At 31.0% G+C, this 47,897-nt stretch carries 42 protein-coding genes, 9 tRNA genes and 2 pseudogenes; 42 read left to right on the forward strand and 11 right to left on the reverse strand.

Features of this window, described 5'->3' with window-relative positions; all coding sequences use genetic code 11:
* Positions 1-234 precede the first annotated feature (234 nt).
* The 6 genes and pseudogenes from BR82_RS15240 to BR82_RS0105835 form a co-directional block, all read left to right on the forward strand.
* A pseudogene (locus BR82_RS15240) lies at positions 235-564 on the forward strand (AAA family ATPase); the annotation flags it as partial.
* Positions 561-2,141, forward strand: coding sequence for a hypothetical protein (locus BR82_RS0105815; RefSeq protein WP_027089429.1), 1,581 nt, complete (start codon positions 561-563; stop codon positions 2,139-2,141). The pseudogene BR82_RS15240 and the gene BR82_RS0105815, both read left to right, overlap by 4 nt.
* A gap of 19 nt (positions 2,142-2,160) precedes the next feature.
* The gene (locus BR82_RS0105820) at positions 2,161-2,460 is read left to right on the forward strand and encodes a metalloregulator ArsR/SmtB family transcription factor (protein ID WP_051592755.1); all 300 of its coding nucleotides are present in this window, start codon (positions 2,161-2,163) and stop codon (positions 2,458-2,460) included.
* Positions 2,457-2,792 (forward strand): GntR family transcriptional regulator, encoded by a 336-nt coding sequence (locus BR82_RS17435; RefSeq protein ID WP_027089431.1) that lies wholly within the window; start codon positions 2,457-2,459, stop codon positions 2,790-2,792. The genes BR82_RS0105820 and BR82_RS17435 overlap by 4 nt, the downstream gene beginning before the upstream one ends.
* A 10-nt stretch (positions 2,793-2,802) precedes the next feature.
* Positions 2,803-3,027: a hypothetical protein gene (locus tag BR82_RS0105830; protein ID WP_027089432.1), complete on the forward strand. Its 225-nt coding sequence runs from the start codon at positions 2,803-2,805 to the stop codon at positions 3,025-3,027.
* Between the two features lie 22 nt (positions 3,028-3,049).
* Complete coding sequence (locus tag BR82_RS0105835; RefSeq protein ID WP_027089433.1) at positions 3,050-3,238, forward strand: cysteine-rich KTR domain-containing protein; 189 nt, start codon at positions 3,050-3,052, stop codon at positions 3,236-3,238.
* Between the two features lie 104 nt (positions 3,239-3,342).
* Here the strand turns inward: BR82_RS0105835 and BR82_RS0105840 are convergent, their stop codons facing one another.
* A complete protein-coding gene (locus BR82_RS0105840; RefSeq protein WP_027089434.1) occupies positions 3,343-3,702 on the reverse strand; it encodes a helix-turn-helix transcriptional regulator in 360 nt (119 codons plus the stop codon).
* Positions 3,703-4,224: 522 nt separating this feature from the next.
* Between BR82_RS0105840 and BR82_RS0105850 the strand changes: the two genes are divergently transcribed.
* From BR82_RS0105850 to BR82_RS15245, 5 genes are all read left to right on the forward strand, one after another.
* Positions 4,225-4,644: an RNA polymerase sigma factor gene (locus BR82_RS0105850; RefSeq protein ID WP_027089436.1), complete on the forward strand. Its 420-nt coding sequence runs from the start codon at positions 4,225-4,227 to the stop codon at positions 4,642-4,644.
* A 3-nt stretch (positions 4,645-4,647) separates the two neighbouring features.
* Positions 4,648-4,896 (forward strand): helix-turn-helix domain-containing protein, encoded by a 249-nt coding sequence (locus BR82_RS0105855; RefSeq protein ID WP_004613734.1) that lies wholly within the window; start codon positions 4,648-4,650, stop codon positions 4,894-4,896.
* Between the two features lie 421 nt (positions 4,897-5,317).
* Complete coding sequence (locus BR82_RS17800; protein ID WP_002323371.1) at positions 5,318-5,440, forward strand: hypothetical protein; 123 nt, start codon at positions 5,318-5,320, stop codon at positions 5,438-5,440.
* Positions 5,441-5,519: 79 nt separating this feature from the next.
* Positions 5,520-7,148 (forward strand): recombinase family protein, encoded by a 1,629-nt coding sequence (locus tag BR82_RS0105865; protein ID WP_027089437.1) that lies wholly within the window; start codon positions 5,520-5,522, stop codon positions 7,146-7,148.
* Positions 7,149-7,199: 51 nt separating this feature from the next.
* Positions 7,200-7,805, forward strand: coding sequence for an N-acetylmuramoyl-L-alanine amidase family protein (locus tag BR82_RS15245; protein ID WP_240474516.1), 606 nt, complete (start codon positions 7,200-7,202; stop codon positions 7,803-7,805).
* A gap of 128 nt (positions 7,806-7,933) precedes the next feature.
* Here BR82_RS15245 and BR82_RS0105875 read toward each other — a convergent pair whose 3' ends face one another.
* Positions 7,934-8,413: a putative ABC transporter permease gene (locus tag BR82_RS0105875; RefSeq protein ID WP_027089438.1), complete on the reverse strand. Its 480-nt coding sequence runs from the start codon at positions 8,411-8,413 to the stop codon at positions 7,934-7,936.
* A gap of 175 nt (positions 8,414-8,588) precedes the next feature.
* Between BR82_RS0105875 and BR82_RS0105880 the strand changes: the two genes are divergently transcribed.
* The 5 genes from BR82_RS0105880 (at position 8,589) to BR82_RS0105900 (ending at position 11,936) form a co-directional block, all read left to right on the forward strand.
* A tRNA-Ile gene (locus tag BR82_RS0105880) sits at positions 8,589-8,665 on the forward strand.
* A gap of 23 nt (positions 8,666-8,688) precedes the next feature.
* Positions 8,689-8,764: transfer RNA gene (locus BR82_RS0105885), tRNA-Ala, on the forward strand.
* 55 nt (positions 8,765-8,819) lie between these two features.
* A complete protein-coding gene (locus tag BR82_RS0105890; RefSeq protein ID WP_027089439.1) occupies positions 8,820-9,578 on the forward strand; it encodes a putative ABC transporter permease in 759 nt (252 codons plus the stop codon).
* The gene (locus tag BR82_RS0105895) at positions 9,578-10,939 is read left to right on the forward strand and encodes an MATE family efflux transporter (protein WP_027089440.1); all 1,362 of its coding nucleotides are present in this window, start codon (positions 9,578-9,580) and stop codon (positions 10,937-10,939) included. Before BR82_RS0105890 ends, BR82_RS0105895 begins: the two co-directional genes overlap by 1 nt.
* 1 nt (position 10,940) lies before the next feature.
* Positions 10,941-11,936, forward strand: coding sequence for a PTS sugar transporter subunit IIC (locus tag BR82_RS0105900; RefSeq protein ID WP_027089441.1), 996 nt, complete (start codon positions 10,941-10,943; stop codon positions 11,934-11,936).
* A 44-nt stretch (positions 11,937-11,980) separates the two neighbouring features.
* On the opposite strand, the gene BR82_RS0105905 is transcribed toward BR82_RS0105900, so the two are convergent.
* Complete coding sequence (locus tag BR82_RS0105905; RefSeq protein WP_027089442.1) at positions 11,981-15,178, reverse strand: DEAD/DEAH box helicase; 3,198 nt, start codon at positions 15,176-15,178, stop codon at positions 11,981-11,983.
* A gap of 114 nt (positions 15,179-15,292) precedes the next feature.
* Between BR82_RS0105905 and BR82_RS0105910 the strand changes: the two genes are divergently transcribed.
* Positions 15,293-15,368, forward strand: a tRNA-Thr gene (locus BR82_RS0105910).
* A 121-nt stretch (positions 15,369-15,489) separates the two neighbouring features.
* Here the strand turns inward: BR82_RS0105910 and BR82_RS0105915 are convergent.
* Positions 15,490-15,565, reverse strand: a tRNA-Lys gene (locus tag BR82_RS0105915).
* Between the two features lie 118 nt (positions 15,566-15,683).
* Between BR82_RS0105915 and BR82_RS0105920 the strand changes: the two genes are divergently transcribed.
* The 21 genes and pseudogenes from BR82_RS0105920 to BR82_RS15255 all read left to right on the forward strand — a co-directional run bounded on the left by BR82_RS0105920 (position 15,684) and on the right by BR82_RS15255 (position 28,242).
* Entirely contained in the window at positions 15,684-16,370 is a 687-nt protein-coding gene (locus tag BR82_RS0105920) for a hypothetical protein (protein ID WP_027089443.1), read from the forward strand.
* 137 nt (positions 16,371-16,507) lie between these two features.
* Positions 16,508-17,377 carry a hypothetical protein gene (locus BR82_RS0105925; protein ID WP_027089444.1) on the forward strand — a complete coding sequence of 290 codons (870 nt, stop codon included), beginning with the start codon at positions 16,508-16,510 and terminating at the stop codon, positions 17,375-17,377.
* 146 nt (positions 17,378-17,523) lie between these two features.
* Positions 17,524-17,599: transfer RNA gene (locus BR82_RS0105930), tRNA-Asn, on the forward strand.
* Position 17,600: 1 nt separating this feature from the next.
* A tRNA-Glu gene (locus BR82_RS0105935) sits at positions 17,601-17,676 on the forward strand.
* 4 nt (positions 17,677-17,680) lie between these two features.
* A tRNA-Val gene (locus BR82_RS0105940) sits at positions 17,681-17,756 on the forward strand.
* A 12-nt stretch (positions 17,757-17,768) separates the two neighbouring features.
* Positions 17,769-17,844: transfer RNA gene (locus tag BR82_RS0105945), tRNA-Thr, on the forward strand.
* Between the two features lie 8 nt (positions 17,845-17,852).
* Positions 17,853-17,936, forward strand: a tRNA-Leu gene (locus tag BR82_RS0105950).
* A gap of 95 nt (positions 17,937-18,031) precedes the next feature.
* Positions 18,032-18,349 carry an XRE family transcriptional regulator gene (locus tag BR82_RS0105955; RefSeq protein WP_027089445.1) on the forward strand — a complete coding sequence of 106 codons (318 nt, stop codon included), beginning with the start codon at positions 18,032-18,034 and terminating at the stop codon, positions 18,347-18,349.
* Positions 18,350-18,688: 339 nt separating this feature from the next.
* A complete protein-coding gene (locus BR82_RS0105960) occupies positions 18,689-20,092 on the forward strand; it encodes a hypothetical protein (protein WP_027089446.1) in 1,404 nt (467 codons plus the stop codon).
* Positions 20,093-20,566 (forward strand): ribonuclease H family protein, encoded by a 474-nt coding sequence (locus BR82_RS0105965; RefSeq protein ID WP_027089447.1) that lies wholly within the window; start codon positions 20,093-20,095, stop codon positions 20,564-20,566.
* Between the two features lie 185 nt (positions 20,567-20,751).
* Positions 20,752-21,444 carry a hypothetical protein gene (locus BR82_RS0105975; protein WP_027089448.1) on the forward strand — a complete coding sequence of 231 codons (693 nt, stop codon included), beginning with the start codon at positions 20,752-20,754 and terminating at the stop codon, positions 21,442-21,444.
* A gap of 133 nt (positions 21,445-21,577) precedes the next feature.
* Entirely contained in the window at positions 21,578-22,465 is an 888-nt protein-coding gene (locus tag BR82_RS0105980; protein ID WP_027089449.1) for a ParA family protein, read from the forward strand.
* 41 nt (positions 22,466-22,506) lie between these two features.
* Positions 22,507-23,352: a ParB/RepB/Spo0J family partition protein gene (locus tag BR82_RS0105985; RefSeq protein ID WP_027089450.1), complete on the forward strand. Its 846-nt coding sequence runs from the start codon at positions 22,507-22,509 to the stop codon at positions 23,350-23,352.
* A 56-nt stretch (positions 23,353-23,408) separates the two neighbouring features.
* On the forward strand, positions 23,409-23,900 hold the full coding sequence (locus tag BR82_RS0105990) for a hypothetical protein (RefSeq protein ID WP_027089451.1): 492 nt from the start codon (positions 23,409-23,411) through the stop codon (positions 23,898-23,900).
* Between the two features lie 110 nt (positions 23,901-24,010).
* Positions 24,011-24,301, forward strand: a complete 291-nt coding sequence (locus BR82_RS0105995) for a DUF6618 family protein (RefSeq protein ID WP_027089452.1) — start codon at positions 24,011-24,013, stop codon at positions 24,299-24,301.
* A 1-nt stretch (position 24,302) separates the two neighbouring features.
* Positions 24,303-24,683, forward strand: coding sequence for a hypothetical protein (locus tag BR82_RS0106000; RefSeq protein ID WP_027089453.1), 381 nt, complete (start codon positions 24,303-24,305; stop codon positions 24,681-24,683).
* A 68-nt stretch (positions 24,684-24,751) separates the two neighbouring features.
* Entirely contained in the window at positions 24,752-24,979 is a 228-nt protein-coding gene (locus BR82_RS0106005; protein ID WP_027089454.1) for a hypothetical protein, read from the forward strand.
* Positions 24,980-24,993: 14 nt separating this feature from the next.
* Entirely contained in the window at positions 24,994-25,377 is a 384-nt protein-coding gene (locus tag BR82_RS15250) for a hypothetical protein (protein WP_051592756.1), read from the forward strand.
* Complete coding sequence (locus tag BR82_RS0106015) at positions 25,364-25,942, forward strand: hypothetical protein (RefSeq protein ID WP_027089455.1); 579 nt, start codon at positions 25,364-25,366, stop codon at positions 25,940-25,942. The genes BR82_RS15250 and BR82_RS0106015 overlap by 14 nt, the downstream gene beginning before the upstream one ends.
* 444 nt (positions 25,943-26,386) lie before the next feature.
* On the forward strand, positions 26,387-26,779 hold the full coding sequence (locus tag BR82_RS16305; protein WP_051592757.1) for a helix-turn-helix domain-containing protein: 393 nt from the start codon (positions 26,387-26,389) through the stop codon (positions 26,777-26,779).
* A gap of 226 nt (positions 26,780-27,005) precedes the next feature.
* A pseudogene (locus tag BR82_RS15255) lies at positions 27,006-28,242 on the forward strand (IS256 family transposase).
* A 450-nt stretch (positions 28,243-28,692) separates the two neighbouring features.
* Here the strand turns inward: BR82_RS15255 and BR82_RS17650 are convergent.
* A complete protein-coding gene (locus BR82_RS17650) occupies positions 28,693-33,705 on the reverse strand; it encodes a discoidin domain-containing protein (protein ID WP_051592758.1) in 5,013 nt (1,670 codons plus the stop codon).
* 509 nt (positions 33,706-34,214) lie between these two features.
* Here BR82_RS17650 and BR82_RS0106035 point away from each other — a divergent pair.
* Entirely contained in the window at positions 34,215-40,022 is a 5,808-nt protein-coding gene (locus BR82_RS0106035) for a lamin tail domain-containing protein (RefSeq protein ID WP_027089457.1), read from the forward strand.
* A 148-nt stretch (positions 40,023-40,170) separates the two neighbouring features.
* Positions 40,171-41,283 carry an IS110 family RNA-guided transposase gene (locus BR82_RS0106040; protein WP_084300726.1) on the forward strand — a complete coding sequence of 371 codons (1,113 nt, stop codon included), beginning with the start codon at positions 40,171-40,173 and terminating at the stop codon, positions 41,281-41,283.
* A 127-nt stretch (positions 41,284-41,410) separates the two neighbouring features.
* Here BR82_RS0106040 and BR82_RS0106045 read toward each other — a convergent pair whose 3' ends face one another.
* Genes BR82_RS0106045 through BR82_RS0106055 form a run of 3 tightly spaced genes read right to left on the reverse strand, consistent with a single transcriptional unit; the run spans position 41,411 to position 42,573 of the window.
* Positions 41,411-42,166: a hypothetical protein gene (locus BR82_RS0106045; RefSeq protein ID WP_240474517.1), complete on the reverse strand. Its 756-nt coding sequence runs from the start codon at positions 42,164-42,166 to the stop codon at positions 41,411-41,413.
* A 14-nt stretch (positions 42,167-42,180) separates the two neighbouring features.
* A complete protein-coding gene (locus tag BR82_RS17805; protein WP_261794259.1) occupies positions 42,181-42,309 on the reverse strand; it encodes a hypothetical protein in 129 nt (42 codons plus the stop codon).
* A 48-nt stretch (positions 42,310-42,357) separates the two neighbouring features.
* A complete protein-coding gene (locus BR82_RS0106055; protein WP_008792838.1) occupies positions 42,358-42,573 on the reverse strand; it encodes a DNA methyltransferase in 216 nt (71 codons plus the stop codon).
* A 5-nt stretch (positions 42,574-42,578) separates the two neighbouring features.
* Between BR82_RS0106055 and istB the strand changes: the two genes are divergently transcribed.
* Positions 42,579-43,331, forward strand: a complete 753-nt coding sequence (gene istB, locus BR82_RS0106060; RefSeq protein ID WP_027089460.1) for an IS21-like element helper ATPase IstB — start codon at positions 42,579-42,581, stop codon at positions 43,329-43,331.
* Positions 43,332-43,599: 268 nt separating this feature from the next.
* Complete coding sequence (locus BR82_RS15265; RefSeq protein ID WP_051592759.1) at positions 43,600-44,469, forward strand: IS21 family transposase; 870 nt, start codon at positions 43,600-43,602, stop codon at positions 44,467-44,469.
* Here the strand turns inward: BR82_RS15265 and BR82_RS0106070 are convergent.
* From BR82_RS0106070 to BR82_RS0106080, 3 genes are all read right to left on the reverse strand, one after another.
* Positions 44,461-44,688, reverse strand: a complete 228-nt coding sequence (locus tag BR82_RS0106070; protein WP_027089461.1) for a hypothetical protein — start codon at positions 44,686-44,688, stop codon at positions 44,461-44,463. The genes BR82_RS15265 and BR82_RS0106070 overlap by 9 nt on opposite strands.
* A gap of 123 nt (positions 44,689-44,811) precedes the next feature.
* Complete coding sequence (locus tag BR82_RS0106075; RefSeq protein WP_051592760.1) at positions 44,812-45,618, reverse strand: ExeA family protein; 807 nt, start codon at positions 45,616-45,618, stop codon at positions 44,812-44,814.
* A complete protein-coding gene (locus tag BR82_RS0106080; protein WP_027089463.1) occupies positions 45,618-46,916 on the reverse strand; it encodes a DDE-type integrase/transposase/recombinase in 1,299 nt (432 codons plus the stop codon). The genes BR82_RS0106075 and BR82_RS0106080 overlap by 1 nt, the downstream gene beginning before the upstream one ends.
* Positions 46,917-47,897: the final 981 nt, after the last annotated feature.

The following is a 47,897-nucleotide window of genomic DNA, read 5'->3' on the forward strand; positions in this document are numbered from 1 at the left end:
GTGAAGAGAAGCCTGAATCAGTATTTGATATAGAAATATAGTAGAAATGACAGTCTGAGAGCAGATATTATGAAAATATCAATCAGACTGTTTTTATAATATTTATAATAAAATAATTTGAAGAAAGTAGTTAAAATAATTTGATTATTATAATTAATTTATAAAAAAGCATTTCAAAAATAACTAATTTAATCTGAAAAAAGTTATCTAATATAATTCGCTAATCAACAGTTAAATGATTTGATTTCTTCTTACTCTCATGGAATGAAGCAGAAAGTCAGTTTAATAGGTGCTTTTATTCACGAGCCAAAACTGCTTATACTGGACGAGCCTTTTGTTGCATTAGACCCCGAAGCGTTCATTCAATTAAAAGAATTGATGAAAGAATTATGTGCGTCTGGTGGTTCGGTATTATTTTCAAGCCATATTTTAGATGTTGTGGAAAAGACCTGCAATAAAATTGCAATTATAAGAAATGGCGAACTTATTAGAAGCGGAGAAACAAAAGAAATTTTAGGAAATCGTGATTTGGAAAATGTTTTTATGGAGCTGAATGGAAAATGAGAACTTTTTATTCATTAACGAAAAGACAATTTTTAGGAATGACTAAATTTAATAAATTTCTTTACGGAAATTCAAAGGAAAAGAAAGTTTTTGCATATACTTTTTTTGCCATTAGCTTAACAGCTATAATACTTTTTTTCTGTTGGTTTAGAATGGCATTTCAGATTTGCATGACATTTCAATACCCTCAAGAAATTTTTAAGTATTTATTAAAACCTTTTGTTGTAGTAAGTATATTTATGACTTTTTTATCAGCACTTATAAAAGGTAGTGGAATTTTATATTTAGATAAAAGTATTGATCTGCTGTTTTCGTATCCTATTAAAACAAAAACAATCGTTTTATCTAAATTGAGTTATATATATATCTGGAATGTTGGTATATCATTTTTATTATTGATTGTTCCGTTGCTATATTATGACTCATTACAAAAGGGGAATATATTGTTTTACGTGGTTGATTTTTTACAGATATTCCTTATTCCCCTTGTACCAACACTTGTAGGTGTGCTTTTAGGGAATGTTCTATACAGACGATTAGGAAATCTTTTCCGATTAGGTTCTTACTCAAAAAGTATTTTGTATTTGGTATCATTTACTGTTTTTTTCGCATTTATGATTTTTTTCTTTCGTTATGTTGATTTTAGCACTTTATTGAAAGGTGCTATTGCTAAATTTGATTTCTTCAATGAAACGGAAAAAGGACTACTTTTTTCACATAACTATAAATCACTTATCTTTTTTGCAATATCAATTTTATTAGGAATAATACTATCGGCGTATGTTATACAGACATATAAGAAAAATTGTGCAAAAGTGCAGTTATATTCTGAAATAAGTAAATGTATTAAAATGAGTTATAAAAAGCATGAAAAAGTATCTGCTTTATTTCGTAGAGAATTGAAAAGATATTTTTCAACCCCGGTATATTTATTAAATACAATGCTTGGGATTGTTTCTCTTGTTTTATTGACAATTTATTCGTGCCTAAAAATTGATACCGTTACTATGTACTTAAAACTAATTGGAATGTCCTTTAAGGTAGAAAATAATTCCATACTACTTGCATTTGTTATTGGTCTGTTGATAATTTTATCAAATGTTACTTATGCCAGTATTTCTATTGAGGGAAAACAAAGGGAACTTTTAAAATCTTATCCTATATCAATTAAGGAGCTTTTACTTGCAAAGTATTTATTTCATCTTTCTTTAACAGTTCCTATGATTTTTATATGTGCAACTTTACTCGGAATAGTATGCCGAATGACTGTATCGGAATATTGCTTATTATTCTTGTTGCCTACTGTATTTTCAGTATTTGTAGGAGCATTAGGACTACTTATAAATTTAGTTTTTCCGAATTATGAATGGGAAAATGTTACCTATATTGTGAAACAAAGTATATCGGCGATTATAACTATTCTTTTAAGTATTTTAATTGTTGGCGGTTCATTATGGATAGTATTATATTTCTTCCATACACATATATTATTTGCTTCGTATATTTTGGCTTTTCTATTTGTATTGCTAACAATGCTGATTGGAATTTTATTAAAGAAAGCAAGTAAAACATTTTGATTATGAATGGAAGATGTTTATGAATGAAAAGGAATTAACTTCTAGTTTCAAGGCTCTCTCTTGCGAAACCAGAAGAAAAATTATTTACCTTTTGAAAAGTAAATGCTTATGTGCTGGAGATATAGCCAAACATTTTGAACTAACTGGAGCTACTATTTCACATCATTTAAAAGTATTAGTAGAGGGCAATTTGATAACATCAAAAAAAGTAGGTTTAGAGATATACTATTCTCTCAACATTGAAAAATATAATGTATTGAGTAGGTGGTTTCAATTTCTGAATGATACAGAAAATTTCAAAGAGAAAGGGATAAAATGAACACTCCAAAATATTTAGAAATTGCAGAATTGATTAGAATAGATATATTTGTAAAATATACAAAAGCAAACCAACTAATTCCCAGTATCAGAAGATATGCTCAGATTTACAATGTCAATCCCAATACCGTATCCCGTGCTTTTCGTTTATTAGAAGCAGATAGTATCATTTATCCTTACAGAACACGAGGGTATTATGTTTCAGAAAACATACAAAAGAAAAAAGAAGAATATGGAAGAAAGTGTGCAAAGCATTTGCTGAATGTTCTTCAAAGACTGGGCTATTCTGATGTGGAAATTGAAAATATGATAGAAGAAGTTATAAAAAGGTAGGTGTTCTATTGTGATTAGTCTTAAAAAACGAGATATTAAAAAGGCATTGAAAGCTGGTGCAAAAGCTGGCGGTGTATCATTGGCTGATGTTCGGGCTGATATTGAAGCCACGATTGATGAAGCTATGAACAGCACCGACCCAGAAGTGCAGGCAAATTTCAAGAAATATTTTGGAAATAAACGCCCTACACCAGAAGAATACATTTATATAATTACAAAGAAAACACGGGTTTAGAAAATGCATAAGAGGTGCTATTGTGGAACAACAAACATGGGTATTATGTCCTGTTTGCAATAATAAGACACGAACAAAAATATTAAAAACTACGGAACTAATAAATTTTCCATTGTTCTGTCCGAAGTACAAAACGGAAACTTTAATCAATATAAAGTATGGAAAAGTAACTATTATCAAAGAGCCAGACGCTAAGACGCAGAGCCAATAATTTATGGGTTATTGTAACTTGTAGATTGTCGGCTCTTATTTGTTACCTGCGGAGCAGATCAGCAAATAAGAGTATGAAAGACAAAAAAGAAAACAAGAAGCTGATTACTTCTTGCTCCCCCTGCTGTTCAAGATACCGTCAATCGTACCTTGAATGATTTTTAATTCGTTATCACTCAATAAATCAAGAGAAGTTTCTATCTGACGGCGAGCTGTACTTTTCGTTACTTTTTCTGCTGGATAGAAATATTCATCAACCGATATATTGAACATGGTAACTAAATCATGGAATAACTGAAAACTTGGGTGCGACCCAGTATTTTCAATATCTGCGATATGACGTTCCCCATAGAATACCTTATCGCCTAAATCATTACGAGAAAGTCCCGCTCTTTCACGGGCTTCTCTGATTGCCAGCCCTAGCGGTCTGAAATCAAAAGTATGTGTTTCTTTTGTTTTTCTCATTTTAAATCACCTAGCATGAGTTTATACTTCATGTTATAAATTTAGAATGTGTTAAAATTGCATATAGTATGCAGTAATAATTCAAAAGCTGTTATCGTGTGCGGTAAATAAAAAAAACCGTTCCTAGATAATATACTTTTGTGCGTCTTGAGAAATAACGGGACGGTTTTGGATATAACCAGAACTGTCCTTTTTCTTATAAGTACAAGGTATGGCTCTGGTTAAAGGGGGCTTATACCATGATTGCATACGGAAGAACGTTCTGTCGTTCTCAACTGGATAAATATTTTACCCTAGTATTACAATCATCATACCCTTTACTAGAATTAAAATTTCATATCAATAGAATTTATAAAACAGTCTGTTTGTGTATTTATACACCTATGGGCTGTTTTTGCTTTATTAAAAAGTTTTTTCAACTTTTTTGTAAATTTAGTCAGCAAATCACGCCTGCCATTCCCTATATGGTGCGGAAAGAGGGATAAACGCTTTTCATGTCATAACGGAAAGGGGGTGAGATTGATGAAACCGTCTGACTTCCAAAAAACTGTTCAATGCCGTTTTGAAAGTTGTTTGAAGAAAGTTGTCCGTCATGTTGTAAAGGACTACCAGCAAGGATTGAAACGACGAAAAGATAAAGAAATTCCATTCTGTGAACTTCCAGAAATCGTTGTGGAAAAGCTGGCTGTCTGGGACGAATACGAAACAGACTATACGATTTTTAATGTATGCGGTAATGATATTCGTGTTTATGATGATGAGCTGGCAGAAGCATTGAAGAAACTTCCAGAAAGAAAACGAGATAACGTTTTAATGTACTATTTCTTGGAATTAAGCGACACAAAGATAGCAGACATTTTAAACATTACAAGAAGTGGAGCATTTAGAAGTAGATACCATGCTTTAGAAGCTCTGAAAAAATCACTCAAGGAGGAAAAGTAGAAAATGAAACAGACTTTTAAGAAGCCGTCCTACTATTTGCTTTCGCAGGCAATGGACGGGGACGAAAAAGCGATTGAAAAGATACTGGCATTTTATGACCCTTACATATCAAAGTGCTGTTTGCGTCCACTCTATGATGAATACGGAAATGTTTATATTGTCGTAGATATGGAGTTAAAAGGACTTATCAGAGAAGCACTTATCAAAATGATTTTAGGGTTTGATATTGCCTTAGAAATCGAAGAAGAATAACAAGCAGTAACCGCAGAGCATGATTTGTTCAATCCCCTCTTTCCTGCTCTGCCCCTGCTTCTAAATGAAAGCAACACGCTTTCGCCACAGCTCTTTGACAACTGAATAAAGCAGACAGATACGTTTGTGAGATAGCGAGCCACGGGGACTGTACGCCACGACCTTTTCAAAAGAAAGCGAGCGACCCACGCAGTGATCCGAGAGCGACTGTTGGAAAAGTCGTTTTGCCACGACCTATCCTCACAGGATAATGATACGTCCGCATGGTGCGGTTCTGCCCACAAGAATGGGAATAGTTGAGATACTAACGGAGCTTTCCAAAGCCGTCTGTCTGCTTCTGTAACATTGTGAAAAATACGCATATTGGATAAGCCTATGTGCGTATGTTGAGAATAGATAGCTGACTAAGGGGGCTGATAACTTGGCTAAAAAAGAACCTGCACAATATATCGTAGAACGGGAATTTTTAGGTAAATTTTCCGTAGAGGAATTGCTTGTCCGTATCGTGAAATCTCATGTAAAAAAAGGACTATCAAGAGGGTAAAACCCTTGAAAACAATGGAAAGAAGCCGTACTTTATGGTATAATATTATCATAGGTACGGCAGTTGAATAGGTGGAAAAATGATTTATCAAAAAGGTTCAAACTTATTTAACGTGGCTATTTATATCAGATTATCACGAGAGGACGGAGATAAGGAAGAAAGCGATAGTGTAGGAAATCAGAGAAAACTTTTAACAGAATATGTGAACAAGCATGATGACTTTATCTTATATGATGTTTATATTGATGACGGTTTTACGGGAACGAATTTCAATAGACCAGACTTTCATAGAATGATTGCTGACATTGAAGATAACAAGGTAAATTGTGTTGTTGTAAAAGACCTTTCCCGTTTCGGACGAGATTACATTGATACGGGGCGATATTTGGAAAGAATATTTCCAGAGCTTAATGTTCGTTTTATTTCTGTAACAGATAATATTGATAGTATGAAGCAGGCATACGATATGTTACTTCCTATTAAAAATATATTCAACGAACAGTATGCCAGAGATATTTCTAATAAAATTCAAGCGACTGTAAAATCAAAGCAGAAAGCAGGAGAATTTATCGGAGCTTTTACAAGTTATGGTTATAAGAAATCTCCTGCAAATAAAAATAAACTTGTGATTGATGAATATGCGTCCGAAGTTGTAAAAAGAGTATTTACTATGTATGCACAAGGAATAGGAAAACAAAGCATTGCCAAAATACTAAATGCAGAGGGTATCCTTTGTCCGTCGGAATATAAAAAGCTCAACGGCGAAAATTACAAAAATTGCAATCGTTTAGAGAAAACTTCTTATTGGACGTATTCCACGATTAAAGTGATGTTACAAAATGAGCTTTATATTGGAAATATGGTACAAGGAAAGAAACATCAACGTATGAGAAGCAAACAGCGTCCAGTTGAGAAAGAAAACTGGATAAGGGTTGAAAATACACATGAACCGATTATAGACCGTCAACTGTGGGATAAGGTACAAAAACTGCTGACGAAAAAACATAGGGATATTGATTTAGAAACAAATAAAAATATCTTTGCAGGTTTTATCAAGTGTGGCGATTGTGGTCGGGCAATGATGAAAAATTTCTGGCGACGTGCTGACGGAAGTAAGTCCTATTCATTTTATTGTGGAACTTACAAAAGAAGTGGAAAAGATTATTGCACTCCGCACACGCTCCCGTTTCAAGTATTGAATGATATTGTGCTGGGAGATTTAAAGCAGATTATCCGCAATGTAGAGAACTTGCAGGAACTTGTAAAATCACAATCTTTCACAGCAATAAAAATCAGAAAATCAACAGACATAGAACTGACAAAGTTAAAAGCAGAGCTTGAAAGAGTGAAGAAGTTGAAAAAGTCAATTTATGAAGATTACAAAGACGAACTGATTTCTAAAGAAGAATTTCTTTCTTATCGAGAGGACTATCAACAAAAAGAAACGCTTTACTCCAAACAGATTGAAACGCTGGAAGAAAAGAAAAAGGAAAGTGTAACAGAAGATGTTTTTGAAACACCGTGGTTAAGGCGGTTGTTGGAACTGAAAGACATTGAAGAATTAGACAGAGATATTATTGTGGAAATGATAGACCAGATAACAGTTTATGAAAACCACAAACTTAAAATCTCATACAACTTCGGAAATGAACTGGAACATTTATTTTCAAGCGTTTACTGTGAGGACTTGGAGAAAAAGGCTATCTAATCTCAATACATTTCTAACTCCCCATATATATTGGGGAATACATATCACAATTTGCGTAAACTACAATCAGCACATGGTGGTCTTGATAATGGCGCTAGTGTAGGAAAAATATATGAGTCAGAATTGAACTTGAAAATATCATTTGCATTAAAAGAAGAATTGGAAAATCGAGGTGCCAAAGTGTATATGACACGAGAAGATGATCAAGATATGACAAAACGTGATTATAATTATTCAAAGCAGGATGATATGTATTTACGTGTAAAAAAGATTGATTCATATAAAAGTGATTATCTGATAAGTATTCATTTAAATTCGGCACCAACTTCAAGTGCATGGGGATCACAAGTGTTTTATTATAAAAATAGTGAAAAAGGTAAACGTCTAGCAAATGAAATTCAAGTAGCAATGGTGGAAGTGACAGGAAGTCCTAAGCGAATATCTGGGGCCAGTTTTAGGGTGTTGAGAGCAACACAAACATTAGGAGTACTGATTGAATGTGGATTTATATCTAATGCTAATGAACGCGGGCAGCTTCAAAGTTCTAAGTATCATCAAAAACTGGCAATAAAAATTTGTGATGGTCTAGAAAATTATCGGAAAAAGTATCCTGAAGATACAATTAATAAAGAGGATTATGAAAAAATATTAAATTAATAGATATTAGATTTAGATAATAAAAAATAGTTGAGATCATCAAGAAATCTTAACTATTTTTGTTTATATGCAGTTATAGCATAAAAAATAATTTTAAAGATACTATATCATATAGTATCTTTAAGAAATCAATGATTATTATATCTATAATTATAGAATTGATACATAATAATTAGTACATATATAAGGGCTATAACGTTAAGAAAATTATAGTTTAGATGAATTAAAATACTATTAATGAAAGGATCGATATAATTGACGAGAACTATTCCTAGAATTCCCCACATCAAACTATAAAACATACAAATTCTACCAGAATAATTATGAGAAATTTTAGAATAATTCCAGATCTGAATATTTGAATCTTTTGATAAAAAATAATGTGTCAGATATTCTAATACCGTACAACAGATCAGAGAATAAAAAAATGTATCGAAATTATTTTGATAATAGGGTACAGTCTTTAAAATTAATAGTGCTCCAAAACCGTATATAGGAATGAAAGGTCCTTTTAATAATCCCGAAAAATATATTTTACGTTCTAAAATAGACACATATACAGATTCCATGATAAAACCTAAAAAAGTGTATATAGCAAATTTTACCATTATTACCTCCTGTAATATAATTATGAAAAGAAATAAAAAATATGCAAAATTGTATTAAAATTCTATGTTGTGATGAAAAGAGAGAAAAAGAGTATATATATTTTTGTCAAAAAATATAATTAAACTATTGACGATTAAAAATATGTATGTTATTATATCATGGCAGTCGATTGATGGGCCTGTAGCTCAGTTGGTTAGAGCGCACCCCTGATAAGGGTGAGGTCGATGGTTCAAATCCATTCAGGCCCACCATATATAGTTTAGTGTTGTTACTTGGGGCCTTAGCTCAGCTGGGAGAGCACCTGCCTTGCACGCAGGGGGTCAGCGGTTCGATCCCGCTAGGCTCCACCAATTTGGATGTTTAGTCTGCTTAGGCAGACTTTTTAAGTATTTTAAGGAGAAAAATATGACGAATCGTATAGTAATTTTGATTGTATCTTTTTATATATATAGCTTTATGGGATGGATCTGGGAATCGATTATTTTGCCGTTAGCGAGAAAACAAATGCCTTATAATAGAGGTTTTTTAAATGGCCCATGGTTACCGATTTATGGTTTTGGAGCAATGCTGGTGATTGTTTTGTTTGATACACATAAAGTTAATTATCCAATTTATACTTTATTTTTAAGTAGTGGTGTAGTTGCTTGTATATTAGAATATTTTACTTCGTTTATTATGGAAAAGCTGTTTCATCAACGCTGGTGGGATTATAGTCAAAAAGCTTTTAATCTAAATGGACGTGTTTGTTTGGAAGGGTTTATTTGTTTTGGTTTATTTAGTGTTGTAGCGATAAATTATGTTCAGCCTTTTTTTACTGAACAGTTATTGAAAGTTAATGAAAATATTTTATTTATAATTAGTGGTGTTTTGACAGTGGGATTTATTCTTGATACTATTATGTCAATGCGCATTGCTTTAGATATAGAAAAGAAATTAGATCTTGTAAAACAAATTTTAGAAGAACGCGAAGAAAAAATTGTTGCTGAATTAGAAAAAGGACATGCAAAAACTATGAAAAAATTAGAGAAAAAAGGGCATGAATGGCAAAAGCAGCAGTTGTTATTAAAAACATTGTTGAAAAAAGAAAAATTGTTTACATATCGTCATCGCCGTTTGATTAGAGCTTTTCCACAAATACTTAAAAAGAAACGGGATGATGATTAGTGTTAAAAAAATATTTTGGGACAAAACAATTTTATAAAGAAGTAACGATGATTGCGCTTCCGATAATGGGACAGCAGTTTATTACTACTTTTGTTAATTTAATTGATAATATCATGATTGGAAGTGTTGGAAATATTGCGTTGACTTCAGTAACGGTAGCGAATCGTTTCTTTTTGATCATGAATTCAATTTTGTTTGGATTGTGTGGCGCTGCCGGAATTTACATTGCTCAATATTATGGGGCAAAGAAAAAAGACAGATGTCAGGAAGTTTTTAATATAAATATGGTATTTTCGTTTGGGGCTGCTATGCTTTTTACTTTATTGTTATTTGCGATTCCTAAATTTGCAGTCCAGCTTTTTTCACAAACACCAGTAATTGTTGAAGAAGCTGTTGCTTATCTTAAGATTGCAAAATTTACATATCTTCCTTTTGCGATTTCTTTTACTTGTATGATGACATTAAGAGCAGTTGGAATCAATAAAATTCAATTAAAAGTAGGGACAGTTGCGGTACTTACAAATACATTATTGAATTATTGTTTGATTTTTGGACATTTTGGATTGCCTAAAATGGGAATTCAAGGTGCGGCTCTTGCAACCTTGGTTGCAAGATTAGTAGAAATGACTATTTATTTAATGGTATTGATAAGTAAACGGCATTTCTTTAAATTTGATTTAAATGGATTATTGCATATTAATACGGATTTGCTTGTTAATATTATTCATAAAGCTATTCCTTTGACTTTAAATGAAATTTTATTTTCTGTAGGACAGGCAATGGTTTTTAAATCATATATTAGATGCGATGAATATTTAGTTGCGTCTATATCTGTCGTAGATACAGTTTCTAATATTATGTTTATTGCTTTTGGGGGCTTATCTTCAGCTGTATCGATTATGATTGGAAATGAATTAGGTGCCAATCAACTTGATGAAGCTAAGGATAATGCAAGAAAGCTGTTATGTTTTTCTCTAATGGTATCTTTGGTGGTTGGAACCTGCTGTTTTTTGGCAGCACCTTTTGTACCGAATTTATATAATGTAGATGTTTCGATAAAAGAAACGATTATAGCTTTACTTAGAATAAAGTCGATAATAATTAATGTGTATGCTTTTAATGTATGTATTTTCTTTATATTAAGGGCTGGTGGCGATGCTTTAAGTACAATGATCATGGATAGTGGTTTTTTGTGGATGGTGAATGTATTGATTTCAACATTGTTATCAATGTTTACAGATTTACCATTAGTTACTTTGTATATGATCGTGGAAAGTTTAGATTTTATTAAATTAATAATTGCGATATATTTTTTGAAAAAAGAGCGTTGGGTTAAAAATATTGTAGTAGTAGGAGAGTAGGATGAAAAAAGAAAATTATTTTATTAAAACGCTTAATGGGATGGCATATGGCTTTTTTTGTAGTTTGATAATTGGAACGATCTTAAAGCAGTTAGGAAATTTTACAGGAATTGATGAGCTAACTGTATGGGGACAAACAGCGACTTATCTGATGGGACCGGCAATTGGTGTAGGAATTGGTTTTGCAGTTGATGCAAAAGGATTAAATCTAATTGCGGCTATTATTGCGGGAAGTATTGGTGCAGGAACTTTTAATGGAAATACAGCGGCGACAGGTAATCCCATAGCAGCATATGTTGCAGTAATTGGTGCAATTGAAATAACTCGTTTTATTCAAGGAAAAACACCGATAGATATTTTACTGGTACCTTTTACTGCGATTATTATAGCTGGAATAATTACGATTATAATTGGTCCGTATTTAACAAAATTGATTTTAGGAATTGGTGATTTGATTAATCAAAGTGTAAATATGCAGCCTATTTTAATGTCAATTATAATTGCAACTTTGATGGGAATGGTTTTAACGACACCGATTTCCAGTGCGGCAATTGGGGTGATGCTAGAGTTAAATGGTTTGGCAGCTGGTGCTGCTTTGGCAGGATGTTGTGCTCAAATGATTGGTTTTGCGGTGATGTCAATAGAGGATAATGATATTGGAGAAGTGATTGCGATTGCAATCGGAACGAGTATGCTGCAGTTTAAAAATATTGTTCAAAAACCAATTATTTGGATTCCACCAATTATAGCTGGGATTATCGTTGCCCCAATATCGACTTGTGTGTTAAATATTTCATGTACATCAGTTGGCTCTGGAATGGGAACGGCTGGTTTAGTTGGAATCTTAGAAGCTGTTAATGTAATGGGAGGTAATTATTGGATTCCGATTGTTGTTGTTGATATAATTGCACCGGCTTTTATTTCTTGGACTAGTTATAAAATGTTAAAAAAATGTGCTTTGATAAAGAGTGGGGATTTGAAATTGAAACAGTTTTAATTGAATATGAAAAAGAAGCGGCATATAACGCTGCTTCTTTTGTGTTAATCGGTTGAAAATAATGCAATAATATCATTTGTAGACATTTTAGTGATATTACTGTTATTATTTTCAATAAAGATATTAGATAAATCTTGTTTTTGTTCTTGAAGTTTTTGAATTTTTTCTTCAATACTATTTTTCATAATTAATTTGTATACTTGAACGTTATTTGTTTGACCAATACGATAAGCGCGATCAGTCGCCTGATTTTGAGCTGACATATTCCACCATGGATCATAATGGATAACAATAGAGGCTGCAGTAAGATTTAGACCTGTACCGCCGGCTTTTAAGGAAATCAAAAATACATTGGTATTATCGTTTTGGAAGGCATTAACTAATTGATGTCGTTTGATCTTATTTGTTGCTCCAGTTAAAACATAATAAGAAATATCTTCGTTGCGAAGTTCTTTTTCAATTAAATCTAATGAAGTTGTAAAAGATGAAAATAATAAAACTTTTTGATTATTCTCTTTAGCTTTTTTGATGATATCTAAACATGCTTTCATCTTAGAACTAGGCTCTTGAATTTCTTTATATAGTATTCTAGGTTCGCAACATAATTGTCGTAATCGAGTCATCATTGATAAAATCTGGATTTTATCAATGTGCTCGATATTTAAGGCGGTTTTTAGCTTGTTATTGATTTGGCTTAGATTGGCAATATATAGATTCTCTTCTTCTTTAGAAAAAGCAATTTTGATATTGTTTTCAATCTTATCTGGTAATTCATCTAATACTTCTTGTTTAGTTCTTCTAAGAATAAATGGTTCAACCATCTTTTTTAAACGCTGTTGAACTTCTTTGTCTTCATTTTGAATGATTGGTCGCTCAAAATGTTCTTTAAAATAATTATAACTGAATAAATAGTTAGGCATTAAGAAATCAAATATTGACCATAGTTCAGCTAAAGAATTTTCAATTGGTGTACCAGTTAGTGCAAAACGATGTGAGCTGTTTAATTCTTTAACAGCTTTAGCATTTTTTGTTGCTTGATTTTTAATGTATTGTGCTTCATCTAAAATAATATATTCAAAATAATAATCTTTATATAAATTATAATCTCTTCTTAAATAATCGTAAGAAGTAATTATAACATCGTAATCATTGATTTGCTCAATTAGTTTTTTTCGTATAGGTAAAGTTCCGGTGATACATAGGACTTTTAGGTCACTAGAAAATTTTTTGATTTCATCCTGCCAGTTTAGAATTAACGTGGCAGGAGTAATGACAATACTAACTTTATCATTTGTTTTAGTGTTTTCTAAAACGGTGATCATTTGAAGTGTTTTACCTAATCCCATATCATCAGCTAAAATTCCGCCAAATCCATAATCGCTCATAGTTCTTATCCATTTATAGCCTTCACATTGATATTCTCTTAGAATGTTTTGGTAAGGGTGGGGGATAAGATAGTTGTTATTATTACAATGGGTCAATTTATTGATTAATTCTTTGAATTGTGTACTTCGTTCAAAGTTAATGGAATGTCTATCTAGGGATAATTGATTTAAGAATAGGGCTTTAGATTTATCGATTAAAATAGAGCCATCCTGAATATTATTTTCATTAAGATTTAAGTCTTGAATTAGACTATATGCTTCGCTTATTGCATTGTCTTCTAAGTTTATGAAATCACCATTTTTTAGACGGTGATAAGATTTCTTTTTTTGAATAGAATGAAGAATATCCTGGATTTCATCTTTTGAAACATTGATACTGTTTAAGTCTATTTCTAGTAGATTATTTTTTAATCGAATACCTATATTTAAAGAGATATTCTTAGGTTTATTGATATTTTTAATATCTTCACTTACGAATACTTCGCAGTATTGATTTAATTTAGGTAGAATGTTTTTTATAAAATAATAAACATCTTCATCATTATTTGTGATTAGATACATTTTAGTTAATTCATCATAATTTGCATAATTTTCAATCAATACTAAAGCTTTATCAACATTTAATGGAAGTTTGGTTTCGTAACTATCGATATATTTACCGTCAAATAAAATATTTCCATTTTCATCACGATATTCTAAATTAATAGTTAGATCGCCAAAATTATTTAAATCAATATACGCTAATAAAGTAATTACACTTGGCATATAGTCATCGATATTTGCTCCTGTAATAGAAATATATGGTAAAATTTGATCAATGATATATTTTCCAAAGTATCCAAAATCTTCCTTAGATACAATTAAATTTTCTTTATCCAGCTTAGATAAGAGATTTTTAGTTATTTGTGACATTTCTAAACTATAACGATTTAAAATATTATCTTTTAAATAATAAATATATTGATTTCCAAGAATTAATTGCCCTTCTAAAGGAACAAGTGAGATTTCAAAATAATCTTCTTTATCTTCAATATGAATAGTAAGATTTTTTAAATCGATGGTTGTAAATAATATATTTATGTTTAAATTTGTTAAATATGTTTCAAAGAAATCGTCTATATTATATTTATTAATATCGATTGAACGATAGCGTTCGATCTCATCAATAAATTCACTATTATCTTTAATAAAATCTATTTGTTTTAAAGCTTCTTGACTAAATGATTTACGATTATGATCAGTAATTAATTTACTGCCATATGTAAAGATTTTATGATAGCGGTAATTATTTATAAATTCTTTTAAGTTTTTAATTAAGTAAGTTTTAGTGTTTCCGATACGGTAATTGATTAAAATTCGATTAAATGAATAATTTATATTTGGAAAAAGTTCTATTAAAGCATCGTTGGTTATGCTTATTTCTTTTTTATCTACATATTTTTCAATAAGTTTTTTTGATTCTTCAATTTTTGTTTGAATCATTTTTTCTTCACGAATGCGTTCAAATTCTTCGAATTTTGCACGATAATCAATTTTTTGATTAAATTGGAATGGGATATCTGACATTTCTAGACTGTAAAACTTTAGTAATAATACTCCAATATGACCACAGGCTAATTCGTTTGGGTGGCAATTATGACAGCTGCACTCAAAAGTAACGATTTTTCCACTTGTATCAACGATAATATGACTAGTACTGACGCGACCATATATTTCTACAGTACCATCAATATGATATTCATTACCTTGCTTTAAAACAGACATGTTAGTAATCACATTGTCTTTGTAGTAGTTATGAGCAGTTTTCCAGTTTTTTTCATTAAATATTCTATTTATCTCATCATCTTTTATATACATGTTCTTTCCCTCCAATGATTTATTATATCATCAATTTAATGATTACCAAATAGAAATTGTTTAAGAAAATAATTATTTATTATTTTAGAGAATAATGCTATAATATTTACAGATGCCGGTATAGCTCTAACGGTAGAGCAATCCACTCGTAATGGATAGGTTGCTGGTTCAAATCCAGTTGCCGGCACCAGTTAAATGATAAAAACTACCTGATTAGGTAGTTTTTATATGGTCAAAGTATATTTTACAAAGATAAAATTAGTTTTTTTATATATAAAAAGATGAATTATAATTCATCTCAATTTGTTGAATGGTGACCCGCAGGCGATTCGAACGCCTGACCCTCTGATTAAAAGTCAGATGCTCTACCGGCTGAGCTAGCGGGTCGTATTTAGCAGTGCCATATAAAAATAGCATATTTTTAGAATGTTGTAAAGCGATTTTTTAAATAATTTGCTATAAATATAGAATACTGTTATAATTTAGTTATGAATGGAGGGAAAAAATGAAAAAATCACTCAAATTATTGATGATATTTGTCATTGCTTTAGCGTTAACGGGATGTGTTAAAGTTCGTTGTCAAATCAATATTACTGATAGGGATGATGCTGATATTATTATGGCTGTTCTTTTTGATAAAGAAATACTAGATACATATCAGATGAGTCAGGATAATATTAAAAGTCAATTACAAGAAGAAGGAAATTTTAAAAATTGGGAAATTAAAGATGCTAGTGAGACGATTGATGGAAAAAAGTATTTAGGATTTAATGCAACAGCACCAAAAGAAGTTTCTGAAAAAATATTGGAAGATTTAACAGTTGAAGAAAATCAATATACTTTAAAATTAAAAGGTTCAGATTTAGATAAAACTATAAATACTAACGAATTTGAGCAGTTAGGATATTCTACTGATAAATTAGAAGAAATGGGAGTGGAATTTAGCATTAAAATTTCTATGCCTGGAAAAATTAAAAGTTCTACATTTGGAGAAGTTAAAGATGGTGTAGTGACGATTGGTTTAAAAGATTATGAAAAGTTATCAGATGGTGTTGAAATTGTTTCAGAAACATCAGAACCTTCTAGTAATACGGGATTAATTGTTGGTGTTATAGCAATAGTGATCGTTGGAGCAGGTGCTTTCTATTTTTATAAGAGAAAAAGTAAATCTAATAAAGATAATTTGGAATAAATTTTAAGATAAAAGGTTCGAAGGTATAAATTTTCGAGCCTTTTAAAATAGGATTTTTTTATATTATGAGTATATACTTTTCTACATAATTTTAATTTGAATAATGCTTTAATAAAATAAAAAAGGATATTTAAATTATGAAAAACAAATGGTTAAGTATAATGATTGGGATGATAATGCTTGTAGGGTGTGTTAAACAAGATACTGAAAATATGGTTTCGATATCTAAGATTGATATAACTGAGCTTAATGCACAAAGAAAAGTTAGTAAAAATGTAATTGATTTTGAAGATGATCAACAAGGTAAATATGATTTGTTGAAGCTGATGATTAATAGTGTTGATTATTATAATTTGGTAAGTGGAAAAATGTGTGTTACTTCATCATATTTAGATAATCAAACACAAATAAAATATGAGTTTCAAATTAATATACCAGAATATCGATCTTTTGTTTATCAAATATCTTCAAGTGGATATAGTGAACAGGTAATGTTTAGAGATAGTAAGAATATGTATTTTTTTACTGGTAACAGAGAGGACCTGGATAATTTTAGTTTTGAAGAATTAATTAATAAAAAAGAAATCAGTATTGAAGAAATAGATAAAGATGATAATTTATTCAAGTTTGCAAAATGGTCTTTAGAAGAGCGATTTAATGATATCAATATATCACGAGTTGCTAATGATTTATATGGTGATGTAGCACCGTATTTGTTGCCTGAGGATATAGCGTTGAGACAATTAGGGGTTAGTTTAGAAAATTTTAATATTAAAGAAAAAAATAATTTTTTGAAAAGAGAGGTGTTTTTTGTAGAAGGTAAAATAAAAAATGATTTGTATGTTGAAGGAGGAACCGTATCTTTATTGGTGGACAAAGAAACAGGAATAGTTTTAAAGTATGTTCGTAGTAGTAATAATAGTCGAGTAGAAATGAAAATGGAAAGTATTTCAATAGATGGTGATCATGAAGAAGACTTATATGAAAAATATATTAAAAGTAGTTAAGAAAATTGTATAGATTGACTTGTCAATCTGTACAATTCTTTAAAGCAGTTTCATTTTATAATACCTAGCACAGAAAAAAATAAAAAAATGTAAAAAAAGTATTGCATATAATTTACATAAATGATATTATATTAGGGCACCAAGTTGCTTGAATAGCTCAGTTGGTAGAGCAATCGGCTGTTAACCGATCGGTCGTAGGTTCGAGTCCTACTTCAAGCGCCATGGCCTGTTGGAGAAACGGTTAACTCACATGCCTTTCACGCATGCATTCACGGGTTCGAATCCCGTACAGGTCACCATTTTGGAGGTTTAGCTCAGTTGGGAGAGCATCTGCCTTACAAGCAGAGGGTCAGCGGTTCGAGCCCGTTAACCTCCACCATTAATATTATAAGCCGGCTTAGCTCAATTGGTAGAGCAACTGACTTGTAATCAGTAGGTTGAGGGTTCAAGTCCTTTAGCCGGCACCATTTTATATGCGGGTGTGGCGGAACTGGCAGACGCACTAGACTTAGGATCTAGCGCCTTCGGCGTGCAGGTTCGATTCCTGTCACCCGCACCATTATTTATAAAATTTACTCAAGTGGGTAAGTTATCGTTCGATAGCTTACCCACTTTTTTTCGTTTTTAAACGATATTTCAAGGAGGTGAGATAAAATGATTGTCGATACTAAAAAAAGCGATACAGTGGAAGAAAATAACCTTAGAGCAGAGCGTTTGTTTGAATTGATGAAAGTCAATCTTATTCCGTGGATACGGGATCTGTTAAAAGAAAATGAAATGCAGCCCAGCGACATTGAAAAGATGTTTGATAAAAAGAAAAGGATGATTTCTAATGCTATGAGAGGTGATTATCAGCCGTCAATTCAGTTTTATATAAAAATGGGAATTGTCTTAGATAAATCTCCAGGAGAGGTTCTTGACAGTGTTATCCTTTACGAACAAAAAAATAATATGAAAAAGAAAAAAACTTAAATTAATAATAACTCTGTTTGGCGACAAGGGCTATTAATTTAAGTTTAAGCAAAAACACGAATACCCGGATTGTATCGAAATTCAAAACCGCTCAATCACCGCTCAATCACCGCTCGATCCTCGATCCATGCTCCACACTGCACACTGCACTGTCTACTGCACCATGTACTACACCGTGTACTACAACCGTGTTTTGTAAAAAAATGTATTTAATTAATACAAAATGATTATAGCAAGATTAATAGACTATTTCAATGATTTCAGTACTGAAAATACGGTCTGAAATAAAAAAAACATTAAAGCAGAGCTTTAATGTCTATTTAGGAGGACGAAGAATAGATGATTACCAATAACACTTATGTATCTTACGCTACATGCGGTTCCAGAGATGATATCAATATCTGGCTTAATACCGGTCATGACATCTTCAGCAACCGTTCGGACTATAAGACAGTGATAGCGCATCAATGTGATTATAAGGACAGGCATTCTTATACTTATGGCAGAAAGAAGAACAAAAAGGTTTACTCTAATATTTATGCCCATCTGATGGAGGTTATGATTCCAGTTACTATGACTGATGCACTTAAGCATGATTTTATCAAAAAATTCATGTGTGCAGTAAATCCGCTTTACAAGCTTAACAGTTTCCTGTACTGCTACAAATTTATTTCAAAAGGTAAAGGTAGCTATATTAGTGTACTGTGTTTTACCAGAAAGTATTTCAAAAGACAACGGTTAATGACTGTTACCTATGAAAAGGATTATATTTACAGCAGTAAGACAAAAAGGCTGTGTAAGAAAGATGATCCGGATGCAGTACTTGTTCATAAGAAAGGTGATATGAAAAAAGATGCCAACGGCTCTCCTGTAAAAGAAACTTTCTTTGTTTCCCAAACAGAGCAAGAAATATTTAAATATACTTCTTTTACCCGATTTCATAAACGTCTTTTAAAAAATGCCGAGTATGCAGCTATGCTGTTAGACCGGGATTTCTGGAATAAAAAAATAAAGTATTTTTCACGGATAACAATAAAAAAATCAGGTTTTAAAAATAAAGAAAAGATTCATATAAAAAATCAGCTGATAATCAGGCTAAATTCCCGTATTAATTCTATGCAGACTGCATTACAGGAAGGCAGGTACTGGAACACCTCGGATATTGATAAAGCCTTTCATAAGATGATTCATCGTATTAACAGTCTGTTATATCTAACCAGATGGACCGACCCGGTGAGTGGCAGTTCGATCTATCTCGGAACAAAACAGTCTGTTACATGTTTAAAAGACAATATTTCTTTAATAGAGGAGTATATAGAGTCACTCCTAACGCAGTGGTGGGCTGATGAAGTATATAGTGATGATGATTTTACAGCTGATCAATATACGGAGCATGAAGCTGATTCGGTTAAATCTTTAGTTGAAACTGATAAATACTGGAAAGATTTCAACAACAATAAGTGGAGTAAGAACCGCTATAGTTATGAGGAGGCTCTTGAGTATTCAAGAACTCTTATAAACTGCAGGAACTGCATCAATTGCCTTGACTGCCGAAACTGTAAAAACTGCACTGACTGCATAGACTGCAGCTGCTGCACTGGATGCTGTAACTGTTTTGAATGTGTTTTCTGTATCAGGGCAACTGATCAGCATCATTATATGGAGAAACCTTCAAATACTGGATACTGGGACAACAACTTAATAAATACATATCTAAATCTGAAAGAAAAAGGGGTGGCTTAAATGAAAAAACTGCAATGCTATGTTGCATCAAGTTTTGATGAACTGAACAAAAAATGCGGATATGGAGTAATTATGGTAGAAGAATACAAACCAATTGATATTATAAGCGGTTTTACAGAAGAATCATGGCAAATAAAGAGCTATCAGGTTGGAGGATATCTGATAGGGGTTTTGAAAGGGATTAAATATGCAATAGCTAATAATTATGATGATGTTACGATTTTTTACAATTTTGAGGGAGCAGACAAGTATACAAAAATAAGAAACAGTGAAGGATTATCAGATGTAGTAAAAACATATCTCTCAGGTTTCAAGGATTTAGAACAGAAAATTGATATAAAATTTGAAAAGGTTAATATGAACCTGTTTCTTCCAAGAACAAATTTACAGCGTGCATATAAAGTATCCAGAAAAGCAACGCGCGAAGAATATGATGAATTTCATATTCTAAACAAGAAGAATTTCAAGGCTTAAAATCGGATGTTTGCTGGAGCAGAATGGGATAAATATACTGTACAGGACGCTTTAAAAAACGGAAAAGATGAAATGTCTCAATTGGTAAAAATGAGATTATAAGGGCATTAACATATAAAAATCATATTATATCGGTAGAATAGCCGACATAATGATTAGAGTTTACTGGAGAGGAGTAATGGTCGATGCTGAATAATGACAAATCTGATAACTGCAGAAGAAAAGTAAATATAAAATTATCTATTGAAAATGTTAAAGCTGTTTTGAACAGAGTAAGTGAGTTGATGCTCGATCATGCCTATTCAGTCGAAGCAAATATTTCATCATTTTCTGCCTCTGTAATAAGAATGTCCAATGGCAGTTTAGAAAGCGGTGACTATAAGTTTATTAAAAGTGTATGCAAGTCAAATAGTAACGAAAATTATATATGCAGAACGCTTGAAGCTGTAAATATGCTGAAAAATGAAAAACAAAAAAATGTAATTATTCTTCACTATTTCTATAACGCTACATTTAATGAAATACGTTATGGTTATTATGATTCAGTACACGATGTTGAGTTTGAACCTATCTGGCAGGTATATAAACTTCGTGATAATGCGCTGGCAGAGCTTATTTATCTGTTTGATGATGTACTGGTCTATGAAGATGAAAATATAAGGAACAAGAACACAAAAACTGTAAAAGAAAGTAAAAGTAAAGAGCGAATCCCAGTTAACTATATAGCTAAGAATGGAATGCACGGGACTATACATTTAAAAGATTACGAAGATTTTTTAAACTGGTCAAAGCGTATGAAGATATTCAAAGATGTTGAATTAACTGAAGAAACTATTAAGAATGTCAAAGCGGTGTTTGGGGTGAAAGGGGTAGCGTAGATGTTTGATGTCAAATACTTGAATTTTATTTTGTAAAATGAGTTGATTCTTATTAGTTTATGAATGTTTTTGCTGTTGAGATTAATACGAAAAAGTGAAATTTAATAAAAGAAAAAACAAGGAGAATAGAGAGATGAAAGTTATAAGTATTATCAATGAAAAGGGCGGAGTTGGAAAAACCACCGCATCAGTAAATATCAGTTACGGGTTAGTAGAAAGATTAATGAATGACGGAAAAAGAATTTTGTTAATCGATGCAGATGCACAGGGCAATGCAACTAAATTTTTTCTGCCGGAGTTTAAATCAATTACATTAGAAGAATTTAATATGCTGGAGGTACCGGAAAACTGTGACATTAGAAGTTCAACTAAGTTTATAAAAAATTCACTAATCAGTATGCTTGGCGAAAGAAATGATTTAAATAAACTTCTGCTTGAGGGGAAAGATGTTATTAGAGAGTGTATTCATCAAACACAGTATCAGCAGTTAGATATTATTCCATCAATCGGTACTGAACTTATTGCTACAGATAAGCTGCTTGGTGCATCAACAGGTCAACGACATGTGATTTTAAAAAGGGCTTTGAGAGAAATTAGAAATGATTATGATATCGTGATCATTGATCATGCACCAACATTTAATAATATTACTGTAAATGGTCTATTTTGTTCGAATGAAATTATAATCCCACTTAAACCAGGTGGATTTGAATTAAAGGGGCTGATTGATACACTTGAGGAATTGTTTGATATTGAAGATGATTATGAATGTGAATATAAAATAAGAATATTGATGAATATGATTCCTCGTGGTATAAGACCGGCTTACATCAATTTTATTAATAAGATTAGAGAATTCTATGGCGATACTATTTTAAAGACAACAGTAGGCTATCAGGATGCAGTTGCATCAAGATCAACTATGAGCGGTAAATTACTGTATAACAGTAAAACTGGTGTTGGTGAGGATTATCGTAATCTTGTAGATGAATTAATTAAAGAGTTTGATAATGAAATTTAAATCCTGGTAAATTTACCAGGATTATGAGGAGGAGTAAAGGTATGGCACTTACAAATTTAATCAATGCAGATAAAGTTAACAAGATGAATAAGAAACCCGTTGGACTAAAAACTATTGATATTGATGATATAGAAGTGAATCAACATAATCAGTTTGATATTAATGGAATTGACGAGCTTAAATCGTCAATTCTGGAATATGGATTAAGGAAACCACTGGATGTTTATAAAATAGGTGACAGATACAGGATAAGTGATGGTGAACGTAGGTATACAGCACTTAAGGGATTAGCTGACGAGGGAAAGATAGAACCGGAAGTATACTGTATCGTTTATGAAGCACCGGAAAGTGAATTAAATGACCGTTTGCGTTTGATATTAGGAAATGGGACAAGAATAATGTCGGAACTAGATAAAATAAAAATTGTTGCTGAGCTGTTAGATATATATCAGCAATTGGATCCTAAACCTAAAGGTAATAAAAGAGACTGGATTGCACCTTTTATTGGTGCAAAGTCAGGTAAAACGGTACAAAAATATATAAATGCAATTGAAAAGAAAGAAGAATCTGTTGATATAGGAACGCATGATGAAGCCAAAAAAGATAGCTGTAAAAATAAAGAGTATGGATTAAGTGAACTCTTTTCAGATTACAAAAAGCTGTTAAAGCAGATTGATAAGATTAATAAAAAAGTTGAGAATACATCTATATCTCATAAAAAGATTGCAGAGTCTGATGATAGGGATATTACTGTCGAAGATTCTCTAATAAATATTCATAATGTGATTAGTAAATTTAGCAGATGTATTCAAATATCAATTGAGATAGATGAACAAAATAAAGATGAAAATGTTTTAGATGGGCAGATGAGTATGGATGAAATATAAGTACAAGGAAATTACAACGCTGGTAAATTTACCAGCGTTGGCAAAGGAGGAATATGATGATTAAACGTTTATTTTATACTGTTTTTAATAACATTGATGTATTTAGGTTATTTAAATGGATAGTTATATTTATTATTGAGTGTGTAGCAATGTATTTAGGATTTTTAGGTTTTGCCTGTTTAGTAAATCCGGATATGGTAGATAAAAGTTTTGTGGCCAGTGCTTCCTTTCGAAATAACTATTATGTATATTTAACTATAATTTTTTTGACTGAGGGAATTAGAAATATAACCAGTTCTATTTTCTTTGATAGAAAAATTACTTATATCAGTGGTTCAACAATAGAACGGATAAAAAAAATAAAAGTTTTATGTATGGAATTTTATTCTTTTATAAATGAAATAATGCATGATTCAGATAAAATACTTAGATTTTGTGGAGTAGTTTTAATATTTGTTTTCTGCATTTTGATTTTGTTGCTTTTACCTATATTGGTTTATTTTATGTATGGATTTATATTGCTTTTTATAGAAATTTTAATGTATTAAAGCAGAACAGTGAGAGTATTCTTTGATAATATGGAATGTCATGTTAGAGAATTCGAAGAAAATCGTTTCTTTCCAGTGCAAATGGCTAATATTTTAGGAGTGAAATAAAAATGGAAATAAAAAATAAACAGAATTTTACGAAAAATACTAAGATTTATTTTGAACATTGTGTAGAGATAAAAGATAACAGTTATTTAATAATTTTTGGTCATCACATAAACGGTGGATTTATAGCAATACCAAATTGGAATATTTGCTGTGAAGCATCTGATCATAGTGATAGCTGTTATTATAATCGAATTAAATTAATGGATGCAGGAATGGATGAAATTACTGCAAGAGGGATTTCTGAATATATTAATTCATGGATTGAAGTCAATTACAATATACCAGGTGATTAGAATGGCGCATGATTTTACTATAAGAGTACCAAATGGAATATGGTCGAAAAGATATGATGTAATAACTGTTGGAAATGAACATACATACATTGAAAAAAAGGAATATAAAGGAGTACCTAATGATGAAGTGTATTTCTTTGGATATGCAGATGGAATTTTTTATAAAGCTTTTAGATGTGAGGAATGTAATGCATTATCTGGTAATGGGTCAATATATTTGATTTCGTATGATACAGCAGTAAAAAATTTAAAAAAGGCAAAAAATGAATTTTATAAATTAAACTATCCAGATCCAACAAGAATTAACGATATTAAAGAATTTTATGAACGTATGAAACACGATTATAAAAATGTTGAATATTTTGAAATTATTTTTGATTAATTTAATTGAGGTTGAAATGGTTAATTGGAAATATGAAAAGAGTTTTAAAATTCAGGAGGTTATAGAGGATGCCAAAAATTATAGTATATGCTAATTACGAATTCACAAATGATAGTAATCATTGTGCGGATAATGGAGAGCTTTCAATGTTGTATGATGTACCAAAATCGTGGTTGAAATGGAATGAAGAAAAACGACAAGCCTGGCTGGAAAAAAATAGTGAAAAAATTGAAAAGGAGTTCATTTATTCTATGTGTGTTAATGACATTTATGATCATTATGAAGATGTTGAATAAAAAGAGGGATTAAAATGAATAGAATCGAGAAATTTAGAGCTGAACTGGAAAAATATGAAGAAAAATATGCATTATTAATAAAAGAGCATATTCAAGAGGAAATTAATAAAATTGATTCAGACATTGAAATAAGCATATACAGCAATGATATAGATCGTATTTATGTCACATATAAACAGTTTAAATTTGAATTTACGTATAATTATTCAATAATAAGCAGGGAATTGTATCTTCGTGGTTATGGAAAAACTAATACTCATGGTTATTCTTATGACAGGTATACAAGAGAAGAACAGAAGGAACGTGAGAGAGCATATGATTATGTGCGTTCAATATTAAAAAGTGTTTTAGAATGTGATCAAGGCCAAAAGGAGATGATAAAAAATGTATGTAATTAAATATAATAGTGAAATTTATGCAGGAACATACAGTGATATGGATGGGCTGTATCTTTATCCAAGCAGTTGGTTTAATATGCAAAAACCAAAAGTTTTTAAAACACTAAAAGGCGCAGAAAAGCATCTTAGTAATCTAAAAAATAAAATCGTTTGGGGAAATGATGAAAATGCATATAATTTTAAAATTATTGAATGGTCTGAAAATGATTTAGAATCACATTTAATGTTTATTGGACTTAAAACACCTGAAAAAAATACAAATGATGATCTACAAAACAGTAATACTCTTTCATCAGATAAAAAGTTAGAGAAGTATTGGAAAAAAGTATTCAAACCATTGAAAATGAAAAATCAAGAAATAGAAATTACAAGTATCACAGTATCTAATAATGTATGTATCATAAGTTATTTAATGCCTTACTGCACATCTGCTGACAAATATAGCTTTCAAGCTGATATAGATAAAGAAAAAGTAATCGATGGATTTTGTAACGCAGTAGAAGAAAGAGCAAATGAAATGATTACTATGATTAGAGAATGCAGTTATATAAGAAATCTATTTTAAATATAAAGCGTGCAGGTTAAATATGAAAAAGAAGTGTAACATTTGCGGACAATATTAAACGGGGATTAAAAATGTGTGTATTTTTAATCCTGAGTCTATTAAGTTGTAGTGCAACTACATATATTTAAAAAATAATTATAAAAAATTTATAAATAGTATGATGATTAAAATTTAAACTTGCAAAGGGGACAGTAAAAATGAGCAATACAATAAAGGCAATAAACTATGAAGAATATGTAAATACTCCCTCGTTGAGAAACGGCTATAATGATACACTCGCAAAGTGTCATTTATACAATTACGGCTGTATCTTTGTTGAGACAATACTGGGAGTAATGTAATCAGATGTGAAATAATAAATAATCAGGGCACATACAAAAATGTTAAACGTAATATTTAATAACATTTGTGTCAGTGAGTGGTACAAAAGAGGAGTTGAAAATTATGAACGAAAACAAAGATAAGATCTGTGATGATGCAGACAGTAGAAAAAATCCATATACATACAGAAATATAGTGCTTTCATCTGAAGGACATGGTGAAAAGATGATGATTGACAGAGCTGAGTTTGAAAAGTGGGCTAAAGAAAATGGTAAAATTATTATTGACCCCCTGGAATATCAGACGGAAAAATATATGAATACAAATAAAGTAATTGAACTTATGAAAGTAAAAAATATAACAGTATATAAATTATCAAAAATGACAAATTATGACCGTACGAATTTAAAGAAACTACTAAATGGTGAAATAAAAGATCCGACTATATCTACAGTAATAGCTATTGCAGATGCATTAGAAATAAGCATAGACGAGATAGTAATCAGAAATAAATAAAAATACATTTATATAAGGAGAAGTAACGCTATGAAAGAAATATTAAAAATTATTTATATAGCAATCTGTTTAGCAGTTTGTTTGGATTGTCAACAATTTTTTGGACAATTTTTAAGAGAGAACAGGAGAGTGTAAAATAAACTGTGTAAGTAAAGAGCGTACGGCTTTGCTTAGACAGTTTATTTTTTATTTAAATAGTATATAGTAATTATGATTGGAGATTTATATGACAAAAATTAAAAGAGACCCACAAACTGTAGCTTTAGCTGAAGCTATTTTAAAACAATATAAACCAGAGTAGAAGACATGTCTAATGCTTTGAAGGATCTTTTTGGACCAATGTTAGAGAGTATGCTTAAAGGTGAAATTAATCATCATCTTGGTTATGATTCTAATGATAAAAATTTTAAAGAAACTGATAATCGACGTAACGGTTATGGTAAAAAGAAAGTAAAATCTTCACAAGGTGAACTGGAAATTCAGGTTCCCAGAGATAGAAACGGTTCATTTGATCCAGTGATCGTCCCTAAACGACAAAGAGATATATCTTCTATCGAAGATAAAGTTATTGCGATGTATGCGGGGGAATGTCACAAAGAGATATTTCAGCTACTATTGAAGATATTTATGGATTTAGTGTATCACATGAAATGATTTCTGATATTACTGATGCAGTTTTAGATGATCTAAATGAGTGGCGAAATAGACCGCTTAAAAAGTGTTATGCGTTTACTTTTGTTGATTGTATGTATGTAACACTTAGAAATGATTATGAGGTAAAGGATTGTGCTGTATATGTTATCTTAGGCTATGATTTAAACGGTAATAAAGAAATACTCGGTATTTGGTTAAATGAGACAGAATCTAAGAATTATTGGATGCAAATTTTTGATGAAATTAAAGCACGTGGTGTAGAAGATATATTCTTCATATCTATGGATGGTGTATCGGGATTAGAATCAGGTGCGAAAGCAATATTTGCCAATGTAGTAGTCCAAAGGTGTATTGTTCATTTGATTCGCAATTCACTAAAATATGTACCATCAAAGGATTATAAGCGATTTACGCAAAGTATAAAAAAAGTATACGGGGCTGCTAGTTTAAAAGCTGCAAATACAGCTTTTGAAGCTTTTAAAAAAGAATGGAGCCATTATCCAGGTGCAGTAGATGTCTGGGCAAGAAACAAGGAGCATATCGATCAATTATTTGATATCGGAAGTGATGTAAGAAAGATCATGTATACGACTAATGCAGTTGAATCGATAAATGCAACATTTAGAAAAGTCACAAAAAAAGGAGCATTTCCTAATGAAAATGCATTATTTAAATTAATATATTTAAGAGTGAGGGAATTAGAGAAAAAATGGGAAGGAGGAAGAGTTAGAAACTGGTCAATGGTATTAAACCAATTAATGACAGATGATAGATTTAGAGACAGGATAAATAAATATATAAAATTATAGATCATAAATATGTGAAGATATTTACAGGTAAGCGTTTACAAAGGAACACTTACCTTTTTGAGCATTAATATAAAATCAAACAAATAAAAGAATGTGTATAAAATTATAACAGCATAGAAAAAGTGGTAAGTTTTTAATTCGAAATAATTTTTCTAAAAAACTTACACATTTTACTTGACAAACCCGGCTTCTACTTAAATTTCCTTGCAAAACAAAAGCACTGATCTGGTGCTAATGTTTAAAATTTTTTGAGATATTTTCAAATTTGCTTGACAAAAACAAATCACGAAATTTTCCATATAAACAATTCAATAACAAAGTATATTTTTTCAAAGATAAAGCATAAATTAGTCATAGTCACAAATAAATTCTAACTAGCCCTAACCAGTATTTTCTATTTAACAAATTTCTTTAAAAAACGGTTATGAAAATTCATAACCGTTTAAAGAATTAATCTACTTTTCTTCTAAATGCTGTATATCCAGCCGCACTTAATAATGCCATTGTTGCAAACATTCCAACTAAACCATTATCTCCTGTTTTTACACTTACTATTGTATCACCTTTATTTACTGGTGTACTTACTGTATTATCAGTTGTTACAGTTTGTAATCCAGCAATAGCTTTTGCAAGAACATCTTTTGCACTATCTACTTCTTCTTGAGTTGCATTTGAAATATCAAATACTACTTTTGCGTCATTCAATGCATCACTTAAAACTTTATATGATGCCTTTGTATAATTAGCTGCGCTTAATCCATTTGCTTTGTTGATTAAATCTTCTAATAAAGTTTTATCAGGGATTAATCTTAAATTTATAAATGCAGTTACTAATTCATTGTATACTTTAGTTATTTCTTCTTGCATTGCATTTTCATCGTTGTATACACCAGTTGCCACTACTAAAGCCTCATTAAACGGTACCCATGTAGCTTCTGTGTATTTACTAGCTTCTAATCCACTAACCTTATCAATAAATGCTTTTAACGCTGTTTTGTCACCTTTAACAAAGTCTAGCATATGCATAGCTGTTGCAAGTCTGTCAAATGCAGCATTTACTTTATCTTGAGTTGCACTAGTATCATTATAAATTCCATTAGCTTCATCTCTTGCTTCTTTGAATTCTTCAACTACTGCCGGTACGACATTAGCTAAATCTTCATCAGTAATAGCATTAGCTAAATCTAGGGCAATCTTTAATAGTGTTTTATCTGCCTCTTTTGCTGGTTCATTAGGTTTTAAAATACCTTCTGCATTCTTTAATGCTTCAACCATTTGAGCTATTTCTTCTTGATCAGTTGCATTTTCTAATACATCTCTAGCTTCATCTAATAAAGTATTAAATTCTTCAATACTTTCTTCAGTACAATTTGTTGTATCAACTTTTTCTAATTCTTCAATACGTTGACTTAAAGCATCTGTATCTAATTCAATCTTACCATATACTTTAAATTCTGCAGCTGCAACAATTGTATTATTTGAACCTTGTTTCCAGTGATATGTATCATTTGCACTTAAACGTACATATTTGGCTTCAACTGGGGATTCAAAAATGATATCAGTAACCCCGTTACCTTCTCTTACTGTAGCACCAGTTGCTACTTGTTTCCATTCTTGACCATCCATACTTGTTTCTACAACATATTCTAAAATATTACCTGTACAATTTAATTTTTGAGTAGCATCAAATCTTGGAATATATTGTACTTTGTTTACTGTATAAGCATTTGACAATTCATAAGTTAAATATTGTTTTTCAGTTTTATTGTTAGCAGTTTGTGCACTTGCCCAATAAGTGTTTGTATTAGCATCATTTGCATTATTAGCTACAGCACCTTCAGTGCTATCATATGTAGTAGCTGTTGGCTTAATATTTTCATTTGAGATTAATCCTTCTTCACTACTATCAGTTGTAAATTCATTGTATCCTAATGCTCTATCTAATACTTTTATACCTAATTTACCTTCAAATCCATCGCTACCAAGGATCGTCTTAGCAGCTTCGATAACTAATGTTTTATTATCTTTATCATATGCTGAACTTTGTAATGCTCCATCAACATATAATTTTAAGATACCATTATTTTCTTTAATTGCTTGAATTTGATGATCAGTACCATCATTTACTACAACTTTAGATGTAGCTGTTGCATTACCTAATGTAAAGTATGCTTTACCTTCAGCATTAATTCCTACTGTATATCCTTGACTAGCAAGTTCTTTATTAGTTGTTGTCGTATTAACATCTACAACCACACTAAATCCATTATCATTACTTAATGATTTTGCTACAGTTCCTACAACTTTAGAACCAGTTACTTCATCAGATTTAACAGATAAAGCTGTATTATTTTTATGGAATATTACTGATTTTTCAGCTTTAGCAACTTTATTTCCATTTAAATCAGAAATATCTTTAGCAGTTACAACAACTGTTGCATTGTTTGTTGGTTTAGTTGCCAATTCAATTTCATAAAAAACTTGATCAACGCTCTTACTAACGTTAGCTATTTCTGCAACTTTTCCGTTTACTGTAACATCAAAATCTGTTCCAATTACTTTTTCATCAAATTTAACATTTAATGTTTTATCTCCATCAGTTGATAAAGTTGTATAAGTAGGAGCTTCTACATCTTTAGTAGTTGACAAAGACCAAAGTCTTGTTTCACCAGGTTGTAAAGTAACAGTTACTTCTTGACCATATGTAAATTCTTTATAGTTATCATTTCCACTTTCTGGCATATTATAACTATGAATTCCTGTACTATATAAAGTTTTATCTTTAATAGACTCTGCAAGACCAATATTACGATCTAATGTAAATGTAATTGTTTGTACTTCGTCATCAGGATTACGCATTGAAATAATTCCATCCTCACCATCCCAAGCAGAGAATCCATATGCTTCAAATTCTGTCGATTGACCAATTCCACCTAATTTAACACCATTAGCTGGATTTCCACCAAACATCTTAGCATTTTTTAAAATATGGAAATTTTCTTCTGCCCATGCTAAGAATTCAGCATTTACTTCATACTTACCTTTTGTCATAATTGAATCTGAATAATACAATTCCCAGAAACCTGTTCCACGAGTTGACATCATGTATAAGTAATTTTTAAATTGTTCATCAGTCATTGAATTAATATTAATTTGTGTACCTTCAACCCCATAAACCGGATCATGATTATAAAGGTTTGCAAGCGGGAATTGGAATTCATGTTCTTTAATGAAGTCATAATAAACAGCTTCACGGTAAGTTAGCATGGTATCCATTTTGTTATTAATTGGACCAGCATCACCACGGTCATGTGTACATTGAATCCATACACTGTTTGCCCATTGTAAATACCAAGGGCTTGGATTTACATAACAAGTTAATGAAATCCATAAATCATTGATATTGTCATCAATTTCACTTTGACGAACTGCTTCAAACAAATCAATCCATGCTTCCCACATATCAGTTACATGATACATATTTTTATATCCACCTGTCATGTGATTATTTGCATATCCAGGTACCCCATCTCTAGCAGGGAAAGCATTAAATTGCGCTCTATCAGCAAATCCATCCCATTTCCAATAATTAACTTTATATTCTTTTTGCCAATTTACAGCCATTTCTTGGAAATTTTTAATGTAGTTACGATCTGCTACATCGATTGAACCTCCAGCTTTACTTCCTGTACCATTTTTAACTAAAATATCAGCTAAAGAACTATAAAAGTTATAACCACCACGTGGTCCAACCCATACCCCAAAGTTACTTCCAAAATTATTTACTAATTCACTTGAAGGTGTTAATCCTTGAGGAAATTTACTGTTGAATTCCCAGAATCCTGTTTGATTTAATGTTGTTCCAGAACGTACTGCATCTACAACATGTGTATCATTATAGTTATTCCATCCATCATCTACAACATATGAATCTAATGGTCTAACACCTGTATTACTCAGTTCTCTATCAACTTCAATAAATGAATCAAGAATATTTTTATCATCAATTCTCATCATATTATCAAACCATGAATTATATTGAATTCTAAATTCAGAAGGTGTTGCAATAGATTGGATATAATCATAAAAATCTGCCTGAATTACAGAATTATCAGTACTTCTAGCAGCACCAGCTACTGTTTGCCATGTCATATAATTAGTCATGCCATCATTGCTAGTAGCTTGCTTATCGTCAACTAATTTGTTAAATGTTTTTCCTGTATAATATCTGATATAACCGTTATCATCAACGATTTGTGTATCAGTTGCAGGAAATTCACATCCCATAAACATACCTTGAATATAGATTGGCTGTCCTAAATTAGCTTTAAATTCATCCATTTCAACAACGCCACCTTTTCCAGTTGGAATAGTCCAAGTAGCATCACTTTCATTAACATTTAATGATTCTAAATCAATATAATCGATTTCAGCTTCTCCTGCATGTTCATCAGGTACACTAATTTCCATATATTTACGCATGAAGTGATCCCCTTCATACATAACAACAACTTCATTAACTGTATAATCTACACCTTTGAAATTATATGGTTCAAAAGAAAATGTTACTTTTTTACCAATTTTTTCTATGTTATTAATTGTAGCAGTAGTATCTTCTACTGTTACTCCATTTTCCTTTAAAGTCAAATCACTTGCTTCAAAAGAACGTGCATTATCTTCTTCAACAGGTGCCTTTTCTGCATGTAAATTAAATTCTGCTCCACCTGCAAATTTTGCTCCATTATTAGATGAAGTCGCAACAAACTTAATTTGTGTTGCTGTTGTAGCTTCTTTTAAATTTACATAAATAGGATTTACTCCTTCATAAACAAAATTTCCTTTAGCAACTTGTTTCCATTCAGATGAATCAACTGCTAAATCATCACCAACAGGTCCATTATAAACCCATAATTCATATCCTTGAATATTTCCATTTGTCTCTTCACCTTGTTGTCTAGGTGTATAAGAAAATGCTTGAAATGTTTCTTCACCTTTTAAATTAATTACAACGTTATGAGGATATTCTTGGTCACCAGTTCCCCCACCATAATTAGTATGCCAGATTGAATTAACATCACCGTCTAATAAATTTTGTGCTGGTCCATCACTTGGTCCTGATGGGTTATGAAAACTATCAGCTGTCGCTGTCCAACCATTACGATTAAGTGCCGGTACAACTGGAGCATCTTTTTGCTCTTTAGTTGTTTTAATAATAAATTCTTCGCTGCCTGTCGCTGGTTCAAACGTTGTTTTAGCACGTTTATTTTCAATACTAGTAGTTTTTAATTTATTATCTACTGTTGAAAATTCCCTTTCAATATACTCGTTTCCAATTGTTACAATGTTATTTGAATTAGTTACTTCAATATCAGAAGCTGCTAATGCATCTAACTTATTTGTATTCATTGGGACACAAGATAATGTAAGAGCTAAAACTAATGAACCTTTTAAAATTTTTTTCATTTTTCTTTCCTCTTTATCTTTTCTTAATGTATGTTTATATTTTTAGTTAAACTACTGGTGATTTAGTTCATACTAAAAATACATTAGATATTCTAGCATATTATTTATTTTAATCATTTATAATAATTAGTAATCATTTTGTATAAAATGGCTATAAATATGTTGCAGGCTTAAAAATATGTAAATTTGCTGTATTAAAAAGGATAAAATTTATGTTAATTAAATAAAATATCTGTCTGGTTTGACGTTTTGTCAAATAATAGTTTGTAAGTGGCAGATTTGTAGGTTTCCAAACGAATTGAATTTCCTTATATCCAGTGGACTTAGTCTTTGTTAAATGTTAACATGGTTTATTTTAAAGTCTAATTTGCTATTTTAAAATAATTTTATCAAAGTAAATATTTAGTAAAGGTTATATAAAAGAAAATTAAGGAAAAAATTACTTAGTATTAACATACTTTGTTGATGATTTTGTTATATTACCTTTGTAATATCAGGAGGACGAAAAAATGACGAAGAAAAAATCAAATAAAGTAATTAAAGCCACAATGGCAACCTTGGTGACAACTCTTGTTGTAGGTAGTAATAGTGCTATTTCATTACAAGCAGTTAATAATGATAATAGTGACACAGCTATCTTAAATGAAAATAGTGTTACATCACCAATTATTATTAGTGAAATAGTTGCTGATAGCCACCAGAGTGATATGACAACAACTAGTGGTAGAGATGCATTTGAGTATTTTGAATTGTATAATACTAGTAATCAAAGTATTAATTTAGATGATTATCAAGTATTATATGATAATGGTAGTACTATTAGTGAGTGGAATTTACCTGCTAATACAATTTTACCAGCTAATGAAGCTTTGATTGTTTGGATTCAAAATGAAGAAAGTAAAGATTTAGATTTAGCTTTGTTTAGAGAATATTATAATTTGTCAGCTGATGAAGGACAAATTGTTAAAACTGAAAATATTGTTAGTGGTTTTTCTAATAGTGGTCAAAGAGAACTGCGAGTTACAGTAAAAAATACTAAACAAATTTTAAGTTCAGTTATTTATAATGATGAAGATGTTAAAGTACAAACAAAAAAAGGAATTAACTTTATTTACAATTCTGGTAGAATTCAAGAAAGTACTTTTAGTTATGACTTGGATCCTACACCAGGTAGTTTGATTGAACAACAAAAATTAGAAAGTAAGTATCAATTTGTAACAGTAAGTGATGGAATTGTTACCATTAATACTGTTCAAGAAATCAATGCCGGCGAAGCTTTGGTTGTAAAAGCTACGACTAATTTACCAGGAGTTATTTTAAAAGCAACTTTAAAGGTAAATGATAAAGAATATGATATGACATATGATAGTGACGGTAATTATGTTTATAGTGTCCCTGCTAGCGAAATTAGTAATGAGGATCTTTTAAATATTACTGCTACTTTTAATGATGGTATTAATGAAATTACTAGTGCAACTCAAACAGTTACTGTTAATGAAGGGGCGGTTGAATTTGCTTCACCATTGTTGATTAGTGAATTATCACCAAATAGTACTAATGTTTCTGGTAGTGATGCGTATGAATATTTACAGATTTTTAATGTTAGTGACCAAAGTGTAGCTGTAAATAATTACCAGCTTGTTTATGTTAATGGTAATAAAGAAACAGTTTGGAAATTAGATGATGATATTGTCTTAGATGCTAAAGAAGTATTAACAGTTTGGGTTGTTAATGAGACAGTAGAACAAACTGGCTTAACAGTTGCAGATTTTAATAATAATTATGGTACTAATTTTGTCGCTGGTGATAATTTTACAACTATTCATAGTGATGGAATGAGCAATAGTGGTACTCGTGGATTTAAAATTATCACTAATACTAATCAAGAATTAACATCGGTTAATTATACTGCTAGTGATTCTAGTAATGGTAAAATCGACACAGATGAAGCTATTTATTATAATTACACTTCAAATTCCGGAGTGCCAGTTTATGATAATGAAGTAACATTAGGAAAATTAAATAGTCAACAATTAATTACGGGGCGCTATATAACACCAGCGATTGTAGAAAACCCTGAAGTAGAAGTTGGGGCAGATAGTTTTGTAAGTGCAAATAGCAATTTCACTGTCAGTGTAGAAAATACTAATCTTACAAACACAATTATTGATGCTAAGTTAAATTTATATCAGGATGAAAATGTAGTAGCCAGCTATGATTTATCATATACTGATGGGATTTTAAAGGTAGATGTACTTGCTCAAGATTTAGCTGCTTATTCAAATTTAACATATGATGTTACTATTACTGATGGTTTTAATAAGGTGACTTCTGTTAAGAAAACTGTAGTAATCGAACAGCCAGGAATGATTGATCAAAGTAAGGTTGCCCCCTTGGTTATTAGTGAAATTATGCCTGATAGTTCTAATGTCGGTGGCAGTGATGGTTATGAATTCATTGAAATTTATAATAATTCAAATTTGGATATTAATTTAAAAGATTATAAATTGTATTATAATTATCCTGATCAAGGTGTAGATGGTGATGTTATCTGGTATGAAACTAATGAGGATAAAATTATCAAATCACATGATACATTAGTTTTTTGGATTAAAAATGGTGCTAATGATGATTTACAAATTAGTGATTTTAACAATAAGTTTAATACTAATCTAGATAGTGATCATTTAATTTCGATTTATAATGCTGGAATGGCAAATGGTTCGGCTCGTGGGTTAAAAATAACTTCTAATATTAAAGATGTTTTAGATTATGTTTTATATAATATGGATGGTGTTGATGATACTGCAGCTGATAAATCAATTGTATATCAAAATAGATATGATGGTTCAACTTTTACTAGTACGCTAATCGATAATAGCGCTGAACCAACACCAGGAACAGTAACTGAAAAACCTATGTATGAGGCTGTTTTACCAGAAACTGTTTCTTTGATAGAATACAAAGATCAAACACCAGCTACTTTTAATGAAGCTAACGATTTAACTTTCTCGCTTGATGCTAAATCTAACGATACAACAATTAAGAGTGTTTACTTGTATTTAAAAGATAATAATAGTGAAGATTTTGAAGTTTATAATTTATTACGTAATTCTGGTGATAATTTTTCAAAAACATTACCAGCAGTAGATTTATATAATAAATCATCATATACATATTATTTTGCTATTAGCGATGGTTATCAACAAATAACAACACCAGTTAGCACAGTTAATAATGAAAAACCAGTTTCTACTGGCGATCAAATTAATATTAGCGAAGGTGCGATTATTAACCAAACTGAACAAATTATTGGTACCGCTAATAATTTGATAATTGATGATCAGGATGTAACTGATAAAGCAGTCAAATCAATTAACGGAAACGCACGAATTGTTTTTGATACTACTCAAACAGATGTTTTCTTTAAAAATGCAGTTGCAATTGGAAATGATGTAATTGGCGTTTTCAATGAAGGTACTTATAGTGACTGGCGGACATATGCTTATGATATTAATGCTAGCTGTTTTGACAGTGATTCAAAAACAATTACTATTGCTTTCCATGCTGGTAATAAAGCTAATGCTTTAGAACACAATGTTGAAAATAACGATGACTTTACTATAAAGAATATTAGATTAACATTACCAGATGGTACAACTTTAAGAGCTGGTCAGTATAGTGCTGTTTATGGTCTAGGAGCAGTTGAACATACTGAAGATAACTGGAAACCAGATAGTCCAGTTGAAGTTAATGATATTACCCCTGAAAAAGAAATTAGTATGGGTGATGGTACAAGCAAAGTTGAAATTTTATATGCTACTTTCACATTAGATGATCAAAACTTTAATGCTTTACGTTATGATCTTGATACAACTGCGTTAGAAGATGGTACTCATAGTGTAACAAGTGGTAGCAAGACGGTATCATTTGTTAGTGATAATACCGCACCAGTTATTGAAACTAATATGGTTGAAGGTCAAATTTATCATAATGGAACTATTGAAGGTAGTGCCCAAGATGCTATTTGTGATACGAGTACTTTAATTGCTGCTCTTGATGGGGAAGGAATTGAATTGCCTTATGATTTCCGTTCATTAGAAATGGAGCCAGGTAATCATCAATTAGTATTAACAGCTTCAGATATGATTGGAAATGTTACTAGTAAGGTAATAAATTTTGTAACACCAGAAGAAAATGCAGCAATTAATGGGGAAATAACACCAGTAAGTGGGACAACTGTTAATGGTGATCCAACATTTAAAGTTACTGTAAGTGATAGTACTGATGATTTAATGCAGGTTGCTTTCAAACATGGTGAACGTTATCTATTAGGTGATGCTAATATTACTTCATCTAGTGGTATTAGTCAGATTGCCGGTAATAATACTCAGGATTTCAGTGGTGATTCTGGTGATGGATTCCCTTATCAACAGTTTGATGTTAAAGTAACTGGTGATATAAGTGATGATGCAACTGTTAAGATTGATTGGAAAGGTAAATCTAATAATCAAAAGACTTTTATGTATGCTTATAACTATGCAACTAATACTTTTGATAAATTAGATACGGTTATGGAAATTGATGGTGAAACCATGAAATTAACCGGTGAAGTAATATTAAAAGATCACTTACTTGATCAAACAATCAAAATTATGGTTCAAAATGGTGAAGGATATACCCCTGATCAATATAGAGAAGATTTTACTGGTGCAATGTCTAATCCAGCAGATACACCAAGAGAAAACTATGATTTTACATTTGCTGTTGAAAGTGATACTCAATATTATAATGAAGACTTTGATGGCAATCCAGATCAAGATGTTGATGGAAACTATCAATATCAATTAGATATTCATAATTGGTTATTAGCTAACCGTGAACGGATGAATATTCAGTATTTATTCCATGATGGTGATATTATTGATGATGAAGATCAAGTGCAAGAATGGATCAATGCTGACAATGCTTATAAAATGCTTGATGATGCTAATATGCCTTATGGTGTTTTAGCTGGTAACCATGACGTTGGTCATTTAAGTGGTGATTATACTTCTTTCTCCAAATACTTTGGTGAAGATCGTTATAATCAAAACCCATGGTATGGTGAAAGTTATCAAGACAATCGTGGACATTATGATTTAATTACTGTTGATGGCATTGACTTTATCATGGTATATATGGGGTGGGGTATTGGTAATCAAGAAATTCAATGGATGAATGATGTTTTAGCTCAGTATCCAGAAAGAAAAGCAATTTTGAATTTCCATGAATACCTATTAGCTAGTGGTGGTTTAGGTGAAGAGCCACAAAGAATTTATAATGAAGTCGTAGCTGTTAATCCTAATGTTTGTATGGTTTTATCTGGTCATTATCATAATGCTCAAACAGTAGTATCGCAGTTTGATGATAATCATGATGGTGTTAATGATCGTAATGTTTATCAAATGTTATTTGATTATCAAGGTTTAGCTCAAGGTGGTATGGGTTATATGCGTTTGATGCATTTTGATAATACAAATGGACAAATAATTATTAGAACATATTCACCTTCATTAGATGATTATAATGCTAAAGATGAAAGTAATATTGGTGATGTAGCTGATATTAATGGTGAAGAAGAATTTGTAATTAATTATAGCGATTTAGGAATTACACCAGTTCAAAAACAAATTGAAACAACAAATTTAGATGTTAATATTTATACTGATGATACTTTTGGTACAGTTAATGATGTAAGAAGTAATCAAGAAATCAGCTATACATTAGAAAATGCTCCTCATGGATTATTTGGCTGGTATGTTGAAATTAGTGATACTAATGGTGGTTTAACAAGATCAAATGTTAATTATGTTAATATTGATAAACAAAATATTAAACCAACAATAGTATTACCTGATGATGAATTTAATAAGATTGCTGTAGGAACAGATTTTGATCCATTGAAAGATGTTAAAGCTTTTGACAGTCAAGGCAATGATTTGACTAGTCAGATTGTTGTATTAGGTAGTGTCGATGTTGATAAAGCTGGTAGATACGAGTTGACATATCAAGTAACTGATTGCTTTAACAATGTTGCTATTGTAACTAGAGTAGTAGAAGTTGTTGAAAATGATGACGATCAAGATATCAATGTTCAACCAGGAAACGATAGTAGTGTAAATGGAAATAATAGTACTACTAGTTCATCTGCCAATGCACCACTTACCGGTGATCTTGCTAATAGTAATTATTTAACATTAGCAGTTGTAAGCTTAATGACTTTTATAATAATGATCAAAAAATATTTAAAAAATCTAAAAAATATTCATAAATAATGAATTAAATTACATAGAAATAGAGAGTGTAATATAAACTGTGTAAGTCAGTAGCGTACGGATTGACTTCACAGTTTTTATTGTGAAACAAAAACCACGTGCTATTGAAGTGAACCCAGAAAATTGGAAACTTTAAAAACCTATTGTAATTGACTTATTTAACTGTCATGAACCTTTCTTCTTTCCTAATAATTCTGATGGTTTTGATTCTTTTATCAAAGCTGTTAAAAAATTTAAATCACCTAGACATATTGTAGGCTTAGAAGCCACCGGTCATTACGGTGACAACCTTATCAGCTTTCTAATCAAACACGATTATGAGGTTGCTTTAATTAATCCATTAACCACTGATGCCAAGCGCAAGTCTAAAATCCGCAAGACTAAGAATGATAAAAAAGATACTTTTCTTATCTGTTCAGTACTCTTTGACAGAGACTATACTAAAGTCACTCAGCATAAACTCGATATGAAACAGGCTCGAGAATTAACCCGTTATCACGCTTCAATTACTGAAGATATCAATCAAAAGAAAAACCGTCTTCAAAAGTGTATCGATATCGTTATACCCGAGTTTAATTCATGGTTTAAAACCAAGTATTCCAAAACTTATATGGCTGTTTTAAAAGAATTTGGAAGTTCTTATAATTTAGCCAAAGCTAATCTTACTCATCTCAAAAACGTTCTAAACCCTAAAAACAAGGGGTATCATGTAGAGATAGATGCATCATCTCTTCGTGATAATGCAAAGAAATCTATTGGCGAAAATAACGAAGTTATTGCTCTTGAAATTAAGATGCTTATTGAAAATATTGAACTCTTAACCAGTCAGCTTAAAACTATAGACAAAAAAATAGAAGAATTAGATGCTAAACTAGATTCTCTTATCTTCTCGATTCCCGGCATTGGGATTTATACGGGAATGTCTATTTTAAGCGAGATTGGTGATATCCATAACTTCAGCTCTGCTGTCAAAGTCATGGGATTTGCAGGTGTAGACCCCGGTACTTATCAGTCCGGTGAATACAGCGCTCCTCAAACAGCATTGTCTAAACGTGGTTCGCGCTACCTAAGAAAAAATCTATATCAGTGCATTCTTACAGTATGCAAATACAATCTCACTTTCAATAAGTATTATAAACTAAAACGGTCACAAGGTAAATCCCATAGATGCGCCCAGGGCCATTCAGTACGAAAACTTATAAGAGTAATCTATAAATTATTGTCTGAAAACATACCATTTGATGAAAGACAGCTGATTTAAAAATATTTAACTTAATATTTTTAAAATTCTGCATAAAGCAGTAGTTTTCAGTGTACACAAAATTCACTTTTCAAAGAACTAAAAAATATTTCAGCTAATTATCAAAAATCACTTGATTTATATATAGTTAGCTTTCCTGTAAAAATTCTACTTCTCCATTCAGTATATTTTTTGTATTAGGTATCTGCAACCACGCTCTTTCAAGTTCATCATTGCAATATTCTCTCACTTTATCTGGCAGGCTTTCCCAGATTTCTTTAAATTGAAGTGATTGAGATAATCTCCACTCAGCTACATCTTCTCCTCCGTATTGACCATACTGATATTGATCGCATGCATCAAAATGTTTGTGAAATGCAATATTTTCAACACAATTAACTATCGCTTCTTTTACTTTAATGTTTTGTAATTCTTCATTTGATAACTGACCTAAAATATGATATGGAATATTTACATTCATAGTGGTTAAACGTATAATTATTTCTTCGATTGAAAAATTGGCATTACTTGACAATTCATTCAGATAGTCGAGTATTTTATTCCCCTCGTTATATTTATCATTTAGAAACAGGTATAAGTTATCGTCTAAGTCATTATTACCACTTAACTTAAAACTGTGAAAACTTATATCAGTATATGGTTCAGCATATAGATCCCCAAATCTGTCACCTCCAGGATAATTAATAATCAATTCCGTTTGATTTGTTAGATGAATAATATCTCGATGATCATAATAAAAATCGTTTCTTTCATCAATGTTTTCCCAACTAAACTCATTTTCAGGAAATTCAATTTTAATGTATGATATTACATCGTGTATTTTTAGTTGTTTTGTTTTTTCGATAAGATTTTCAATTTTAGTTTTGATTAATTTATTTTCCATATTTTTTCTCCTTGTTATAATCCTAAATCATAATCATTTTCTAATTCCTCATATCCGACAATACTTTCATTAGAATATGTAATACGATTGATATCAATTATAGTAGCTTCTTTATTCAGCTGTTCTTCTATATTTTTTTTCATTAGATTAAAATTTTCTTTTGCTAAATTTCTTTTTTCTTGTGAGGTATTTTATATATTTTCAACTCCTTCAATAACGATTGCATTTCTAGACATATTCAATGCAGCCACGGCTAAATTACTGCTTCCAGCAAACTGATCAAGAATAATTTCATATGGAAGCGATATATAACCGATTATTTCCTCTAGCAACTCGACAGGTTTTTCAGCCTGATGCACTCTCTTAGTTATACTTTTTGGTTGATAGTTAAACTGCGAAGGAAGCATACCTGATGTTCCGCTCATGTAATGAACAATTAAATTATTTAAAATTGAAATCAGCATATTCATATTTAAATTCATTAATAATGAATAATGAAATAGATGAAGAACAACTACAGGTAATGCATAAAATATTGAATAAGGAAGTAATAGCCAAGGAGGAAAATAACAGACTTTATAATGTAAAGGTAGCAGCATTTCCTTTCTTAAGAAAAGTTGACGATTATGATTTTAATTTTCAGCCAGGCATAAAAGAAGAAAAAATAAGATCGATTATTGAATCGGATTTTTATGAAAACGCAACAAATGTTGTTTTTATAGGTAATCCAGGTACGGGGAAAACGCACTTAGCAATAGCAATTGCATATACAGTAGCCATTAGACGTAATAGTGTATATTTTATTAAATTTAATAAATTAATCAATATTCTAAGACAGGCATATAACGAGGGCACTTTAGAAAGAAAAATAAAACTATTTTATAAATATAAACTGCTAGTCGTTGATGAAGTTGGATTTAATGAGATATCACCATTGGAGGCCAAATTGTTTTTCCAATTGATTGATATACGATATACGAAACGATCTACAATTTTTACCAGCAATATTTCCTTTGATAAATGGCCACAGATATTAGGCAATGATGAAATGATAACTAAAGCCATAGTAGATAGAATTCTTCATTACTCATATTTATTTAATATTACAGGACCATCTTATCGAATCAAGGATAAATTGAATCCTAAAAAAACTGAGAACACTTAAGTGCAACAAATTGGTCAAATTATCTTGACTTTTATAAGGTATACATAATTGACAGTTAAATAAGTCAATTACAATATACCAGGAACGATAAAAATTAGTTTTTATCAGATATCTTAATTGTTTAAAACGTCGCTCGGTGATAGATCTTACTTGTTATGAATGTAGAATTATAAATGATACTATTAATACGTACAAAAATGATCATATAAAAATGTACAAAATCAATTATATATAATATAATAATCCAGTTTTATTGGAGGATTATATTATGATTATGAATTTATCAGTTAATTCAAGTATCGAAATCAAATCTTTACTTGAATTGAAAGTATTAATAGAGGAGTTAAAATTGAAAGTTAATAAATCACAGATTGCAAGAGAGCTTGGTGTAGATAGAAGATTAATAGATAAATATATGAATGGTTATACCAAGCCAGAGAAAAGAAAAAGAAAAAGTAAGTTAGATGATTTCTATCATATAGTATATGACTTGCTTATCAACCAGAAAACTCAGGTTTTCTTTTATAAAAGAGTTTTATGGCAGTATCTAAAAGATAATCATGGATTAGAATGCTCGGCTTCACATTTTAGAAAATGGATCAGTCAACATGAAGAATTCAACAAATATTTTAATGGAAAAACAAACAGAACAGTAAATGGTGAAGTTAGAAATTGTTCTACTAATCATCAGGCAATCAAAAGAGAGAGTGGTATGGGAGTTGAAGCACAACTAGACTGGAAAGAAAGTATGAATTACACATTAAAAACTGGTGAAGTTATTAATTTGAATATCTTTGCCCTTGTTTATTCCTATTCAAGATATAGTGTTAATTTTATATCACTTACCAAGAAACAAGGAGCTCTATTTCATTATCTTGATCAGGCTTTTGAATCAGCAGGTGGTATACCTGATATCCTAAAGACCGATAACATGAAAACGGTTATGGATGAAGCAAGAACAGAGTATTCGAGCGGAAAAGTCAACGTTAAGTTTCAACAGTTTGCAGATGATTATGGATTTATGGTGAAACCATGTATTGCCGGAAATGTTAAACTGCAAACTCTCCCCACTTTGCAACTGCAAATTAAAATAATCAGATTTTTATACTTTTTGAATTGTAACCGCAAATTATTTTAACTTGTTATCTGTTAAATAAAAAAAGAATGCAATTATGCATTCTCTTGTTTTTTCATATATCGCTTTTATTCCATATGCTATTTTTAAACTTATTTCAATATCTTCAAATACTTCATATATCGCTTTCATATTCCAATAGACATCTCTTGGATGTGCAAGTTCTACATTTTTTCTAATATCAATAAAATGTATGCACCATTCATTTAATAAATGCTCCATCTGACACCATATTATTTTATCTTTTATTTTTATTGAAAAATCATATACTGGTGTTATTACCAGTCCTTCTATTGTTCCTACACACTTTTCTTCTTGTGAATTTCTATATATAATCCATAATCATTACCCAATCATCAATTCCTTGCTTGCTTTCATTATTAATTCACTATCTATTACATCTTTTTTATAATGCATTCCCAGTATCAGACTCTTGTTTATTAAAAGGTTGAGTATTCTTACAGAAGTATTCATTAATGAATATAGTGTATGATAACATTCTTCTTTGAAAAGATCGCTTCTGCAGTTAACTGATTTGAGTCTTGAGACAACATAGTTTTTGACCTCTTCTTCATTGAAGCCAGTAAATGTATAATTCATATTGATGCGTTGTCTAAATGGTTCAAGTGATTTGAGTCTTAATGTTCTTAAAAATTCATTCTGCCCTACAAATATAAGTGTGCAGTAATCTTTAGAATCATAATCAAAATTCATAAGCATGATGAATTCTCTGAGTACTTCTTTTCTTAAAAACTGTGCCTCATCAACAGCTATGATGACTTCCATCTTGTTTTCTGATGTCAGTCTTTTGAGTTCTTCCTGTATCTGATTGAACATTTGCGATTTCTTCGTTGTTTCTTCCAGACCAAGTGCATCATTAAGCATACGATAAAAATCAATCGCTGTTATAGTTGTCATGCATATATAGATGACGACATAACGATTTGGATTGAGTGATTCAAGTGTCTTTCTTAAACATGTCGTCTTTCCCATTCCTGGACTGCTTAAAAATACACCAATACCCCTTGAACGTATGATAAAATCCAGTCTATTTGTCATCTGATTGAAATCATTCGATGCATAAAGTGTTGAAACTGTTGCATCCTTGGTAAAAGGATTTTTATCCATTCCATAATATGTTGTCATTTCCATCAGTAAATGATCTCCTCTCTTCTTGTTTTTCCATTTTCAACTCTATCTGTTCTCTTTAGGAATACTTTTTTCTTTTGTGATGTATCATAAAGATATGTTCCTTCAAAAGTACGAGGATTATAACGAATAATAACTCGAATCCCTATATAAACAGAAGGAACATCAAATAATACATTCTCTATAAGAACTGTTGAATCTCCATTAACCTTTCTTGTCGTTTCATGAAGAAATACATCATCAAGCCATGAAGAATAATCAGCCGGTGATTTATTGGAAAGTCTTGATACTTCAATATCTCTCATATCATACATATACCTTTCAAATGGTGTATGATTATCGTGTTCATCATCTTTCATGGATGAATGGACCGTTCTGTTGTATTCATTGATCCATTTATTGAGATCATCATTCAATTGATGGAGTGACTGATAATCACTTCCTTTATGTACATCTAAAAATCTCATTTTCATGGTATGAAAAAATCTTTCAATAACAGCTTTTCCCGTTGGAGAATAAGGGGGATTATAGATAATCTTAGTTCCCAATTTTGCTTCTATTTCTTTTGTGCTCTTATTTTTATAGCTGCTTCCATTATCTAAGATAATGACTTTGCTTCTCCCATACCTTAAAACAGCATCATGCCACACTTTTTGAAAGTTGACTGCATTATCATTGAAAAAGAATTCAGCACCAACGATCATCCTTGAATGATTATCAATAATAGCTATCAGATATGTTTTTCGATATTCTCCATTTTTATCAAAAATATAAAATGTATGACATGTATCAGCTTCATATCCATCACATGAATGGGCAAATTCCCAAGCCCTTCTTTCTTTGGTCAGTGTTTTACCCTGTCCGTTTCTTAAACCACTGTTTTTGATATAACGCTGAACCGTATCTACCGAACAGTCTCCTTGATTTAACACACCATCTTCGATCATTTTTTCATAGATCATAACTCCTGTTATTTTAGGATATTCTTTAATGAGATTAGCGATATATTTCTTATGTTCCTCATCAAGTTTCCTGACTCTCCCAAGATCGAGTCTATCTTTAGGCATAAGTCCTTCAAAGCCAAATTTTCTGTAAATATGGAGCCAGTATTTCATTGTCTGTCCAGAAAAGTGGCGTTTTGTACCATCAGGCCATTCAATTTCACTGTTTCCAATGCGCTTGAAATAGGCAGTTATAGAATCATCAGTAAATGTATGTGAAACAACTGGCGCAATCATCGAAAATTTGACCTGTGCTACAAGCTTTCGATACTCATAGCTGTCTGTTTTTTGTATATTCATATTATTTTACCTCCTGATTTGAGTATAGAACAGACAATCATGAAATGACATTGCCAACATATTTATTTGATTATCTTTCAAGAACGATCAGGATATTGATTGAAACAGCTTGCGACTGTTTTGAAAAAGAGTATGAAGAGTCATACCGAAAATATCACTGATGAGACTTTCGTAGTCATAGATCAAATGAATGAAGAAATGCATATGATATTTATTTTTTAAAAAGCTGAATATCCTTAAATAATATGAATATTTTTTTATCCAGCGGTAAAGTGTTGAAACAGATATCTGAAATATATTGACGATTTTTTCAATGGTCAATGAAGAAAACATCTTCAAAGAGAGGACATGAAGTACAAAAAATATGGAATATGATGAATGAGGTATGATAAAAGAAGCAGGCAAAATAGAATGAAAATGACCGTCATTACGGCAGTACATCACAGGGACTTCAAGCATCTGATCATCAATTTGGCCATTATGAAAAGAGATATAATGTCTCTGATAGGACTGATAATATTTGATATTGGAAGATTTACAGACGATGCCGTTATGAGTATGTAAAGATGACAGCTCCAAATGATTGAGACAGTAGAATTCGAAATCGCGGATTTGTGAAAAAGAAGGTTCATTATAGAATTTAATATTTTGAGAATCAAAAGCTGACTTGTTTGAGTTTCGATAAAAAATAAAGAACAGGTAGAAAGTCATTCACAACTTGCCTGTTCTTGCTTGTTTTATAAGGAAAATCAGCCTCGAAAATGTTATAATTTATTTAACCAGATAAACAAAATTTAGGAGGGATTTTCCATGAACTATTTTACCACAGATTTATATGAAACCAAAAGAGAAATTGTTATTTTTTCAGATAAACTTGCTTCTGGTCTTTCTAAGCCTGAATGTAAATTTGTAATGGATATGATGTTTGGTCTTTCTAGAGGTCAAAGTATTTTATTGAGTGATGTATCTCGTGCTCTTAAT

The organism is Thomasclavelia saccharogumia DSM 17460 (assembly GCF_000686665.1).
GTDB lineage: Bacteria > Bacillota_I > Bacilli_A > Erysipelotrichales > Coprobacillaceae > Thomasclavelia > Thomasclavelia saccharogumia.

What these genes read in the sequence shown, in the direction of transcription:
- BR82_RS0105815 (WP_027089429.1), top strand. Translation starts at nt 561, where the DNA reads ATGAGAACTTTTTATTCATTAACGAAAAGACAATTTTTAGGAATGACT.
- BR82_RS0105820 (WP_051592755.1), top strand. Translation starts at nt 2,161, where the DNA reads ATGAATGAAAAGGAATTAACTTCTAGTTTCAAGGCTCTCTCTTGCGAA.
- BR82_RS17435 (WP_027089431.1), top strand. Translation starts at nt 2,457, where the DNA reads ATGAACACTCCAAAATATTTAGAAATTGCAGAATTGATTAGAATAGAT.
- BR82_RS0105840 (WP_027089434.1), bottom strand. Translation starts at nt 3,702, where the DNA reads ATGAGAAAAACAAAAGAAACACATACTTTTGATTTCAGACCGCTAGGG.
- BR82_RS0105850 (WP_027089436.1), top strand. Translation starts at nt 4,225, where the DNA reads ATGAAACCGTCTGACTTCCAAAAAACTGTTCAATGCCGTTTTGAAAGT.
- BR82_RS0105855 (WP_004613734.1), top strand. Translation starts at nt 4,648, where the DNA reads ATGAAACAGACTTTTAAGAAGCCGTCCTACTATTTGCTTTCGCAGGCA.
- BR82_RS0105865 (WP_027089437.1), top strand. Translation starts at nt 5,520, where the DNA reads ATGATTTATCAAAAAGGTTCAAACTTATTTAACGTGGCTATTTATATC.
- BR82_RS0105875 (WP_027089438.1), bottom strand. Translation starts at nt 8,413, where the DNA reads ATGGTAAAATTTGCTATATACACTTTTTTAGGTTTTATCATGGAATCT.
- BR82_RS0105890 (WP_027089439.1), top strand. Translation starts at nt 8,820, where the DNA reads ATGACGAATCGTATAGTAATTTTGATTGTATCTTTTTATATATATAGC.
- BR82_RS0105900 (WP_027089441.1), top strand. Translation starts at nt 10,941, where the DNA reads ATGAAAAAAGAAAATTATTTTATTAAAACGCTTAATGGGATGGCATAT.
- BR82_RS0105905 (WP_027089442.1), bottom strand. Translation starts at nt 15,178, where the DNA reads ATGTATATAAAAGATGATGAGATAAATAGAATATTTAATGAAAAAAAC.
- BR82_RS0105920 (WP_027089443.1), top strand. Translation starts at nt 15,684, where the DNA reads ATGAAAAAATCACTCAAATTATTGATGATATTTGTCATTGCTTTAGCG.
- BR82_RS0105925 (WP_027089444.1), top strand. Translation starts at nt 16,508, where the DNA reads ATGAAAAACAAATGGTTAAGTATAATGATTGGGATGATAATGCTTGTA.
- BR82_RS0105955 (WP_027089445.1), top strand. Translation starts at nt 18,032, where the DNA reads ATGATTGTCGATACTAAAAAAAGCGATACAGTGGAAGAAAATAACCTT.
- BR82_RS0105960 (WP_027089446.1), top strand. Translation starts at nt 18,689, where the DNA reads ATGATTACCAATAACACTTATGTATCTTACGCTACATGCGGTTCCAGA.
- BR82_RS0105965 (WP_027089447.1), top strand. Translation starts at nt 20,093, where the DNA reads ATGAAAAAACTGCAATGCTATGTTGCATCAAGTTTTGATGAACTGAAC.
- BR82_RS0105975 (WP_027089448.1), top strand. Translation starts at nt 20,752, where the DNA reads ATGCTGAATAATGACAAATCTGATAACTGCAGAAGAAAAGTAAATATA.
- BR82_RS0105980 (WP_027089449.1), top strand. Translation starts at nt 21,578, where the DNA reads ATGAAAGTTATAAGTATTATCAATGAAAAGGGCGGAGTTGGAAAAACC.
- BR82_RS0105985 (WP_027089450.1), top strand. Translation starts at nt 22,507, where the DNA reads ATGGCACTTACAAATTTAATCAATGCAGATAAAGTTAACAAGATGAAT.
- BR82_RS0105990 (WP_027089451.1), top strand. Translation starts at nt 23,409, where the DNA reads ATGATTAAACGTTTATTTTATACTGTTTTTAATAACATTGATGTATTT.
- BR82_RS0105995 (WP_027089452.1), top strand. Translation starts at nt 24,011, where the DNA reads ATGGAAATAAAAAATAAACAGAATTTTACGAAAAATACTAAGATTTAT.
- BR82_RS0106000 (WP_027089453.1), top strand. Translation starts at nt 24,303, where the DNA reads ATGGCGCATGATTTTACTATAAGAGTACCAAATGGAATATGGTCGAAA.
- BR82_RS0106005 (WP_027089454.1), top strand. Translation starts at nt 24,752, where the DNA reads ATGCCAAAAATTATAGTATATGCTAATTACGAATTCACAAATGATAGT.
- BR82_RS15250 (WP_051592756.1), top strand. Translation starts at nt 24,994, where the DNA reads ATGAATAGAATCGAGAAATTTAGAGCTGAACTGGAAAAATATGAAGAA.
- BR82_RS0106015 (WP_027089455.1), top strand. Translation starts at nt 25,364, where the DNA reads ATGTATGTAATTAAATATAATAGTGAAATTTATGCAGGAACATACAGT.
- BR82_RS16305 (WP_051592757.1), top strand. Translation starts at nt 26,387, where the DNA reads ATGAACGAAAACAAAGATAAGATCTGTGATGATGCAGACAGTAGAAAA.
- BR82_RS17650 (WP_051592758.1), bottom strand. Translation starts at nt 33,705, where the DNA reads ATGAAAAAAATTTTAAAAGGTTCATTAGTTTTAGCTCTTACATTATCT.
- BR82_RS0106035 (WP_027089457.1), top strand. Translation starts at nt 34,215, where the DNA reads ATGACGAAGAAAAAATCAAATAAAGTAATTAAAGCCACAATGGCAACC.
- BR82_RS0106045 (WP_240474517.1), bottom strand. Translation starts at nt 42,166, where the DNA reads ATGGAAAATAAATTAATCAAAACTAAAATTGAAAATCTTATCGAAAAA.
- BR82_RS17805 (WP_261794259.1), bottom strand. Translation starts at nt 42,309, where the DNA reads ATGAAAAAAAATATAGAAGAACAGCTGAATAAAGAAGCTACTATAATT.
- BR82_RS0106055 (WP_008792838.1), bottom strand. Translation starts at nt 42,573, where the DNA reads ATGCTTCCTTCGCAGTTTAACTATCAACCAAAAAGTATAACTAAGAGA.
- istB (WP_027089460.1), top strand. Translation starts at nt 42,579, where the DNA reads ATGTTCCGCTCATGTAATGAACAATTAAATTATTTAAAATTGAAATCA.
- BR82_RS15265 (WP_051592759.1), top strand. Translation starts at nt 43,600, where the DNA reads ATGATTATGAATTTATCAGTTAATTCAAGTATCGAAATCAAATCTTTA.
- BR82_RS0106070 (WP_027089461.1), bottom strand. Translation starts at nt 44,688, where the DNA reads ATGGAGCATTTATTAAATGAATGGTGCATACATTTTATTGATATTAGA.
- BR82_RS0106075 (WP_051592760.1), bottom strand. Translation starts at nt 45,618, where the DNA reads ATGGAAATGACAACATATTATGGAATGGATAAAAATCCTTTTACCAAG.
- BR82_RS0106080 (WP_027089463.1), bottom strand. Translation starts at nt 46,916, where the DNA reads ATGAATATACAAAAAACAGACAGCTATGAGTATCGAAAGCTTGTAGCA.